Below are 57671 nucleotides of genomic sequence, written 5' to 3'. Positions count from 1 at the left end.
CTTCCAAGATTCTGTAGGGCTTCAGATGGATTATTGAACTGACTAACCGAATCTGCAAATATTGATGCAACATGATTATATTCACTATCAAATCCACGACCTTTCGATCCGTCTATAACCGTTGTCAACGCATATTTAGCCAATGAATCAAAATCTCTTTTTTCATAATCACAATAAAGAGTTCGATATCCACCTATCTGATTACGTATTATCGCTGAAAAGGGTCTGTTTTCTCCAATACCAAGATCATTTTTCCCAATTCCTGCAAAGATACATTTATTTTGTTTGCAGAAATCAATGAGACTATGTAGTATACCTTCCTCTCTTTCCATGAGGTCATGGAGCTCTTTGCTTAAGCGCCAATTATCAACTATTAACCTGCATTGCTCATTATCACCTTGACGCAATGCTTTAATTACTAACTTGATTTGCGGTAAGAGCTTGTTTCTAGCAAATTGCTCACTAAAGCCTTTTTCCTCTAGGTAGCTTATAATATTATTATCATTAGTGGTGCTAACATTCTTTTTAACATCTTCTATCAATCCAATCAAACCTTCTCTTCTTTTTTTATCTAAGGTAATATTATCACACTTCATTAAATATGAGAGAGTAAGATCGATCATTGAATGCATTACTCTATATTTTAGATATTCAGCAGTACTACTGAAATCCACCTTTTCTTTTAATTCAGATATCTGCTTTTCTGTCAAACTAGGATGTTGCTTTTTAACGCAGTTTATAAAGTTTAATTGACGTAATTGGAGCCTGTAGTCTTGATATGACATTCCTTCAGGCTGAAATTTATTATACACTTCATAACGCGTACCACCTTCATATACTAGATTATCCTTACCCTGCAACGCAAAGTTAAGATTAACCATACTATTCACATCATCAGCTAAAAGCAGAGCACTTTCTCCAATTGGACTTTGCACATTCCATCTTATAGAAGTTAATAAATCATCGGTATCAACAAGCTTATTGTAATTAAAAACTTCTTCGCTTTCTTCAACATACTCATGAGCTGGGCTCGATTTTTCTCTAGTAAATAAGCTACTCACGTTAGCAAGAAATCTAGAAAGCAATTCTCTTGACTCTACCCCAGTTACTTTAGTTAGCGTCCACCAAACTGGCCACATTACCATACCAAATATAAACATAGAAATTGTATAATATAGGTTTCCAATCAAAGCAGAATAGAGCCAATAATCTGAAGTTAGACCAATTACAGCAGCAACATTACTATTTATAATAGGAAACAATATAGCTAAAGATATGATGGAGGTAGCAATGTTCACTACAAGTGCTTGATTGAAATTTGTTATCCTATTGGTTTTTGCAATAACACTTGCTGTTTCGATGGCGTTTGCAATACAACGTCTACTCAATCTTGTCGGGCTGATAACTTTTCCGCATCTATTTAAAATCCTTCTCTTTGGTGTTGCAGTGAGGTAAGTTGTAGGATATTCCTCATCAAGCTTGCACATGTTCTCAAAATCCTGCTGCTTGTCAATACTGTCTGCTTCATCAACACTAATCCACAACTTGGTATTTTGGTCTTTAAATTTACGATCATTTTCTTGCTGCAATAACAGGTCATGTGTCACTATAATTGTTGTAGGTTTAGTTGCCTTCAGTGCATTTTTAATTTCCTCAGCAGTTTTAGGTGTCCTAATGTTTACAGTAAATGCACTACTCATCATTTTTTAGCTTGATTCACTAGGTCACTACTTGGTACTGCAACCAGATGATGAAACCCTGCTTGGGCTAGTACATGACTCCACAATCCAATATCATAAGTCTTGCCAAATCCAGTTTCTGCATCGATCATAACATTACAGTTAGTAGTGCAAGAGTTGCGTAGATGTTCTAATACCTCTTCAACAACAGGTTTACGACGTGCTACTATTATAGATTCCTTTGTATCATCAAGTTTTATAGATTCACCTTGCAAATTACAGTTGATTTCTTCTAAGCCACTTATAATACTTTGCTTTTCTTGATTGCTGATAGAACTCACACATTACCCACTATAATTATCACAATATTAATTGTATGTTAATTCAGTAAATTGTCAATTCTATAGACAAAAAGCTGATTTCAACTATCATATTAATATGAATATATGCCTCGGAATAATTACTTCTCCCCATGGAATCAAAGGAGCTGTTAAGATAAAAACCTTTACTGAAAAGCCCGAAAATATTTTCCTATATGATGAACTAATAAGCGGAAGTGAAAATTATAAAATAAGCTTGGTGTCTGTTGTCAGTAATAATTTAGTAATAGCAACAATTAGCGGTGTGAACTCCCGTAATAAAGCAGAACTTTTAAGAAATAAAAAGTTATATATAGAGAGAAATAAGCTACCACAGTTAAATGATGAGGATGAATTTTACCAAGATGATCTTGTGAATATGGAAGTAAGACTAGAGAGTAATGAATTATATGGTTATGTGAAGTCTGTGCATAATTTCGGCTCGGGGGATATATTAGAAATTTTGGTTATCAGCACAAAAAAAAACATTATGTTATCTTTTACTAAAGAAGTATTTCCATACATCAACATGAAGGAAAGGTATATAGTAATCAACATGCCAGAATTCATTGGCCAATAAAAATTTTGATATTTGTATAAAGTTATTTATAATCATCAGACTAAATTAAAAGTGTAATTATGGCAGAAAGGGCTAATGATATCAGGCCAGGTCAGGTACTAGAACATAACGGTGGATTGTTTTTGGTTGTAAGTATTATGCATACTCAACCTGGTAAAGGTGGTGCATATATACAAGCTGAAATGAAAAATATCCAAACAGGAGCAAAGTACTATGAGAGGTTTCGCTCTGATGCAACAATCAGAAGGGCAATTTTAGATGAAGAGGAATATGTTTATCTCTTTACTGAAGGGAATATCGTAAATCTTATGCATCCAAGTAGTTACGAGCAGATTGTTATAAATTTAGACTTATTAGGGGAAAAGAAGGCTTATTTGCAAGATAATATGAAAATTAAAGTAGTAACTTATCAAGATAAAATAATTTCTGCACATGTGCCTGATCACGTTACACTAACTGTAAAAGAAACAGAGTCTGTTATCAAAGGGCAGACTGTTACTGCTTCTTATAAGCCTGCAATTTTGGAAAACGGAATACGTGTTAACGTGCCTCAATTTATAAAAGAAGGGGATAAAATTGTAGTACATACTCCTGATAACAGCTATTACGAAAGAGTAAAAGAGTAAATGGCCATTTCATCACCACGAATCAATGTGATGCTTGATTCTGTACGCAGTGCCTCCAAGCAGCTTATACGTGATTTTAATGAATTGCAAATTTCAAGCGTTAAGTCAGCAGACTTTATCAATAAAACTTATTCAAAATCCAAGCAGCTTATATACGATTGCTTGAAAAACTACAACCAGAACTATGACTTTATTTTTGAAGACGATGTGGGCCAAGATCTAAAAGACGGCGGTTATACTTGGTTTATTATGCCTATAGAAGGCAAGGAAAACCTTTTTAGTTGTATGGTTTATTTTGCAGTATCAGTTTGTCTCATTCATAAAAACAGAGTTGTAGCAGTTGTGATTGATGCTCCAGCCCTTAGAGAAACTTTCTGGGCAGAGGAAAAGAAAGGAGCTTTTCTTGAAGATTTCAAATCTCGCCATGTAAAAATGCGGATGAAAGCTCGTGAAGGGGGAATAATAGACATAAGTGGTAATTTGTTAAATAAATTACCACTTGACAATAATAATCTGCGCTCCCTTGGCTCAACGGTACTAGGTTTTGCATATCTTGCTGCCGGAAGATACAATGGAATAATTTACTCTGGAATTAATAAATATAAAACTTCACTCGGTAGGCTTTTTCTGCAAGAAAGCGGTGGGAGATTAAAGGAAGATAACGCGCTTGTCATTGCTGGAGATATAAACTAAAGTTCATTCAAAAGAGCAAAAGTCACGTAGTGAAAATAATAAATGGTCTTACCTACCCCTCATTGCAGCAGGGTGGCAAAATAAGATAGACGAGAAAAGACAACTATAGGAACAAATAGTCAGTGTGTGACAATGGCATCTAGTTCTTTTGCACAAAAAACGTTGTAAAGTGTTTACCAATTTAGTTGGATACCCAGTGTCAGCTACTTTCATGACAAGGAATAAAGCACTGATTTTGTACATTAACCATGCTTTTAAATAGATACCTTATTCTTGGCAACTTTAAACTCAACAACAGACACAAACAGATAATTTCTCAAAAACTTTTACAAGAGACTCTGTTAAATTCTCTATCATTTCATTTGTATGGTAAGGCGTAGGAGTAATACGGAAGCGCTCAGTCCCCTTTGAAACTGTTGGGTAATTTATATGTTGTACATATATTCCATACTCATCAAATAACAATTTTGATGCTTTTTTGGACAACTCAGGATCGCCAATTATGATTGGAATTATATGAGTTTCTGTTTGCATAAAATTCACTCCTGCATTTCTCAGTGAGTCTTTTACCTTTTCAACAGACTGCTTTTGCTTCTCTCTTTCAATATTGCTCGATTTTAAATGCTCAACGCTTGCTTTTGCTGCTGCTGCTAAAACGGGTGACATAGCAGTAGTAAAAATAAATCCTGGGGCTGAACTTCTTATTACATCCACCAAGCTCTTTGAAGACGCTATATATCCACCCATCACTCCAAAAGCCTTTGATAATGTACCCTGAATAACAGTTATTCTATCCATCAAACCTTCTCTTTCTGCAATTCCGCCACCGCGCGGTCCATACATGCCAACTGCGTGTACCTCATCTAAATAGGTAATTGCATTATACTGATCTGCTAGATCACATATTGCTTCAAGCGGTGCTACATCACCATCCATTGAGTATACAGATTCAAGTGCTATTATTTTCGGCGTTTTTATATCTATAGACTTTAGCAACTGCTCTAAGTGATCAACATCATTATGCCTAAATATGTGCTTCGGTCTTTTTCCTGATTTTATACCTTCTATCATTGAAGAATGATTTTTCTCATCTGAAAAAATTACCACACCCGGAATAACAGACGACAAAGTGCTAAGCGTAGTTTGGTTGGCAAGGTAGCCACAAGCAAAAGTTAAAGCAGCTTCTTTTTGATGCAAGTCAGCCAAAGACTTCTCGAGCTCAACAACTTCCTTTGTTGTACCTGATATATTTCTTGTTCCTCCAGCACCAACAGATGAATTTTGAATAGCAGCAATAACACTTTCATTCTGCGACATTCCTAGATAATTATTACTGCACCAGACAATAACTTCCCTATTTCTTTCATAGTCCATAATGTGGGGGAGCCTACCTGGCAATGACGCAAAGTGCGTAAATTCACGGTAGCGCCCCTCATCTTTTATATCTTTGATTTTATTTAAGAATATTTCTTCGTAGTCTACCAAGTTTTTATCTATTAACAATCAATATAATTATAATAAATTATTAAATGATAGACTACTATATTTATTCATTATCAGCCACAACTAAGGTGTAACTTTTTTTGTATCATCAACCTTTTCAACCTCATTATCCTCAACTGAGCTTTTAGGCCTATAGCAGTACGTAATTGTAGCTGCAATAAGACAACAAACTGCAACTGCTATTCCTATTGCTAACATTTCCAAGTAAACTGCAACAGCTGCTCCTAAGGCAATACCAGTTATTGCAAGCGCAGAAGCAGCTACAACATACTTTCTTGTACTTTGTGGATCATTCTTTGAATTGCTTGGTACGGTTGCTGAATAGCCTAAAGATGACATAAATTCCAAAAATCCCTTATTTCCTAGTTTTTTTGCCATATCTAAAGAACTTACTTTCCAAAAAGTATCTTGTGGTGTATTAATAACTGGATCATTTTCTAAATGGTGCGACCTGAAAGTCTTCGGTCATATTGTTTAAAAGGAGAGGAATTCCTCCAGAAAGAAACTGAAAGGATTCTAAAACTTATTAAACCAGATGTTTTGCCATCTGAGTCTACGCATCAGTGCGAATCGGGCAACCGGTTGGTGCCAAGCGATGCGGACAATGAACCTCCTCTTGAAAAAGAAGATGCTCAATCGTGAGAGGAGCATAAACTACAAGCATCATGTGGTTGGAGAGCTAGGCTAGTGGTATGGTGAACGTAAGTGAAACTTCAAAGTATCGTAATTATGAAGGAGCTAAAGATGCTGATAAGCTCTAACCAAAAAGGTAATGTGGATAAGTTACATTTCTCATTTCTAGATGTACGCAAATAATAACTCCACCGGTATAGAGAAGTCACCTAACCCACTGTTGTATGACAGAAGGAACAGGGTAAGCCTGTATTTTCGCCTACATGGCAAGCAAACCGCAAGGAATGCTGATGGAAGTGCAGGTAAAGGAGAATGGAGAAAGCGAATGCCATTTTGTAACGAAATGGATAGAATTTGTAACATTAATTCGCGTGAACGAGCAGACTTCCGTTTGTTCCCTCGTGACAAGAAACTTTGTTAACCACTTAAGGTAGGAAAGCAGATGATTACAAGTAAACCTGTAAGTGCATCTACCGAAAGCTTTGAAGCATGGAAGCAGTTGCCATGGAAGAAATGCCAGAAAGTTATTGTGAGGCTACAAAGACGTATTGTTAAGGCTGTCCAAAAAGGAAGATGGGGTAAGGTAAAAGCTTTACAACATCTTCTCACACGCTCTTTTAGCGGAAAAGCTTTGGCTGTTAAGAGAGTAACTGAAAACCAAGGAAAAAACACAGCGGGTGTAGATCGTCAATTATGGTCAACTTGCAATGCTAAATTTCAAGGAATAAAGCAGTTAAAGCAAAGAGGATATAAACCTTCTCCGCTAAAACGGATTTATATCAGTAAATCTAATGGCAAAAGAAGACCTCTTGGAATACCATCGATAAAAGATAGAGCCATGCAAGCATTATATCTGTTTGCTCTGGAACCGATAGCTGAAACAATCAGTGATCGTCACTCCTATGGCTTTAGGCCTAAAAGATCCTGTGCAGATGCTACAGTAGCTTGTCATTTGTTACTGGCAAGTCGTAATCAACTACAATGGATACTTGAAGGTGATATCAAAGGATGCTTTGACAACATTAATCATGAATGGCTTATGAAGCATATTCCTATGGAGAAGAAAATTCTGCATAGTTGGTTAAAAGCTGGCTTCCTAGAATCGAAAACTCTGTATCCCACAACTGCAGGTACCCCGCAAGGTGGTATAATTTCTCCAATACTAGCCAATTTAGCCTTAAACGGACTTGAAAAGTTATTGGAAAGTCGATTTGGTAAACTCGGCAGTAGAAGAAGAAACAAAATCAGAAGTGGAGTGAACGTAATCAGATACGCAGACGACTTTATTATTTCAGGTTTCACACATGAAGTACTGGAAAATGAAGTTAAGCCTTTAGTATCATCTTTTCTTCATGAGCAAGGTTTAATTCTTTCAGAAGAGAAGACAAAGATTACATCTATCACAACAGGGTTTGACTTTCTTGGTTGTAATGTACGTAGATATAATAAGAAGTTAATTATTAAACCTTCGAAAGAAAGTATTAAAAGACTTCTTAATAAAGCACGTACATTGATAAAAGCAAATATAGCGAACACTCAGGCTATAGTAATTAAGTCACTCAACTCTCTACTGAGAGGATGGGGAAATTACTATCACCATGTGTGTGCTAAAAAAGCGTTTAGAAAGATCGACAATGAAATTTGGCATAGTTTATGGAAATGGGCAAAAAAAAGACATCCTCGTAAAGGATTACGTTGGATAAAGAATCGTTACTTCAAAGTAATGGGTCAACGCCAATGGGTCTTTGCTGCACCCATATGCAAGAACAAACCAAAAGAGATACGGTATTTAAGACTGCTTAAGCTGATTGATATACCTATCAGACGACATGTTAAAATCAGAGCGGATGCAAATCCCCTTGACTTAAAATGGAAAAAGTATTTTGATGAGAGAGTGAAACGAACAAGAATGTTAGCAAGCTCTTTCTCAAGAGAAGGTTCTCTACTGTTGGTGTCACCATTAAGAATGATGTTTCCTGAGGAATCATGAAGGACAAGCCGGTTCTAGAAAAGAAGAACTTAGATAAGGGGCTCAAGCGTAGTGTGGGGAAACCTGCATGCTGCGTTTCTAAGGGAGGGGGTAGTAGTAATACTGCTTCCTTACCTGACCAGGTCGCTAAAACCAAAGGCTTTGAAAAACGTGCCCAATACTACGCAGCTAAAGCTTACTCAAGACAAGCTGACAAGGGCGATCAATACCATGACCTTAAGGAAATTATCTTTATTGCTATAGCAGATTGTATACTATTTCCGGATAAGTCTGAGTATAAATCAAAACACACCATTCGAGATGAAGATACTAATGAACATGATCTAAAAGATTTTTACTTTGTATTTATTGAACTGCCTAAATTTTCCAAAACTAAAGAAGATCAGCTTTCAAATATAGTTGAGAAGTGGGTGTATTTTTTTAAGTACGCTGATGAAACAAGTGAAGAAGAATTGGAAAGGATAACAGGAAGTGACGTAATAATCAAAAAAGCGTATGAAGAGCTAAACAGGTTTAACTGGTCAGAAAAAGAGTTTATAGCCTATGAACAGGAGACTAAGCGTATTCGTGATGAACAGGCTGTCCTTGCTCAAAAACTTGATGATGCCAAAAAAGAAGGAAAGATTGAAGTTGCAAAAGCGATGTTGACTAATGATGTTGATATTAACACTATTGTCAAGTGTACAGGTCTTTCTGTCGATGAGGTTCAAGAATTAATTCAAGTTGAAGGGAAATAACCCCTATTATCATCTTTATATTGAGAAATTTAGTATGAAGAATCGTTAATCAAACACAAAAACTATAGTAACAAAAATTAGTTATGTAAAAGCCGATATAGACTTTTATTTAATTAACTTTTTCAGGAGAAGTATGCAAGCTATAACACTTAATAACCCAATAACAGTTGATGGAATTTCTGTCTCAGAATTATCGATACGTGAACCTAAAGTAAGAGATTTACTTGCTATAGAACGCATAGAAGGCGAAGCTTTAAAAGAAGTAGCTTTAATTGCTAATCTAGCATCCGTACCAAAAGAAGTAGTTGAAGATTTATGTATTAAAGATTATGTAGAAATACAGAAGGTGCTAAAAGGTTTTTTGTCGCCGCTGGAACAGAGGAGTTAAGATTCAATATTTTAAAACTTAGCTCAACAACAGGAAGTGGAATTGAGCAAATTATGTACTAGACACAACTTAATCTGACAGCAACGAATTAACTGACAGAAGAATTGAGGTAGTTAAAACTAATATCAGTCTCTTGTTTAACGTTACTAATATTTTTCTAAAAAGCAATGTGTTTGCTATCAAGAAAAGTCTGCATAGGCGTTTTACCATAGCAATATTTACCTGAGTGAGGCCTGGTCTCATTGTAAGAGCGTAACCAATGATCAACATCTATCTGCAAATCTTCTAAAGAACTGTAGATTTTCTTTCTAAAGATAATATTGTAACACTCATCTTGCATAGTTTTATGAAACCTTTCGCATATGCCATTAGTTTGTGGTGAATTGGCTTTAGTTCTTGAATGATCAATATTTTCAATTCCCAAATAAAGCTGATAAGCGTGATTTTCTGGTTTACCACAATATTCTGTACCTCTATCAGTCAAAATGCGCAATAATGGCACGTTTTGTACATCGAAAAATGGTATTACTCTATCATTCAGCAAGTCGGCAGCGGTAATAGCAGTTTTATCTGTATAAAGCTTAGCAAAAGCCACTCTCGAATATGTATCAATAAAAGTCTGCTGGTAAATGCGCCCAACGCCCTTGATATTGCCTACGTAATAAGTATCTTGAGACCCTAAATAACCTGAGTGTTCTGTTTCAATTTCACCGTGAGCTTCTCTTTGCTCTTTAACTTTTTCCAATGCTGCAAGTTGCTCTTCAGTTAAAATTATGCCGTCTTGTGCAACCTTTGCTTCAAGGGCTTTAAGTCTTTTTTTGAACGTTTCAATGTCATTTCTTAGCCATACAGATCTTACGCCACCTTCGGAAATTATTACACCCCTTTTTCTCAGCTCATTTGCAGCTCTTTGTTGTCCATATGCTGGAAATTCTGTAGCTATGCCAATTATTGCCCTTTCTATATCTTCGGAAACTCTGTTTGCTAATAGGGGTTTTTTCTTACTTATTTCATGTAATGCTCCTTCTCCCCCACTTTCATATAACTCCTTAAATCGATAAAATGTATCACGCGAATAACCCATCACCTTACACGCTTGTGATACGTTACCTAATTGCTTTGCTAGTTCTAATAACCCTAACTTTGGTTTTAGTATTTTTGTTTGTATCGTACTCATATCTAACACTCCTTTCTTTTATTATTTTATAACTTACTTTTTTAAAGTGTCAGATCAAGTCTTGTTTAATACAAATTAACTACTTTTACTTATATCTTAAACACAATTCAATTTTCACACTCACCCAACTCACCAACAGTTAGGCCACTTGCTCGCAAAATAATATCAATAGAAACATCTGCCTTTGATAGATTCTTTGCAACCCTGATTTTTTCTGCTTTTTTAACTTTTTCCTTGCCACTTTTCATATCTTCAGATAGAGATTTGACTAATGCATCTAACGATTCTTGATTCTCATCTTCTCTGTACTCATCCATTAAACTCAATAGCTTTTTGCTATTCTCATCTTCACATTCTGTTATTTTAGGCAACAGAGCTTTTATTAAACTCAATAGTTTATTCTCTTCTTTACTTTCTCTCGTTTCAGATAGCAAAACTTTAATATTCACTGATAATTCTCTTGCTATTTCATATAATTTATCAAATGATATGGCAGTATATCCTTTTTCATATTCGTGTATTTCCTTGAGCGTTAAATCAACTTTATCCGCCAAATCTTTTTGAGTATATCTCCTTATCAATCTCCATTCTCTTATTCTTTGCCCTACTCTGTAATATATAGAATCAGTGCAGACTTCTTTTCTTGTATCATTATACTCGTAAATAGATAAGCCGGTTGCTTGGGAAATTATGTCAACTGACACTCCTTCTTTAACTAGATTTTTTGCTACCTCTAATCTTGCCTCCTCTTGATTGATTTTCTCGCTAATATGAACAAACCTGACTAATGAAGGTACTATTTTGCCTAACTTTTGATTCTCGTATATTTTTGTTAGATAGGGTATTTCCTCGTCTTCATAGCTGTCTTCCCTTACTATTACTGGTTCAGGTAATAAATCTACAACATCAACTGATAATACTCTTGCTATTACATATAGTACTTCAATTGGAATAGAACTATACCCATTTTCATAGCTGTTTACCTCTTGGTATGTTAAACCTATTTTACTTGCTAATTCTATTTGAGTATGCCCTCGCATTAACCTGCTATTTTCCATTTTTGCCCTATTTTGTAACTTATAGGACTAACATCTCTTACAGAAACAAACATATATACCTTATTTAGAAATAAATTTTCATCCAATTTGATCAGCAGATAAATCAACCACTTGCAAAATAATATCAAGAGGAATTCCCCCTTTTACTAAATCCCTTCCAACTTTAATCCTTTCTACCTCTCTCACTTTCTCCTCACAAAGCCGTATTCCTTCAAACAGAAATTTTATTAATGCATTACGTAGTTCTTGGCTCTCAATTTCTTTGTATTCTTTAATCAAATCAGGTAGCTCATTTTTCACTTTACTCCCTTCCTCTATTAGTAGATCCGTAATATTAATCGATAATGCTTCTGCCATTTCATATAATTTATCAAGTGGAACAGCAGTCCTTCCTTGTTCATAGTTGCTTATTTCGTGACGTGTTGTATTCATTTTCTCTGCTAAATCTTTTTGAGTATATTCCCTCACTAGCCTCCATTCTTTTATCTTTTTTCCTATTTGGCAGTATATAGAACCTGTTTTTTCTTCAACACATTCATCAGCAGACAGACCAATTGTTTTTGCAACAATATCAACAGAAACTCCTGCTTCAACCAAACCCTTTGCAATTTTTACTTTCTCTGCTTTCCTACTACTTTTTTCACTAACTTGGACAAATTGGGTTAATAAACAAAACATTCTACGTAACTCCTGATCATTAATCTTTTTATATTCTCTTGCTAGATTTAATATTTCCTCCTATGATTATTGTCCAATAGAAATTTCAAATTTTGTAAAATCTTTAAAAACCCAGTTATTTTTAAGAGTGTAGAAAATAGTTATAAGAAATTTTCTAGCAGTAGCAGTTATAGCCTTAGCAGAACCACGCTTCTTTTTTATATGTTCATAAAAGCTTTTCAAGTAAGGACTGTAACGTACAGCAATCCAAGTACATTGAACTAAAGAAGTACGCGCTATTTTTGACCCTCGTTTGGTAATTCTTCCAATTGTACATTGCTGATTAGATTGAGAAACTCTTGGTACAACTCCAAAATATGCAGTAAGTTTCTCAGGTCTACGGAAATCATTAATGTCTCCAATTGTTACAATAAAAACAGCTGCAGAAATTGGACCTATTCCCTTTATGCTGATAAGATTGCTGAACCCAGGAAGTTGTTTAGCGAAAGCTATAATTTCCTTTTCAAGCTTTTTAAGGCTTTCTCGGATAGCTTCTAAATGATAGCTAATCACTTCAATTTCAACTTTTTCTAAAGGATCCCAATTATGCTTTTGAGTAGCACGTTCAAATCCTACTTTAGTTGTAAGTACTTCTTTTTTAATTTTTATTCCATGGTAATTAAAAAGACCATGAACTTTATTGATTAAAGATACCCGTGACTTTACTAACTGATCTCTCGTTTGAAGAAGAGAAGCTAACTGCTGGCATTGTTTGTTTTTGCACCTTGCCTCAGGCAACATATCTTTGCTGAGAAAGAAAGCAATAGCTCGTGCATCATGCTTATCTGTTTTGTTCACAGAGCGACGAACAACTTCAAACTGCCCAGGAGCAATTATTACTATGCATTTAACGTAAGGTGAAACTGCATCATAAAAGAAACAGCTATTACCTGTTGCTTCTATGGCTACTTCATCTGTTTCTTGAAGATCTTTGGTGAAATTATCCAAGTCTTTTAAGCGAAACGTTTGAATATGCTCAGGTTTCCCTTCCTGTAAGTAACAAGCAGTAAAACTATTGGTATGTAAATCAACTCCAATGTGACGCATATTTTTTCCTCCAATTGCATATTTCAATATATCAGAGTAGAATATTGCCAGTTGTTCCAAACTCCTATACGAGGTCATCACATCACATTTTGTGAGCCTCACGATGATTTTCGGTGGCAGGGGCAGTTAATCTCTCCTACGAAGTCTTCTTTCTATTCTTCATATAAGAGCAGAAAGTGCTTCAGAAAAATATCCAACCTGCCACCTAGTCCACTCTGAGAAGTTATTATCTTCTCTTGCTTACAACCAAGCAATACTTATTCATACCATCTCTCTTGATGGTTTATTCTTAACTATAAGTGAAAAATTGCTTTTATCAAATCAAAGTTTATAATAAAATAAACCTATAAATATACGATCTTAATATAAGGAAATAATATGGCAATTGAGAGAACACTTTCGATATTAAAACCTGATGCAGTAAAAAATAATATTACAGGCAGTATAAATTCTTACATTGAAAAATCTGGACTAAAAATTATAGCACAGAGAAAGATGCTGCTGACAAAAAAACAAGCAGAGCTGTTTTATGAAATTCATAAGGATAGGCCTTTTTTTGAAGAGTTGGTGGAATTTATGACTTCTGGGTCTGTGATAGTTCAAGTTTTAATTGGTGAAAATGCAGTCAGTAAATACAGACAAATCATGGGTGCTACAGATCCAAAACAGGCAGATAAAGGTACAATTAGGGGTGATTTTGCTAATGATATTAGTGAAAATAGAGTGCATGGTTCTGATAGTCTAGAGAATGCTCATAGAGAAATAGCTTTCTTTTTTGCTGAATGTGAATTGGTGTAGTTTTACTTTTTTACATATTAAATTTCTGAATTTTATGTTGAACTGTATAATATTAGCCCAATTTTTAGTTGAAGCAATATTAAGGGAAAGCTTTTTCATGCACAGTATAGATAATATTTAAAATGGATCATGTTGTTAATGCTTATAATAGATCTGAAGCTTCTATAGTTAGAGGAGAAGGAGTATATCTCTTCGACAAGGATGGTAAAAAATATTTAGACTTTGCTGCAGGAATTTCTACAACCTCTCTAGGGCATTGTCATCCATACATTACAGATAAACTGAAGGAGCAACTGGATTCATTATGGCACTGCTCTAATATTTTTACTATTCCCCAGCAGGAAAGGCTTGCTCAGCGGTTAACAGAACTTACCTTTGCCGATAAAGTTTTTTTCTGCTCAAGTGGACTTGAAGCAACAGAAGCTGCAATTAAATTTATTCGCCGCTATTTCTACTTAAATGGACAAGAAAAGCGCAGTCACATCATTACAATTGAAGGAGGTTTTCATGGCCGCAGTATTGCTGCAATTTCAGCTGGGGGAAATGAAAAATCACGCGAAGGTTTTGCTCCACTCCTTTCTGGTTTTGATAAAGTTCCAAGAAATAACATTGAAGCATTAGAAAAGAAAATCAATAGCGAAACAGCTGCCATATTTTTAGAGCCCATACAAAGTGAAGGCGGAGTACATCCATTGGATGTAGAGTATCTTAAAAAAGTAAGAGAGATAACAAAAGCTCAAGGAATAATTTTATGCTTTGATGAAGTGCAATGCGGATATGGACGGATTGGCTCTCTATTTTACTATCAAAATATAGGAGTTGAACCTGATATGCTCACTTGTGCGAAGGCTATGGGTAATGGATTTCCTCTGGCTGCATGTTTAGTAAAAGATTATATAGCAGAAGCAATCACTCCAGGAACTCATGGGTCAACTTATGGAGGTAATCCACTTGCTATGACTGTTGGTAATGCAGTACTCGATGTAATGCTAAAGGAAGGCTTTTTTGACCATGTTAAGAAGGTCAGTAAATATCTAAAAGAAAAGTTGTTGCCTTTGACTGAAGAATTTCCGAAGATCGTTTCAGAAGTTCGTGGGGAGGGTTTATTGATAGGGATAGAGCTTAGAGTACCTTTGGCTGATAAAATTGTTAAACAATCTCTTGACAAAGGCTTAATAATGACTAAAATTTTAAATAATAGGGTAATAAGAATAACTCCTCCACTTGTTGTTGAGAATATGCATGTGAATGCAGTGTGTGATATATTTCATGATTTATTTTTTTATATTAAAGATATATAGACTTGCAAATGCTTCTTACAACATATAAAATCAACTTTGTTTCTATATCGCAATAACATCATACTTTAATGAATTGGTTATTGATTTCAGTATTGTCAGCAATTTTTTTCTTATTGATTTTATCGTTTTTGTTCTCAGGAGCAGAAATAGGGTTAACCTCAATTAGCCGATCCCGAGTGAATAAACTAAAGCTAGAAGGTAACAAAAGAGCCAAGATAATAGAGCTTTTGTTAGGTAAAAAAGAATTAACAATAGGAACAATATTAGTATGCAACACAATTATTAACATTACTTGCTCTGCTTTATTTACAGCAATATTTATAAATTCTTTTGGGAGCGAGGGCATACTTCTTGCAACATTTATGATGACGTTTTGTATTTTGCTATTTTGTGAAGTTTTACCAAAAACTTACGCCATGCAAAATCCTGAAAAATTTACATTACTTTCTGCTTATTTTATGCTGTTTTTTGTCAAGGTTCTTTCTCCATTGACATTAGGCATTCAGTTTATTGTCAATATCATTCTGAAGTTATGTGGGCTTCATAAGAATAGGGAGGTAATATCTGCAGCAGATGCAATGCGTAATATGATTACTCTTCACCGCAGTGAGGGCACTATGTTACAACAGGATTTAGATATGCTAAATAGTATACTTGATTTGGCTGAGACAGAAATATCACAAATTATGACCCACAGGAGAAACTTATTTTCTCTTGATATAGATCGAAACAAAGAAGAGTTAATAAGAGAGATTTTAACCAGTAGCCATAGCAGAGTACCTTTATGGCAAAAAGAACCAGATAATATTGTTGGAGTGGTTCACGTGAAAAATCTAATAAATGCCTTGCGTGAAAAGGATAATAAAATAGAGATTGCCAAAGTTATGTCAAAGCCTTGGTTTATACCAGAAAGTACGCCACTCAGTGTACAACTTCACAACTTCCGTAAAAACAGAAAACACCTTGCATTTGTTATTGATGAGTATGGAGCACTACAGGGAATCGTAACTCTTGAGGATATACTGGAAGAAATAGTTGGAGAAATTTCAGATGAACATGATTTGATCACAGAGAATTTTATAAAAAAGATATCCGATAATATGTATCACATAGAAGGAAAATCTACTATTAGGGATATTAATAGACAGTTACATTGGGATCTTCCTGATGAAGAAGCTACAACTCTAGCAGGTATGATTGTAAACGAGATAGAGCGCATTCCTGAAGAAAATGAAGAGTTTTCCATGTACGGTTTTTACTTTAAGATTTTAAAAAAAGATAAAAATATTATTACTATGATTGAAGTACAAGTAAAAACTGATAATACTGTAGTAGCAATTGATTAGTTGGGTTCTATGGAAGATACAGTAAAAATAACGGCTGAAGATTTGAAGAGCTATATAGAGAGAATCGAAAAACTTGAACAAGAAAAGAGGGATGTGCAAGATCACATTCGTGATGTATATGCAAAAGCTGCAGATGAAGGTTGGGATATAAAAGTGATGAAACAGATTATTAGGCTAAGAAAGATGGATGATGATGACAGGGAGGAACAGGAAATATTACTTGATACCTACAAACGTGCATTGGGAATGAATTACGAAGGTGAATAGTAGGATTGTAATTGGAATAAGTGGAGCATCTGGTTCTATTTACGGTGTACGGATTCTAGAGGCACTAAAAAATACCAATCATGAAACTCATTTAGTGATCAGCAGTGCTGGAAAAATAACTATAGCTCATGAGATTAAAGAAAAACTTGAAGATATTATATCGCTTGCAGATTTTTACTATTCTGAAGAAAAAATAGGAGAAAAAATAGCAAGCGGCTCATTTAAAACCTCAGGTATGGTTATTGCTCCATGTTCTATGAAAACAATGTCTGAAATAGCATCGGGGGTGACTTCCAATCTATTAACAAGGGCTGCAGATGTAACTCTAAAAGAAAGAAGAAAATTAGTTCTTATGGTGCGAGAATCTCCACTACATCTTGGACATCTCCGAAATATGTTAAAACTAACGGAGATGGGAGCAATTATTGCTCCGCCGATGCCTGCTTTTTATATTAAACCAAAATCTTTGGATGATATTGTAAATCATGCTGTTGGTAAAGTATTGAATTTATTTGATATCGCATTACCTGACTTCAAGGAGTGGCAAGGAAATGTCAATTATTATTAACGGTAAAAAAATAGCAAATGATCTCTGTGAGGAGCTATCAAAAAAAATTTATATTTTAAAGAAAGAGTATAATGTTTTTCCTTGTCTTAAAGTAATTCTTGTGGGTAGCAATCCAGCAAGTCAGGTCTACGTTCGTAATAAACAAAGAAAAGCAGAATCAATAGGTATAAGTTCTGAAACTATTGTTTTGCCTGATAGTATCTCAGAAGATGAATTGATTGAAAAAGTTAATACATTAAATGAAGATCCATCTGTGCATGGAATTTTAGTTCAGTTACCTTTACCAAAGCACATCAGTGCAAGCAGAATAATTAATACAGTAAGTGTTGAAAAAGATGTAGATGGCTTTCATGATGAGAATGTTGGCAGGTTAGTTAAAGGTGAAAAAAATTGTCTGATACCTTGTACTCCCAAAGGTTCTTTGCATTTAATTAAGTCAGTTGAAAATAATCTGTCCGGTAAAAATGCGGTAATCATTGGCAGATCAAATATTGTGGGTAAGCCAATGTTTCACCTATTGTTGCAAGAAAATTGCACTGTTACCATCTTGCATTCACAAAGTAGGGATTTAGCTGATTATTGCTCTAAGGCGGATATAGTAGTTGCAGCAGTTGGAAAGCCAAATTTTGTTCAACCAGATTGGATAAAAAAAGGTGCAATAGTGATTGATGTTGGCATAAATAGTGTGAATGTAGGAGAGCAAACAAAGCTTGTAGGCGATGTTGACTTTGAGGGAATAAAAGGGAAAGCCAAAGCTATTACTCCAGTGCCTGGTGGAGTTGGCCCAATGACAATTGCATTTCTAATGATGAACACTGTAGTTGCTGCTTGCTTACAGCGGGAAGTTAATCCTTCTGATTTGATTGCTTAAGGTTTAGCTTAATGTTAGCATAAACAGAATACCTTTGCAAATAGCACATATATAGCACCGAGCATACAACTGTGTATAAGGATTCAAAGTGTTCATAGCTTAAAAATTATAACGTATACCTACTTCTATGATTGCATCTGGTTTTTTCATCGGTGGTTTAAAGCCACTTAATTGACCACTTGCAGCAATAGCAGCTGTACCAACTATCTGTGGAGCAACTTCATAATCAACACCAACCTTCAGTTTGTAGGAAATAGCACCCAGTATTTTATCTAGTGTTTCACCTTCGCCAAGAGAAAAAGGCATTACTTGTAGATGTCCTCCTAAACCTCCACTGACATATAGTTTCACAGGATCAATGTCAACGTCAGGATAATAACGGTAATTTGCTAATAAACTAGCTCCCATTTTCTTGTTTTCCTTAACAAACATATCACTTACGTCGGTGAGAATCTCAAGTTCAAACTTAGAGCTTTTATCATAATTATAACCAAAAACTAAGCCAGGCTTTATTTTTAAGCTAGTACCCCATCCACCACCAAAATTTAAACCTGCGTAATACTGCTCTTTTGCACTATTACTAGCTGCACCTGCTAGAGATGAAGTGAGCAACACAGCTAAAACACACAATCCTTTTATTTTCATATAACTACCCATACAAAAAAATATATAATGCGTAAGTATATATCCTTTATATTAAAAAAGATATAACTACATATCAAAAAAAGTATAGCCCTAAAATTAGAGACATGCTACTCAAAATTTTTATATAACTATGTTTACTACCTTATTTGGTACAGCATATATAGTGCGAATTTTGCTTTGATCGATTCTATCAGATACAGAATCTGTTGCTATTTTCTTCAATTTTTCTTGAGGTAAATCAGTTGCCACTTCAATGGTCGCACGTAACTTTCCATTGATCTGCACTGCTACAGTCACCATATTATCAATTAGTAGTGATTCATCAGCTTTTGGCCAAGGTTGCATATATAGCATGCCTTCGCCTCCTATTTTTTGCCATAAATTTTCAGCCAGGTGTGGCATGAATGGCTCAATTACTCTGATTAGTATGCATATACCTTCATCAATAAGAGATTTTCCAGTTTTTACGTCTATTTCAGCTATTAAATTTGTCATTTCACGGAATTTCGCTACCACACAGTTTAATCTGCAGTTTTCCAAGTCATCTGTAAGTCCGTGTAAGAGTTTATGGATTTTTTTTCTATATTCTAGAAGTTTGCCTGTAACTCCTTCATTATCATAGTGTATGTTTACGGGCCTTAGCTGAATTACCATACGCCACAATTTATTTATATAGCGAGAACAGCCTTCTACGCCATCATCTGACCATTCCATATCTTTTTCTGGAGGAGTGTCAGACAATACAAACAAGCGAGCAGTATCAGCACCGTACTTCTCTATGATAAAGTTTGGGTCAACTGTATTCTTCTTTGACTTACTCATCTTTTCGACTTTTCCAACTTGGATCTTAGCACCCTTCGCAACCAACTCTTTTGCTTCTTCGGGAAAGAGCCATTTGCCATTCTCATCTTTATAAGTTACATGACAGACCATTCCTTGAGTGATTAAAGTAGAGAAAGGCTCTTTAACGTAAAAATAGCCACATTTAGTTAAAGCACGGCAGAAAAATCTTGAGTAAAGCAAATGTAGAATTGCATGTTCTATTCCACCTATATAATAATCAACAGGCATAAAACGATTACAAGCATCTTTATTAATCGATTTATTTTCACTGCAAAATGCAGCAAAATACCAAGAAGATTCAAAAAAAGTGTCAAATGTATCAGTTTCACGTTCTGCTTGCTTTCCGCACTTTGGACAATCAACAAATTTCCAGGTTGGGTGCTTATCCAGGGGATTACCACCACTTGTAAATTCTACATCCGTTGGTAGAACAACAGGGAGGTCTTTTTCTGGAACTGGAACAATTCCACAATCTTTACAATGTATAATAGGTATAGGACATCCCCAATAACGTTGCCTTGAAATTCCCCAATCGTGTAGACGATAGTTTATTGTTTTCTTACCTATTCCTTTTTCTTCAAGCTTTTTAATGATTACTTCCTTTGCCTCATTAATCATTAGTCCGTTTAAGAATTCAGAATTGAACATCACTCCATCACCGAAGTACGGTTCTTTTAAGATCTCTGTGCTCTCTTCACAAACTACAGGAATAATCGGTAAACCATACTTCTGTGCAAATTCAAAATCACGCTGATCATGTTCAGGGCAACCAAAAATCGCACCTTCTCCATACTCCATCAACACAAAATTCGCTACGTACAGTGGCAACTCTTTATCAAGAAATGGATGTTTGACATTTAATCTTGTGTAAATCCCGATTTTTTCATCATTCTCTCCCTTTGCCTTCACACTGTCGATAAAGCCTTGTATATCTTCGTCCTTAAGATCTCGCACAATAGGATGCTCTGCTGCTATTGCAAGAAAAGAAGCTCCAAATAAAGCATGAGGACAAACTGTAAAAACCTTTAATTTCTTATTCAAGCCAACTATTTCAAAATCTATAGTTGCCCCTTCAGATTTTCCTATCCAACGCTCTTGCATTGTTTTCACTTTTTCTGGCCAATTTTTTAAACTTTGCAGACAATGAAGCAAATCTTCAGCAAAATCAGTAATCTTTAAAAACCACTGAGATAACTTACGTTTTTCAACAACTGCACCTGATCGCCATCCTTTTCCATCAATCACTTGCTCATTTGCAAGCACTGTTTGATCTACTGGATCCCAATTAACCCACGACTCTTTTCGATAAGCAAGCTCATGCTTTAAAAAATCCAGAAAAAATTTCTGTTCGTGTTTGTAATAATCAGGCTCACATGTGGAAAGCTCGCAATTCCAATTGTAGGAAAGACCTATAGATTTTAGCTGTGCACGCATATTGTCTATATTCTCTTTTGTCCACGCCGCAGGGTTAATCTTGTTGTCTCTTGCTGCATTTTCAGCTGGTAGTCCAAACGCATCCCAGCCAATTGGGTGCAAAACCTCAAATCCACGAGCTCTCTTGTAACGTGCTATTACATCCCCTATTGCATAATTGCGCAGATGCCCCATGTGAATCTTACCAGATGGATATGGAAACATCTCCAACACGTAACATTTCTTCTGTTTACTATCTTTGCTTACAGAAAAATTCCACTTATTTTGGTAGAATGTTTCAACGTTTTTAAAATCATATTTCATAAATTCAATCACAGTTTATATGTACTAAAGGATCGACCGCTTGACCATTATGCCGTATTGTGAAACACATCTGCGGATCTTTATCTTGCGTGCTTGATTTACCTGCAGATCCAATAACCTGGCCTTGTTTCACTTTATCACCAATTTCAACTTGTATGTTTTTTAAATAGGAGTACATAGTCATGTAATTATCTTTATGTTCCACTATAATTAAATTTCCGTACCACCTCAGGCCTTTGCCTACGTATATCACTTTGCCAGGCGCAGAAGCAATAACCTTTGTTCCACTTTGAGCAGTAATTTTTATGCCATCTTGACATATCTTATCAGAAGAAGTAACTACACCTTTAACCGGTATTACAAATTTACACATGCTTTGTGCATTATTGTTATATACCTTATCTACGAAGGCTTTTCTACTTTCTTTTTGCAGCGAAGAATCAACATTTTCTTTAATCAAATGATACTCCCTTGTGTACTCCAGGTCTCTTTTTCCATAAAATTCTTCGCCTTTAAGTAGTACAGGTGCAGGTTTTTGCAGGCCACAGCTTATCAGTATTGCTGATAATATAAAGAACAAGGCTATACGACACATACACTTATCTCTAGATATATCAACTTTCACAAAACTTTATAGTGTTTTTCGTCTATTTATTACTTTCTTCATTTATTTTATCAGTCAAATAGTCTCTTAAATCGGTAAGTTCTTGCAACAAATTTCTTGAATAATGATCAATTCTTACACCGTTACCAAATTCCTTTTGTACTCCTTTTATTGTATATCCTTTGTCATATAGCATATATTTTATTTTCTTTATTGCCTCTATACACTTATGATCATATAGTCTTCTTCCCTTCCGTTTTATGGGTTTAATTTGATGGAATTGACTTTCCCAGAATCTTAAAACATGCTGCTCCAAATGTAGTTCTTCAGCTACTTCTCCAATTGTGTAAAATAATTTTTCCTTATTCATCGATTATTTATTAATCTCTTTGTCATTTTTGAAGGTCTAAAAGAAATGGATTTTCTTGCTTGAATTACTACCCTTTCCGATGTCTTTGGTATATTTCCTGGTCTTTCTTTCTTGTTTTTAACCAAAAATGTTCCAAATGAAGATATTTTTACTATTCCATCCTTTGCTAAGCTCGTTTTTATCTCATCCAATATATCATCTATTATTGCAATAGAGTCTTCTTTCGATAATCCAATTTCCTGGTTTATACATTCAGCTATTGTTGCCTTAGTTACTGTTGTGTCTTTTGTTGTCATAATTTATTACAGTATGTTAATATAATATAACAATCGACTCAAGATTCAGCTACTTTATTTTTATAGTATGTTTCTTTTGTAGCATAATTAAAAATACTAGCAAATGTTAACATTGCAAATATTGTGAAAAGCACCATTTGATGATCTGAAAAAAGCGCTAAAATTGACACTAAAATTCCACTCATAACAAACATAAACCCATTGATAACGGATGATGATGTGCTAATATACTTCTGCTCCACAATCTCACTGCCAACAGTAAAATTAAGCATGTGTCCTCCTGCAAAAAAACCAAACATTAACATACAAAAGTATACGATATGAACTGTTAAATGGCCGTATAGTAAAATAATAACTGAAATACCTTGCAATAGAGCAAAAGCAGAGATTATGTGCCTTCTATTTTTAAATAGATTTGAGATTAGATCTGCAATTGGAGCACCAACTGCAAGACCAAGCCATAATATCGCAGTTGCCACACCTGACTCCGTTGTATTGAGCTCTAAGTTGATTAGTAACCTTGGTGCCCACAACATATTAAGCGCTAAAAATGTTCCAAAAGTAATAGCACCCACTATTGAGGTTATCCAGATATCTCTTAATTTTAGCACCGTTAGTACAGAGCATACTACTGTTTTTAGAGAGCTTTTTATTGTGTATCCCCCCAAACTTTTTTTTGAAAATCCTTTCGGATAAAAAAACATAAGCACAAATATTGACACGCCAAATAATATTACGCATACAATCAGATTCTTCCAATCTGCACCTTCAGAAAGAAAGCTAGAGAACAACATTTGAATCATCAAAGCGGAAAGACTTGAAATTGTCTGCACTAATGAGAACATCAGTCCAAATTGGGTGAGGGGAAAGTATGTGCTACTTATATGAGCGGCGCCAATAAAACCAAACGATGCTCCAATTGCAATCAAGAATTGAGATAAAATTAGATGGACAAAACTGTCACTACTAATAAGGATAAAAAATCCAAAGATCATAATCGACAACGAGAAAAAATAAATTTTTTTGCTGGAAAAAACATTAAACATTGCCCCACTAAAAAATTGTGAGATAGCAAAAGTCCAAGTATATGCTGAATTAGCTAGTGCAACTTGCGCAATCGTGAGCCCAAGTTCTTTTTCAAGATTCACACTTATAAAAGTGTAGATTATCTGCATATTGCTGAATATAACAATTAAGTTGCTGATCAGCCAAATGAACCAAGCTCTACTTTCCATAAGATTTTATAAGTAATCCATTAATAACAAGCCTCTTTTAGGCTCTGATTAATGTTAAAACAGTTGCAATTATAGATTATATAAAAGCTATGAAACAACAAATTTGTTGTGAGATTTTAATTGTTAGAATCTGTATATGATCTCAAAAAAAGAATAGATTTTTGCTTTTTATCCCCTGTTATAAAGGAGTATACAGCGTACGGTGAAAGGCCTGGGTAAAGATGATATAATTCCAACAAGAGAGATACCCTTCAGATCATCTTCCATTGAATGTAATGGTTGATGTCACAGTTGAACAGCACAAGCAAAGACAATTAGAGTTATAAAATCTTGTTTAATACACATTAAAGTGGACCTATGTTTTGCCACTCAGAACGTGTCTTGAAAGGAAAAAAAAAGAATAAAGCAAGAAATAGGAGGGTAACAAGTGATATAAGTGACAAGGCCAAATGTTGCACAAGGAGCAATAGGGAGAGCAAAAACATAACAATTATTAATGCGATAAAATATATAATGAGGAGTAGTTGCTGGTGCTAACCTTTAATATAGTTATGCAAGAGGCCTAATTTAAAATATTAACGTAAAAAATTGCTTCCATATATTTTAAATCTAATTATAATCACAGTTAGAGATATTTTAAGAGCTCAAAATCTATCTTTGTCTGCAGACTGTTCAGTCAAATTTTTAATCAAAAGGCGTAGCGTATCTTCTTTAGTGCATGTTTAATCTCTGTCGTATGTGCGCTGCACTTTTTTCTAATCTTTTTTACACAGGGGGATTTTATGTCCAGAATTCCAGATACTTGACCTTTACTTTAGCTAAAAAACAATAGGCGCCTATGGTTTAACGCTAATTAAAATAAAAATTTTTCTAATATATAGAAGAATTACAAAATCACTGTTTACTGAAAACGGGCCAAGAAAGCTGCTAATGTCAAAGAATTTTAGGTAAACGTTGTTTGCTTGACGTATGAGTGTGCTCTCCTTACTTCAAGAACTCTTTAATATTTAACCACTTAAGTCCTTTCAAGATATGTTCTTAGATAATAGTTTTTCAAATCTTTGGTAAATCAAAGTCAGCTTAACTATTAATTATTTATCTTTTTTCTAGTTATGCAACGGGCCTATTATTAAATCTTTCAATAATACCTTTTATTTTTGCCGCCTCTTCAAACTCTAAATTTTCAGCATGCTTCAACATTTGCTTTTTCAAACTATTTAGATCATCCTGACTAAAATTCTCAATTACCACTTTTTCCTGTAAAGTATTTGATATAGGCTTTATTATAGTTTTTGGTACAATATTATGCAGTGTATTATGCTCTGTCTGTTTCTTTCTTCTCCTTTCAGTTTCTTTCAGTGCACGATCCATAGAATTAGTAATTTTGTCTGCATATAAAATTACTCTGCCTTCAACGTTGCGTGCAGCACGACCTATCGTTTGAATGAGCGAAGTCTCTGATCGTAAAAAACCTTCTTTGTCAGCATCCAAAATTGCAACCAACCCACACTCGGGAATATCAAGACCTTCCCGCAACAAGTTAACGCCAACAAGAATATCTATTTCTTTAGATCTTAATTTGCATATAATTTCAATTCTTTCCAGTGCACCAATATCTGAATGTAGGTAAGTTACTTTCATACTGAGCTCACTCATATGCTCAGCTAGCTTTTCAGCCATTTTTTTTGTCAATGTGGTAATTAGAATACAAAACCCTTTTTTTATCGTCACTTGTGCCTCATGAATCACATCATCAACCTGACTCTCTGTTGGTTTTATGGTGCAGATGGGATCTGTCAGTCCTGTTGGGCGGATAACTTGCTCTATAAATGCGTGATTTGTCTTTTCTAATTCATATTTTCCTGGAGTAGCCGAAACGTAAATAGTCTGTGGCCGTATTGCCTCCCACTCTTCCGATTTTAATGGACGGTTATCAAAAGCAGAAGGTAGCCTAAAACCATAATCTATCAATTTCTTTTTACGTGCTTCATTACCGCTATACATTGCACCTATCTGGGGAACGGTTACATGGCTTTCATCAACAAATAAAATTACATCTTTAGGTAAATACTCAAACAATGTAGGCGATGGATCTCCGGCTTTCATTCCGTAAAGATAACGCGAATAATTTTCAATACCTTTACACACTCCCGTTGCCATCATCATTTCAATATCAAAATTAGTACGCTGCTCAAGGCGTTTTGCTTCAACAATTTTGTTCTGTGAATAGTAATAATCCAAGCGTTCATGTAGTTCTTTTTTAATCAACTGAACTGCTTGCAAAAGAGTCTCACGTGATGTAGTGTAATAGCTGTTTGGAAAAATGGTGACTTTATCTATACGTCTGATAATATTGCCGTTCATGGCATCAATCTCAGAAATTTCCTCTATTTCATCACCAAACAATGATAAACGCCAAGCTTTATTTTCATAATAGGCAGGAAATATATCAATAATGTCGCCGCGCACTCTGAAATATCCTCGCTCAAATCTGACATCAGAACGTTTATATTGGAGATTAACTAAATTATTCAGAAAGTCATTAACATGAATCTTATCTCCAGCACTTAAAGTCAAGGTCATGCTGAGATAGCTCTCAGGCGAACCAAGACCATATATACAAGAAACACTCGCAACTACAATCGTGTCCCTACGCTCCAAAAGAGAGCATATAGCAGAATAGCGTAGCATATCAATTCTTTCATTTATTAAAGAGTCTTTTTCAATATAAGTGTCTGTTTGTGGCGAATAAGCCTCAGGCTGATAATAATCATAATAAGAAATGAAATATCCAACAGCATTGTGGGGGAAAAATCCTCTCATTTCCTCGTAAAGCTGCGCCGCTAAAGTTTTATTATGTGCCATAATTAACGCAGGCCTGTTTGTTCTTACAATAACATTTGCCATAGTAAAAGTTTTTCCAGAGCCAGTAACTCCAAGCAAAACCTGATCTCTTTTGTTGTTATTTAGCCCTTCAACTAAACTATCTATTGCCTGTGGTTGATCTCCAGCTGGCTGGAAATTTGTAACTATTTGAAATGCCATAATCCCTATACTTTCATAATATGTTTATCATTACATAATACACATGATATTATGAGTAAGGTATAAAAACGAGCGTAAATGAAGTTCTATTTTCCTTTTTTATAGAGTTGGCTCCAAATTCTATTGTTAGTGAGAACGAAAAATACCGTCAAAATTATAAAATATGTCACTATTTTTAGCCCAAGTTTATGTCGGCGCTCCAGTTCTGGCTCCGCTGCCCATTGTAAAAAATTTACCACGTCATATGCCATATTTTCAACTGTGGCTTGTCTTGCACCATCATATTCTACCATTCCTTCAGAGAGTGGTGGTGCCATAGCTAACCTGCCTGTTGAAAAATATGGATTAAAATATAAACCTTTCTCATCCTGCTCGCCGTTTTGATAGCCTATCAAAAGTGAATAGACGTAGTTTGCACCATCGTGCCTTGCTTTGACAATGAGTGATAAGTCTGGTGGAATTGCACCATTGTTGCTTGCTGCAGCTGCTTCTTTCGTATCAAAAGGTGCAATAAAATAATCTGATGGTATTCCAGGTCTATCAAACATTTCACCCAAATCATTCGGACCATCTTTAACTTGATAAGAGGCTGCAATTTGTTTTACGTCCTCTTCAGAAAAACCAACATCTTGCAAATTACGGAACGCTATTCTATTCATTGAATGGCAAGCAGCACAGACTTCCTTGTATACTTTATAGCCACGCTGAATTGACTCTCTATCGAAAGATCCAGTAATTCCATCAAAACTCCAGTCCATCTTCTTATTTGGTGATGGCGTGAATTCTTCCGCACATACATAATTAGCAAGAAATAATGCACAAAATACAGCAAATATATTTTTAACCAGCATTACTTCATCTCCGGCGCAGAATCACTTATGGTTTTTGGTAATTTTTTTGGTTTCTCATACTTACTCAGTAAAGGTAAAATTATCACAAAATATGAGAAATAATAAAGAGTTGAAAGCCTACTTAAAGTAATGTAAGGCTCTTTAACTTCCTGACCTCCAAGCCAAGCAAGAAATGCAAAATTTACTGCAAAAACCCAAAAAAATTTCTTAAACAATGGACGGTAAGCGCCACTTTTAACCTTTGATTTATCAAGCCAAGGCAAAAGAAACCACACTAAAATAGATCCAAACATGGTAAGTACACCAATAAGTTTATTTGGAATTGAACGCAACATCGCATAAAAAGGTAAAAAATACCATTCTGGCACTATATGTACTGGAGTTACCATAAAATCAGCTTCTATATAATTATCAGGGTGCCCAAGATAATTAGGAGCATAGAAAACAAATGCAAACAAAGCTATAAAAAACAGGCCAAAAGTTATGCAGTCCTTTGCTATATAATAAGGATATAGTGGAATAGTATCCTTACTTGATTTCACCTCCACTCCACTTGGATTACCAGAGCCAAATCTGTGTAGAGCAATAACATGCAACATAGCTAAAGCAATAATAATGAAAGGCAGAAGATAATGCAGTGCAAAAAAACGATTGAGTGTTGGGTTATCAACGGAAAAACTACCCCACAACCATATAACTACTTTATCGCCAATTAAAGGTATGGCTGAAAATAATTGAGTTATAACTGTTGCACCCCAAAAGCTCATTTGTCCCCATGGAAGAACATACCCCATAAAGGCAGTTGCCATCATCGCAAAAAATATAAATATGCCAACAAACCACACCATTTCTCGCGGTCTCTTATAAGATCCGTAATATAATCCACGCATGATATGAACATAGACCACCATAAAGAAGAGTGATGCCCCAACAGCATGAGTATAACGTATCAGCCATCCATAACTTACGTCACGCATTATACGCTCCACACTATTAAATGCATGATCAACATGCGGAGTATAGTGCATAGCAAGAAATATACCTGTTATTATTTGTAAAATCAGCGCTATACCAGCTAAAGAACCAAAATTCCAAGCATAATTTAAATTTTTTGGTACCTGATAAGAAGCAGTATGTTTTAGAAAAGAAAATATGGGCAGCCTATACTCTATCCAACCAAATATACCTTTTTCTTCTATTATTTCTTTTTTGCTATCATCTTCCATAACTTAAAGCTTTTTCATCTTAACTTATTTTATTGTAACAACTTACCTACAACGCACAATAAAAAGTTTGAATTTAAAGAATAGATTTCAAAAATAAGCACTCAAGTTTGAGTGCTTATTTTAACTGATTTAGAGGGGCTTTTGATGACGCACGCCTTTAGATATTGTTAAGTTGCTCAGTAAGCTTTCAGGACATTGATAAAGTTTTTCACAATTACTAAGTGCCATCTTGACATTTCTTTCTATAGCACTAACTTTTCTTTCTTTAATTTGCTCCAATGTCAAAAGCGAATTATCCAGTGGCATTGAATATCTTTCCCCTGTGAATTTACTGATTGCTATAGCAGTTAGCAGAATTGCTCCATTACAATCAACTTGTGAAGAACCAATTGAGCTTCCAGTTGAATGTTCAATAGATTGCTGTGCAGGAGGTAAAGCAGGGGCACTCTGAAATAAGCTACTGAGTGCAGCAGTTGTTGAAGTTCCCATCCAACTAAATACACTATTAATAAAAGAAGAAGGTCTTACTGCACTACTTGGTGCAAGAGTAGTATCACCTGGGTTTACATTGGCACTCTCTGCTTCTGCAACAATCTCTTTTATCGTTTTACCGGGATAAAATAACTTAACATAATCTGATGGTGTCTCGTTCCTTATATCCTTAACATTATCAATATCAGCACCACTATCGTATAACAGCTTCATTATTTTTGGACGTTTTAAACTAATAGCCAAATATATAGGTGTGTGCCCCCGTCTGTTTTGAACATTGACGTCAGCATGATATTCAATAAGAAGCTCTATTATTTTTTGGTAATCTTTCTGAGTGGCAATATGTAGACACGAATCTTGTGAAGAATCATTAAAATCAAATTTGCCATCTGGACTAGCACCATGCTTAAGTAGGACCTCTACTTTTTCCGAACTATTTTTATCTATAGCCCAGCCTATAAGAGTACGTCTTTCACCAGCATATGAAAAATAACCACTAATGCTAGCCTTTTTATCGATTAGAAGCTCTATCATTTCTTTGGTGCCCTTTGTAACAGCATAGTATATAGGAGGCACACGAAAAAAGTCCTCAATATTAACATCTGCACCATTCTCAATTAAAAACCTCATCATTTCTAAATCTTGTTTACTAACAGCAATCGATAAAGGTGAGTTACCATTTCTATCTTTAGAGTTAATAACATTAGTAGTATGTGTCTTTCCTTCTCTAATATACTCCTCAGCTTCCTCAGCTTTTTGAAAATCACGTTCCTTTACTGCAGAACGTAACCCATCTCTCCATTTTTTAACTTCTGTTTTTGTAACCATAACCCTCCTAAAGGATAAAATTTTTGCCCTTATACCACATAATTTGGGCATATGCTAGTGGAATTTATATGTAAAATTAAAAAAAATTTTACAACGCAAGAGATTGTTATTTCATCACATGCTACATTTAGTTTTTGTACAAAACACCATAAACCTCCTTAATTTACTTAAATTGCGTAGCAGCTTATTCCCAACATATAAGAGCTTAAACTTAAAGAGGATTATATAAAAACAAGCACTCAAATTTGAATGCTTATTTTAACCGATTTAAAGAGATTTTTGATGGCACACGCCTTTAGATATCGTTAAATTGCTTAATGAACTTTCAGGACATTGATAAAGTTTTTCACACTTACTAAGTGCCGTCTCGACTTTTTTGTCTATAATATCAATTCTTGTCAGAGGTGGATTGTCCAGTGGCCTTAAATATTGTTTTCCTTTAATATAACTTACTGCCATAGCAATTAGAGTAGCTATTCCATTACAATCGACTTGTGAAGAACCAATTGGGCTACAATCTAAGTGATCAACAGATTGCTGTGCAGGAGGTAAAGCAGGAGCACTGCTGAGTGTGGTAGTGGTTACCCAACTAAATATACTATTAATAAAAGAAGAAGGTTTTACTGCGCCGCTTGTGATGCTGCTAGCTTCTTTAAAATCTGCTCTGGTAGGAGTGGAGGAAGAGTTCACTGTGCTACTTGCCAAGTTTTTGGTATTACTAACTTCCAATTCTATCTTAATTGCTTTGGTAGGGAATAATTGAAGACTCGCTGCACTACTTACCAAATCTGTGCTGTCGTTAGCGTCTTTAATACATGCTTTTATAGAAGTTAATTCTGCTTCACAGTCAGCTTCAGTAGCATTGCTCAATACAGATTCTATTTTTTGAATTTCACTACTACTACATTCATCTTTTCTAGCATCTCCAACAACATCTAATGCTGTTTTGCCGTAACGACTTTGAATACTAGCATCAGCACCTCTACAGAGTAGGAGTTTTACCATATCTAAATGACAATCGTTAGATGCTAAGTACAAAGGTGTACAGCCTTGATAATTTTTAGCATTGATGTTAGCACAACTATCAAGTAAAAACTTTGCTATTTCTAGTCTGTTATGTCTAGCAGCGATGTGCAAGGGAGTACTCAAATATCGATCACTAATAGTAGTATTAACATCAGCACCGTTTTTACATAAAAACCGTAATATCTTTAAATTACCGAAGAGAGTAGCATGATGTATAGGTTTCATATAGTATTTTTCATAATTCAAAACCTCATTTTTTATTTGTTTATGCTCTATCTCTTCAATATATTCTTTAACTTTTTGAAAATCACCTTTGCCTATAGCAGAAGCTAATTTTTTTCCAAATGTCTCAATTATTTTTTGTCTTTCCATCAAATACCTACTAAAGTACAACATCCTTGGCTTTATATCACACAATTTAGTATGTGCAATTGAAATTTACAGAGAAAAAATTTCAATAGTGAAGAATTAGGTCTTCCAACAACCTATCATTTTAACTTTCGTACAAGACATGCTGAGCTTCCTTATTCAAATTTTTTTGCTCTTAATAAGAAGCAATCTGCTTTAGAAGAGGAAATAAGGGATAGAAAAATAAGCACTCAAATTTGAGTGCTTATTTTAACTGATTTAGAGGGACTGTGATGATGAAAACCTAGATATTGTTGAATCGCTAAATGAACTTCGAGGACATTGATAACGTTTTTCACAACTACTAATTGCCGTCTCGAGTTTTTTTTCTATAATATCAAGTCTTGTCAGAGGTGGATTGTCCAGTAGCCTTGAATACTTTTTCCCTGTGAACTTTTTGACCACTACATCAACTAGTAGAGCTGTTGCATTAAAATCAACTTGTGAAGAACCAATTGGGCTACCAGCCAAGTGATCAACAAATTGCTGTGCAGGAAGTAAAATAGGAGCACTGCTGAATAAGCCATTGAGTGTGGCAGTGGTTACCCAACTAAATATACTATTAATAAAAGAAAAAGGTTTTACTGCACTGCTTGGTGCAGGATTTGGAGTATCACCAGCTTCCAATCCTATCTTAGTATTTGCCCTAGTGGAGGCTGAGAAAGGGTTCCCTATACTACTTGCTGCATCTGGAGTATCACCAGCTTCTAACTCTAATTTAGTATTAATTCTAGCAGAAAGTAATAGTTCTGTACAATTATTTTTATGAAATCTTAACACAGCTAAGAATATTTTTCCTATGTCACAGCCATCACTGCAAAGACTTTCATAACCTGGGATAACCTCAAATGCCGTTTTGCCATTTGCATTTTTAATATTAATAGTATTATTATTGAGCAGAAGATTCGCGATATCTAATAGACAATAAAAAAAGGCTAAGTGTAAAGCTGTAAAACCTTGCATTACTTGGGAAGTGGTACTACTAGTACAATGATATATCATTTCTTTTATTTCTGCTTTGCTATTCATGGCAGTAACGTACGAGTAAGGAACAAGACATCCATCACTAACAGCATTAATATTAGCATTATTTTTAAGCAAAAACCGCACTATCTCTAAGCTACCTCTATAAACAGCAAGATGTATAGGTGCCATACCATCTTTTTTACCATTAATAATCTCTTTTTCTTTATTTATATATCTTGCCTTTTTAACATATCTTTTAACTTTATTAATATTAAGCTCATCTATAGCCGCAAATAAATTCTTTCTAAATCTCTCAAGTTTTTTCATCAAATACCTCCTAAAGAATAATGTTTCCGGTTTTATATCATGCAACTTAATATGTACAAGCAAAATTTACAGAGAAAACAATGGTTAAAATTAGGTCTTCATCAACTTATCACGTGCTGCGTTTAACTTTTGTGCAAAATATTCCGATCCTCCCTTGTCTGGGTGGACCAGTTTCATTAAATTTTGGTATGCCTGATTGATTTCATTTTGGCTTGCCTCGGAATTCAGCCCTAGTATTTTTAATGCTTCATCTTTGGACATATTATCACCAGTGTAATTTTTGGTGTAACTTTTACTGCTGTTAAATTCGTTCAAAAACTTACTTAATATAGAGTTCATCATAAAACTTATGTTATTTCTCTTTGCCAAAAAGAGAAAGAATACAACAACGCTAGGTAAAACAAACGTGATTATTGTGAATATCAAAAAAAGGAAGAAGATGAATGACATGTATATTTTTTTATCATTTTATGATTAAATAGTAACAATTATAATTGTCATGGTAAATAACATGTTTATCCAGATTGAAGAAACACCAAACCCAAACACGCTAAAATTTCTTCCTGGTTTTGAAATTCTGAGCGAAGGAGAAACAGCTGATTTTTCAAATGCAGATGAAATAAAGAACTCTAAATTAGCAGTAAATCTTTTTCAAATAGAACATGTTGTAAGAGTATTTTTTGGTCATGATTTTATTTCGGTAACAAAATCAGATAGAATGAATTGGGATATAGTAAAGGTGGAAATTTTAACTACAATTATGGATCACTTTACTTCTGGTGGAAAAGCATTTGATAAAGAAGGAGTAAGTGATAATAAAATGCTAGAGGAAGAATTCTTTAATGAAAATGATATAGAAATTGTAAATAGAATAAAAGAATTGATGGAAAGTTATATTAAACCTGCAGTTGCTCAAGATGGTGGTGATATCAAGTTCCGTGGCTATAAAGACGGAATAGTTTACGTTGAACTGCAAGGAGCTTGCTCTGGGTGCCCAAGTGCTGCAATTACCTTAAAACAAGGAGTGCAGAATATGCTAAGCTATCACATACCAGAAGTTTCAGGTATAGAGACTATGCTATGACTAATCAAACAGTTAAAGGAACGAAAGATCTTCTGTTTGATGAATGGTATAAATTTAAATACATAGAGCAAACAGCAAATAGAATCTCAAGTTTATACGGCTTTTTACCTGTTCAAACTCCGATATTTGAATACACAGAAGTCTTTACAAAGACTTTAGGTGGTAGTTCAGATATCATAAATAAAGAGATGTATACTTTTATTGATAAAGGAGGAAAGAGCATAACTCTACGTCCTGAATTCACAGCAGCGATTGTCAGGCTACTTATTGAAAAAAAACTGCAAACACCGATAAAATTATTCTCAACAGGACCTGCATTTCGCTATGAAAGACCACAAAAAGGACGACAAAGACAATTTCATCAGATAAATTTTGAGGTTTTTGGTATAGAAAATCCAAAAGCTGATATTGAATTGATATCACTCGCTCAGCATTTGTTAACTGAATTTGGCATCAATGAGAATGTAAGACTGGAAATCAACTCTTTGGGTGATAGTGAAACAACAAGTAAGTATAGAGAAGCTTTGATATCGTATTTAAAAAAGTTTCAAAATGACCTATCAGAAGATAGTCAAAATAGATTGATTAAAAACCCACTCAGAATACTAGACTCTAAGGATAAGACAGATAAAGAAATAATCTCTGACGCACCAAAAATCAGTGATTATTATACAAAAGAATCTTCATATTTCTTTGACCAGGTGTTAAATGGACTGCAAGCTCTTGGCATACCTTACACTGTAAATAGCAAATTAGTTCGAGGTCTAGACTATTATTGTCACACAGTATTTGAATTTGTCACAGAAGATTTAGGTGCACAAGGAGCAGTTTTTGCCGGTGGAAGATACGATAATCTAGTATCTTCAGTAGGTGGAAAACACACTCCAGCGATAGGATTTGCAGGAGGTATTGAACGCATAATGGAGTTAATCAATTATTCTCCGAAAGAAGAGCGACCTATTTACCTAATTCCAATTGGTAGAGAGGCTGAAGAACATGCTTTAACACTTGCAAATGAATTACGCAGGAATGGTTTATACGTAGTTTATGAACATAGTGGAACTCTAAAAACCCGCATGAAAAAAGCAAATCAAGCAAATGCAAAAATTGCATTAATTTTTGGTAATGAAGAGCTAAGCAGTAAAACTTTAAAAATTAAAAACATGGACACGGGTGAAGAAAAAATGATTGCTCGCGATAAAATCGTAGAAAATATCTAATCAGAAGCAATAGGAGTATTAGCTATAGAAGAAAATTCCTCTGCACAAGAATTTTTCATAGCATTTAATATATCATAATCTGTAAAATCTAATTTTATCGGTGTAATAGTAATAAAACCTCCTTTTATTTTATCTACACTACCACTGCCTGAGTGTTCCCGAGACCAATTTAAGCTCAAAGAACCATTCAAGTTTTCAGTAAAAGTTAAATCACCATCAATGTTATATTCACCTTGTTCAGCAAATTCGACCCCTTTCACTTTTTCTGTAGCAGGAAAATTTATATTCATCACTATATCTTTAGGCCAACCAACTTTCATTAGCTTGCTGATAACCTTTGGTGCAAAAACTTTTGTATTGTTCCAGTCTATTTTATCATGATAAACTTGGCTCAGCGCAATAGAAGGTATAGATCTTGCAGCACCTTCCATTGCAGCACCGATTGTGCCTGAATAACAAATATCATCGCCGACATTTGATCCAATATTTACTCCAGATAATATTAAGTCTGGTTTTTTATTCATAATTTTATTTAACGCGATAATGACACAATCTGCGGGAGTACCAGATACACTAAACTCTCTTTCACTATGCCGATTTATTTTAATAGATTGCTTCACTGGATAATCAAGAGATCTTGCAGCTCCACTCCTATCAGTATCTGGTGCCACTATCCATATTTCTGATGCAAAACTATGTGCAATCTCTTTGAGTAATCTTATTCCTTCACTTTCAAAGCCGTCATCATTTGTTATCAGTATTATCATATTCAATACTCATCCATCAAAGTATACTGATGAGATTTTAAGTTTCTTTTCATAACCATGGACTTTAACAAAGAATCTGCTACAAATCAATAAGGAAAAATTAGAAGTGCTGCCAGGTTACTGCTGCTTGGCTTGCTGTGAGTTAACCATAAACACCAATCCTTTTAGCTTCACGCCTAACTCACAATCAAAGCTTAGGCAAGTCTCAGAGCTCTAAGTAGTAGAGAATCTTGTATGCCCTGCAAAAAATGCTTTCATCTTTTCAAGATAAGTAGATGGTTTTTCAGGTATTGCTACCTCATCTATCTTACCAAATATTGCTGCATCTATGACTTCATCTGTTATTAATTCTCTCAGCCTTTGTTTTATTTGCCCTCTTCGAATATGTTCTCCATAGTCATTATAAAACTTCACATATAACTCTTTAAATACAAATTCTTTTATAGCACTTCTCATATGAGAAATCCCATCCTTTACTTCATCATTTGCATTGCTCAAATCCACTCCAGAACCTGGTGAATATAAGTCATCAAAATTTTCTTTTAAAATCTTGATTTTAAAGTAGTGCTTATCTACAGATTGCTCAAGAAATCTTTTAGTAGAATTACCTGCCAACTCTCCTATTATCTGAGGTTCTAGTTGAGCTGCAAAATTATTTTCTGCTTCAAGGCCACTTAATGCATAAATGATACGATTAAGCATTCCAGGACCACACTGGCGATTACTTTCCTCAAAACGAACCAGCAATACAGATTTCAATAGCTCTACATCTGCATTTTGTTTTCTTGCTGCAATTAAAACTAAATTTATGGCTTGTGTTAATGTCAGTCCGGTTTTGGAATCTACCCACCTTACCCACTCTCCTTCTCTATAATTATCTAGCTTCAAATAAGGTGCTATCAATTCTTTCTGCTGATTTGTCAACCCGCTTATATAACTTTTAAACTCTTCATCCAGCTCATTTGACGGAGTACCATGTTCTTCCTTTAATTTTTTGGCACACTCAATAACGCTTTGCTGAAAACTTCTATTATGGACACTCTGACTGCCAGTGCCTACATCACTTACATTAAACAAGAAGCTAAGTTGCTTTACATTCAAACCCAAAGGTGAAAAAAGCTTTACCAATGGGTACTTTATTAATTCGAGAAGTGCTACTGGAATTAGCAGTGTATAATTTAACAATAATAAACCAAAATTGAATATAAGAAATCCACGTAGAGCTGATATTTTTGATGCAACGTACAAAAATGGAAGCTGTAGATAATATATTAAGTGTATATTGAAAAATAAGATTTTGTCCTTTAGTTTTATTGTCGGATCATTATAAATCTCAAATAACGTGTTATTACTATCAATGTTGTCATTTTTAAATGAGTTATAGTTGTTTATGATTTTCTCTTGCAAAGGCAGGAGCATTTTATTCAGGCAAATAAATGCAGCGATAACAATAAAACCTGTAGCAAAGAACGCTAATGCAGGACTAGAGGTACTTGTAGATAAGTAGGTATAAAGATTACGAATTAAGTCATTACAAGGACGAACTAGAATTGGATCAAGGATATAGTTAACGAAAAGACTTAAATAATGATAAATAAAAGGTAAGAATAAAATAAAACTACAAATAATCAAAAAAGCTTTTAACCTTGGATTCATGCTACCTCTTAATAATCTATTAATATACTTTTAATTATATGCTTAAACTAAAAAAATGCAAATTTTTTAAAGACCAATTGAAATTTCTGAGCTTCAACTATATTGTTAATTATTCAGATAAAAATTAAACATTGTCGTGTCAAATAAAATAGGCTTTTTTGCTATTTTTGCCTTGGTGATTAGTAGCCAAATTGGCTCTGGAATTTTTATGCTTCCAATTAGCCTTGCACCTTATGGCGCTTATAGCCTCATAAGCTGGGTGATATCAGGATTTGGCGCTATATCTCTTGCTTTAGTTTTTGCTGCATTGTGTGCAAAATTTCCAGAAACGGGTGGTCCTCATATTTATGTGAAACATGCCTTTGGCTCTACAGCAGCTTTTTTTGTTGGCTGGACATATTGGCTAAGCTCATGGGTTAGTTCAACAGCTGTGACAATTGCAAGTATTGGTTATCTAGCTCCCCTTTTTCATAATGATATACAAAATATACGTTTGCTTTTAGAAATAATATTAATTTTAGCTATTATGCTAATAAACTTAAGAGGAGTAACTACCGCTGGCCGTGTTGAACTTCTGCTGACCAGCGTTAAAATTATCGCACTTCTTGCAATACCCATAGCAGGGCTATTTTTCTTTGATAGAAATAATTTTATTGTAAGTGAGGAAGTATCAAATCTCACGATGTCGCAAACTCTTGCCCGTTCTACGCTCTTGACTTTATGGTGTTTCATTGGACTTGAATCAGCAACAACACCTGCAGGATCGGTTAATAATCCTTCTAAAACAATACCAAGGGCTATTGTGCTTGGAACAGTCTGTGTTGCTGTGATATATTTCATCAATAGTCTTTCAATTATGGGATTAATAAATGGTAATGACCTAGCAAATTCAAAAGCACCATACGTTGACGCAGTCAAAATTATGTTTCCAGGTAATTGGCATTTAATTATTTCTGTTGTTGCCTTTATCGTTTCTGTAAGTAATTTAAATGCTTGGTTTTTAGCTGATGGACAGGTCACCTTAGGCCTTGCAAAAGACAAGTTAATGCCGCAATTTTTTGGCAAAAAAAATAAGCATGATGCTCCATTATGGGGAATAATACTAAGTACTTTGGGGGTGTTAGTTTTACTTATCCTAACGTCAAACAAAAGTTTTGCTGAGCAAGTAACTTCAATAATTGATATCTCTGTGGTGTCATTTTTGTTTATCTACTTAACATGTAGCTTTGCTTTTCTCAAAGTTAATATACAAGACAAAAGCTACTGCAAATTTTTAATTGGAGGTGTGGCTGTATCTTTTTGCTGTTGGATAATATACGAGACTTCTATAAAAACATTGTTAATATCAAGTCTATTCCCTTTAAGCGGAACACTGATTTATCTACTTTGGTATCATAAACTAAAAACTTAACTTAAATTTTTTATTTGCTAAAATTCTTAAGCTATACTACTGGCTTACATTAATAGAATTAAGAGGTATTGTGTCAAATAAAATAGGTTTTTGGGCTGTTTTTGCTTTAGTCATTAGTAGTCAGATCGGCTCTGGGGTTTTTATGCTTCCAATTAGCCTTGCTCCATATGGCGCTTATAGCCTTATAAGCTGGATGATATCAGGAGCTGGTGCTGTGTCTCTTGCGCTAGTTTTTGCTACGCTATGTTCAAAGTTTCCAGAAACAGGAGGTCCTCACGTTTATGTGAAACATACTTTTGGTTCTACCGCAGCTTTCTTTGTTGGTTGGACATATTGGGTAATCTCATGGGTTAGTACAACAGCTTTAATAGTTGTGGGTGTTGGCTATCTTACACCATTTTTCCATGAAGATATCAAGAGCATACGTTTATTTTTAGAGCTGTTGTTATTTACAATCATTACATTAATAAATTTAAGGGGAATAGCTACTGCAGGGCGAATTGAGTTTTTACTCACGGTTGTGAAGGTTGCTGTATTGCTTGCAATACCTGTAGCAGCACTGTTTTTTTTCGATAGAAACAACTTTATTATAAGTGAAGAAATACTAAGTCTTACAACATCGCAAATTCTTGCCCACTCTACACTCCTTACTTTATGGTGTTTTATTGGACTTGAATTGGCAACAGCACCTGCAGGTTCAGTTGATAATCCAGCTAAAACTATACCAAAAGCTGTAGTGCTTGGCACAATTTGTGTTGCTGTTATATATTTTATCAATAATTTCGCGATTATGGGATTGATCAATGGCAATAATTTAGCAAATTCAAGAGCACCATATGTTGATGCGATAAAAATTATGTTTTCTGGTAATTGGCATTTGATTATTTCTGTAATTGCATTCATCTTTTGTGTTGGCAGTCTAAATGCCTGGGTTTTATCTAGTGGACAAGTTGCTTTTGGTCTTGCAGAAGATAGACTAATGCCAAAATTCTTTTCTAAAAGGAACAAGCATGGCTCTCCTTTTTTGGGAATAACAGTTAGTTCAATTGGAACTGCAATTTTACTAATTCTCACTTCAAACAACAATTTTGCCCAGCAGATTACGTCGATTATTGACTTTTCTGTAATTTCATTTTTGTTCGTTTATCTTGCGTGCTGTTTTGCCTTTCTAAAGGTTATTATACAGGAGAGGAGTTGTTATAAGCTTTTAATTGGTGGTATAGCAACAACCTTTTGTTGTTGGGTGATATTAGAAACCCCTGTAAGCACCCTGCTGATTTCGAGCCTGTTCACTGTAAGTGGCATGCCTATTTATTTATTTTGGTATCGTAAAACTTCTGTGCAACAAATTCAGTAATGAGAGATACCCTTTAAATGGTTGATATTTATGGGCCAAGATTTTTTTTCTCTTTATCTACTTGTTCAATATTACCATTCTCAAGTTTACTACCTACTTCTTCTGTGCGTTTATTATCTATGTAGATCTCATTTTTTGCTTTATTAGAAAGACCTATTTGCGATTGCAGTTTTTTATACTCTTCTTTTTCAGGCGTGAAAATTTTCACTAAAAATCTTCCTATTATTGGTATTGAACTTAAAAAATCTCTTAATCCAAAAGATTCTTGCTTCTTGTTTGAAAGATGCTGGTCTATCTTAGAAATTTTCACACCATACTTTTTATCATCAAAATTTATCGCTGGCTTGCTTTTTTTCGAAAGAACATTTTGAATCTCTAATCTATTGACTTTTTCAGGCTTTTGAAATTCAGATACTGCAGGTTTGACCTTAGTGTCATCATGTTTTTTACTCATTTCATTCTACCATGCAATATTACTAGTATCTTATAATTATAACTAAATTATGGTTAATTGCAAGGTAAAAATATTAAAGTAATTGTAAATTTTATCAGTAAAAATATAATATAGCTTTAAAGTCAGAGGTTTATCTATATGGGATATAAAATTGCTGTTATTGGAGCAACAGGAAGAGTAGGGCGTGAGGTATTAAGCACGCTTGCCGAGTTTCAAGACGAAGGAAAAATTTCAATAGATTCTGTTGTTGCTTTTGCATCGAAAAAATCAAAGGGAAAAAAGGTGAGTTTTGGTGACAAAGAGTTAACAGTTTTATGTCTTGAGGATTATGACTTCGTTGGAACTAATATAGCCATTTTCTGTGCAGAATCTCATGTTTCTCAGAGATACGTACCAATTGCAACTGAGGCTGGGTGCGTTGTGATAGATAACACTTCCTATTTTAGGATGAAAGAAGGCGTGCCACTAGTTATTCCAGAGATCAACAAAGATAAAATTACGGAATATAAAAACCATAACATAATATCTAATCCAAACTGTACTACAATACAAATGTTGCTGGCATTACATTTATTACACCAAAAAGCAAAAATAAAGAGAATCGTTGCTTCAACTTATCAATCAACTTCTGGTGTAGGTAAAGCAGCAATGGATGAGCTTTACAATCAGACAAAAAAAATCTTTATGAATGAAGCTAAAAAACCTGAAATATTTCCTAAGCAAATAGCATTTAATTGCATTCCTCATATAGGAGAGTTCATGGAAGATGGTTCTACAAAAGAGGAGTGGAAAATGCAAGAGGAGGCAAAAAAAATTTTAGAAGAGGATATAAAAGTAACTGCAACTTGTGTCCGAGTACCTGTTCTTGTTGGTCATGCTATAGCAGTAAATGTAGAATTTGATCAGCATATAACTGAAGAAGAAGCTCGTGAAATGCTCAGTGAAGACGATGGAGTTTTAGTGCAAGATAAGCGCGAAGATGGTGGATATATGACTCAGATTGATGTTGTGCAAGAGGATGCCGTATACATATCGCGTATTAGACAAGACGATACCGTTAAACACGGATTAAATATGTGGATAGTAGCTGATAATCTACGCAAAGGTGCAGCACTAAATATAGTGCAGATCTTGGAGATCTTGATCAAAGAGCATTTATAGCTCAATAACTTAAATCTATATTGACATGTCCCATTTTACGCTTGTCCCTAACCTCTTTTTTCCCATATATGGTTAAACTAGCTTTTTCATTGCTCAAATATTTGTGAGAATTATATATATCATTACCTATTATATTTTTTGTCATGCAAGGAAAGCGTAATACTACTTCCTGCATAGATAGCCCGCATATTATCCTAACTAGCTGCTCGAATTGACTAACGTTGCATGCATCCAAGCTCCAATGGCAAGAATTGTGGGGTCTTGGGGCCAGTTCATTAACTAGTAATTCATGATTTTGAGTGATGAAAAATTCAATAGCTAGAATTCCTACTACATCAAGCGCAGTTGCTATTTTCTCTGCAGTTTTTTGTACCTCTTGGGCTAATTTATTATCTATTTTAGCTGGTGCTATTGAAGTATTAAGTATTCCGTCAACGTGGTGATTCTCTGCTATAGGAAAAAAAGCTACTTTACCGTTTTTATCTCTTGCAACGACTATTGAAACCTCTTTCAGTAAATCAACACTTGCTTCAAGAATGTACTCTTTATTCCAATCGAAGGAAGCAAATTGCTTCAGTTCAGAATCATTTTCAATCACATATTGTCCTTTTCCATCATAACCCATTTCTGTTGTTTTTAGCCTCACTGGATAGCTAAAAGTTTCACTACTTTCTAGTAGCTGATTATAATTTTGTATACTTTTGTAATCAGCAGTTTTTATGCTTAAATCTCTAATAAAATCTTTCTCTCTCAGCCTATTTTGCGAAATGTGTAACGCCTTTTTGCCTGGATAAAAATCTGTATGCTGCGACACAATATCAATTGCACTACATGGAATATTTTCAGATTCAATAGTGACTAAATCCACACTCTGTGCAAAAGATTCAAGTGCCCTCTTATCACAGAAGTCTGCTATTGTTAAATCATCAGCAATAGAACAAGCTGGATCGTTTTTAGCACTGGCAAAAATATGCGTTTTGTGCCCAAGTTTTATTGCAGCGATAGCAGTCATTTTACCTAATTGCCCACTTCCTATTATTCCTATCACTTTTTTATCCAGTGGATCTGTTTTGTTCATCATGTAGATTAATATTTCCTAGTTAGAGTACGATAATATGCTTGGAAAATCTATGAAAAAAGTGTATAATTGAAGTGTGTTAAATTTTTATCATGAACACTTTACGATGACCATGAAATACACACTTATTACTAATTCTGTTGAAGTTACAGTTTTGCCAATTTATATTGAAGAGCAATCCATTCCTTATGAAAATTGTTACGTATGGATGTATAATGTTAAGATAAAAAACAAAAGCTCATCAACTATTCAATTATTAAGTCGCTATTGGCGAATAATAGATCATAAGGGTAAAATAAATGAAATTGCCGGAGTTGGTGTTATTGGAGAACAACCTGTAATAAAATCTGGAGAGGTATTCAAATATACAAGTGGAACATACTTAAATACACCATCAGGAATAATGCAGGGTAAATATGAATTTCTGAACGAAGAGAGCATAAAAACCTTTGATGTTATGGTACCATCCTTTTCTTTAGACAGTCCATACGTTAACACTAGGCCTCATTGATCGTCAAGATAGTGTATTTGTTCAAGTGCATCTGAAACCAATGCTTCTTGTTTTATCATTTGAGCTTCCATAATGTCATCCGAGTAGCTGATACTGAGATCCAACTAAGTTGATAAACACGAAAGCACTGACCATTTGCTTCTATAGTTGTCTTTTTTCGTCTATCTTATTTTGTTACTCTGCTGAACAGATGCAAAATAGTTTATTTTTGATTCTTATCATCAAGTGTGAATAAGATTATTGTAGAGGTTAAACCTATAATAACTATCATTAACGAAAATGGGGCAGCTTCTCTGTAACGCTCATCGCTGACAAGTTCATATACTCTAGTTGATATAGTTTCAAAATTAAATGGTCTGATAATTAGTGTTGCCGTGAGTTCTTTTACCGTATCCATAAACACGAGCAGAAATCCCGATAGTATGCTTTTCTTGATAAGGGGAATATGAATATTCAGGCACGTGGAAATAGGCCCATGACCCATAGTATATGCAGTCCATTCAATTTCATTTGGTGTTTTTTTGAGTCCCGACTCTATCGCCTTGAAAGATATAGCAAAAAAACGAAATAAATATGAGTAAACTAATGCGCCAATAGTTCCTACCAAGCTAATTTCTACAATATATTGAGTAATGAAAGAAGATATTCTGCTTAAAAACATTATTATGCTAATTGCAATAATTGCATTTGGAATTGCATATCCAAGAGAAATGAGACGTGCTATATTGCTTATTACCTTATTTTTACGTGCTGTATATCCAATAATTATTGCAATGCTGATCGAGATTAGCGCGGTAATAAATGATAAACTAATACTGTTTGTTATTATATTATAAAATCTTGCTTCGTATATGAAAAAGCCTTTCTCTATGCTCCAATATATAAGTGGAATCATTGGTAAAATAAAGCCTATTAATATCGGCAATACACACATAAGATAAGAAAAGATCAACGATATAGAACCGTTTATACTACGTTTATTGTGATAATCTGCATTAGTATTGATTGAAGAGTAAGATATTTCTCTTTTTTGTAGTTTTTTCTCGATAACTATTAGTGTTGCAACGAAAATCAGTTCTGCAACTGCCAAAACAGTAGTTGAATATTTGTCATGCAGTAAAAACCAAGTACGGTATATTCCTGTCGTGAAAGTATCGATAGCAAGAAACTGTGGTGTGCCGAAATCTGTAATTACTTCCATTAGTACCAAGGATAACCCAGCTATAATTGATGGACGTATGGAGGGTATGATGACAGAAAACAGGCTCTGTAATGAGGAGAACCCAAGTGTTGATGCAATAGTGACTGAGTTACTAACGCTCTTTAGACTTGAGCGGACCAACATATAAACGTATGGATATAGACTAAATCCCATTACTAATATTCCACCACCTAGGGATTTGATCTCGGGAAACCAATAGTTACCTTTGCTCAATTGAAAAGTATCTCTTAACAAGCTCTGAATTGGACCTGAAAACTCTAACGTGTTTACATAAACAAACGATACTATATATCCAGGAATTGATATCGGAAAGAATAAGGCAATCTCAAAAATTCTACTTCCGGGAAACGAAAAAAATGTAGTAAGCCAAGCTGGAATTACTCCAAATATAAAGGATATTAACCCTACTCCTACCATCAAAATCAACGTATTGAGTATATATTCAGGAAAAAGTCTACTAATTACCCATCCAGAGTTTGCTGATTCTGTAAATAGAATCGATATTAACGATAGTATAGGGCAGACAAATAATACACTTACTAAAAACAAGAATATATTTTTAAATACTCTCAGAAACATTAACTTGAATCTATATTTGATATTAAAATGTTATATGCAAAAACTAAAGATATCCAGTAATTAACAGCCGTCCTATTGAATATCTTCATAATTTTATATATTATGTTTTAAATCGATAAACTAATTAATTATGAGTTTTGTCATTGCAACTTTCTATCATTTTGTAAAACTCTCTAATTATTATGACATGAAAGACGAAATAAAAGTTGCATGCGACAATGTTGAATTAAAAGGCACTATACTTCTTGCAGAAGAGGGTATCAATGCAACCGTATCTGGAGAAAGGAGCGCAATTGATAAAATATTTGATTTTCTACGTTCTGATGACAGGCTGAAAGGTCTTACGTGGAAAGAGAGCTCGGCAGAATATCAACCATTTAGTAAGATGAAAGTAAGATGAAAGTAAGATTAAAAAGAGAAATTGTAAATCTTGGTGTAAGTAATCTCGATACTTTCGTTAGAGGTCAGTACGTTGATCCAGAATATTGGGATGATTTTATCTCTCAACCTAACGTTTTAGTAATAGACACACGAAATGAATACGAAGTAAAATTAGGCAAGTTTAAAAATGCAATCAATCCACACACTCAACGTTTTCGCGATTTTCCTCAGTGGGCAGAGTCATTTTCTGAGAGTAAAGACCTGAAAGTAGCTATGTACTGTACTGGTGGAATCAGATGTGAGAAATTTACAGCATATATGAAAAGCGTTGGATTTAAAGATGTTTACCATCTTAAAGGCGGTATTCTTTCCTATCTTGAAAAAACTGGTAATAAAAGTGGTAATTGGGAAGGCGAGTGTTTTGTTTTTGATGATAGAATTGCTGTTGATCACTCACTCGCCCCAAGTGATAAAATAAAATACATATTCTGCTCAAGTAAAGTTTCAACTGATGAGCTGAAATCAGTTCCACGTGGCCAAGTGGTTTGCTCTGATTGTAAATCTTTAAGTATTGAAAGAAATTCAGAATATAACACGAACCTTTAACAACTTATTGCTTCTTGCATATTTGTAACCTTAATTTTGTCAAGGCATTTACCTATGACATAGCCCGCTCCAGCTCCAAGTAATGCACCAACTATAGCAAATGCAATCAACACTACACCAGAAACGCCAATAAGAGTTAAAGTTTCTTGCCCTAAACAACATCCTGCAACTAGACCAGCAACTAAACCAATTCCTACACCTATGCATCTAGGTTTCATATTATTACCTCTTCTAGATTTTATGTTATGACTAGTATCATGATCTCCAAAACCAAATTCTTTGATATCTTTTCTTTCTTTTATAAAATCGATAAGCTTACATATTTCTTTGTTACTTGTGTCGTTACGCAAATCATATAAATTTATAATACCATCGTTTACATATTTTTCAAAACCCATTTTATTTTTCCATACTATTAGAATATGTTTTTATTACACTGAGCATCTTAAAAATTGGTAAATTTCCATACAAGAATAAGTAGATAATCTTACCACTATAGGTGAGACTAAAGCGCTATAAGATTAAATTCCTGAAAATGTTAGTAAGAAGAGCTTTTCCAAAAACAATAAAGTTAAGAGTTGAAGAGATAGTAAAAGAGCGACTTGCAGTTAATCCAATTGATTTTGGTGAATCGTTTTGTTACAAACTCAAAGGATACAGAAGACTGAGAACTGGCGATTATCGTATCATGTAAATGCTGCAAAGTATGAAGTAACCATTGTTTCAATAAAACACAGAAAAGACATTTACGAATCTGAGGCTCCATACTAATATCCTTCCAGTATTAATTTACTGTAACCTTTCCGGTTGATCCACTCCTATTCTTTGTAACGGTGATCTCTAATTCGTTATTAGAGCCTATTTTATAGTAGCTGTCTCTGTAGAGTAGTAAAATTATAGGGGATAGCCAAAAAAATGAGTTATTTTTGAGCTGAGCAAAGCCACCTAAGGTGAAGAGGAAGGAGGGCTGTATAGTGTATATTATTTGTTTTAACTTTCGTAAAAACTGTATTAAAAAGCAATCATACTATTAGTAGTACTCATATGTTAAAATTATGTTAATTTTAATTAAGGAGAATGTTATGTCAAAAAATACACAAAACTACCATACTTATCCTTTTACGAGTGAAAGTAAGATGCAAGAATCTACACAAAAATTATTTTCTTGGATAGACGAGCAACGAGTACTCCATAATCTCTGCCACAGAAAATGTGAAGAGACATTCTTGGTATGATCCTGCCGGGCGATCTATATGCAAGGCAAGATGTAATAATATATATAATCTAAGTTCTGAACCATTTGATCCACAAAAGACAATAAAGGAATCATCTTTGGATGAATACGATTACATGTCTATTTAACAAAAAAGTGTGAGGCTTCTTTATTTTTTCGTAAAATTTTCAATAAAGAATTATATTGATAGATTATGATAGGTTAAATATATACCAATATTAGCTTTTAGGGAGAAATGACACAGACGTATTGCAAGACATTATTAGGAATAGGGAAGGTATGCTGGCTACTGGATTGTATTTCTATGATAACAACTACTCTTCGTCATCAAAAGTCAAGAAGGCTCTGCAACTTGATGAACATCAACTCTATTCTTTTATTGACGTAGATGACTCTGAAAAATTGCGGAGCTGAAGTGCTAATGCTATATGGTTATTACGTTCAAGAACAAAACGGAAAATCCTATGTTATACTAGAAATAATGTGCGGAAAAGGGGGGATTCGAACCCCCGACATATTTTCATATGTGCACGCTTTCCAAGCGTGTGCTTTAGACCGCTCAGCCACCTTTCCATACTTATTCATAATATTAAAAATTATGCTGCTAAACAACTGGTATATATGGTTCGCCACGGAAATTTACAGTATTGTTAAACTTGTTTTTGCACGTTAAAAACGCTTTATCACAACCTGCAAGTATCAAATATTTATCTCCGGTAGAAATTTGATATGGAGGAGAAGCAAATAATGTAACTACTTTATTTTTGTATTCTTTAACTACAACTTCAAATGTTGCTGAACTAAAGAATTTTACCACTCCGTGCTTATAATATCCATCACTTTCGATTAAATTAGTGTCTTCAAATCTTCTTTCATCTATCACTTTAGTAATTGTGCTCATTCTACTAAACTTTTTAGCATCAGCTTTACATCTATCATCGCAAAATTGTGCCCTGCATACAGGAGAATATAGCTCTGTTATGCTTCTCTCAAGCTTTGTCGCAAGACCTCTAATTTCAGCGATAAACCTCCCACTATTTAATGTTACTTTACCAAAAGTTCCTGCATGCAAATTCATAATTCCCTGACTCAAATCTTTATAATTCACAAGAAATATTTCAATATTTGCAAAGTCATACCTTCCTGATAAAGCATCTTTTTCTTTAATATCAGCACTATTTAATATTCCTTCAATTTCTAGATTATCAGTTCTCAAATCGCTATTTAATATTATACTGCTGGCTATAAAACCGCTTGAAGATTTATAGAGTATATTATTGAGATTTAAATCTTCATCATAGTCAGTAAATCCCATTACTTCTCCACCTACAAGTGTTAATTTCCAGCAAGTAGCGATGATAAGTAATTCTCCAGCTAAATGACTTTTTAATTTGGTTTGCATAGGGGCCTCCTATAAATAATGGTAGAAAAGAAACGGTTGCTATGTTGACTAAACTCGCTTCTTCAGATCTCTATAAAAATTCTCATGTGGAGCAAGGGCAAGAAGTGTTAATTCATTATTTTGTTCATTATAAAAATAAGCTAACAAAGTAAGTTGATTAAAAATAGAGAATTTGTATACACGAACACCTGCAAGGTCACCTGACTTTAGTTCTCCGATACATGGATTATCTTTAATTTGCTTGATAGCTTCTTCAAGTTTAGGTAGTTGACTGTTATGCAGCTTTTTCATTGACTGCTTAAAAGTGTTGGTAAGAAGAACCTTCAAAATTTTGTAGATTTATACTCCTCAACATCACCTGATTTTGCATCTTCGATGCCTGAAAGGATTTCTTTAATGATGTTATAGCTTAGCTCAGGGTTATCTTCAACAACTTGACCAATTTTAGCCCAATGCTCAATTTGTTGTGGTACGGAACGATTTTGTAACATGGAATGAGATTGTACTATTTCCTCAAATTCTCCATCAAGATTTACTGTTATATCCATGATATTGTTACTTCTACTTTAAGCTATTATACCATATATTGGAAATTTTTTCAATATAAATAATTTTCATCTGGAAGTACACACCACATTAAATTGTGGTGTGTATTACTAAGACCAATTAGAAAGAAAACTTCACACCAGTAAGTAAAAGAACTCCTTGGTTAGAAGGTACATTAGCTTCATTTTTATCTTTTACTGCGCCTTTTTCATCAGTTCTAAAGTAATGAAGAGCTGCATAAGGAACAAACTTGCTCTTATTGCAAGAAGATAGATCATATTGAACACCAAGTGCAACATCATGAAGCATATCTCCATCATTGATTCTACTGCCAAAGTATGTCAAGCTTGTGTAGACATTTTCATATTGATAACCAGCCCCTGCAGTCCAATACATGGTATTGTTATCGAATTGAGCTAAGCCTGCAATTCTTTTATACTCTTCATTATCTTCGCTGTGAACATCCTTTTCAGGAATTTGTTTATAGCCATTACCACCATCTTTGATTTTAATATCCTTTGGTTGACCAGACTTGCCCAAATATGCAAAAGAGGCAGCAAATTTTACGGCTTGATCTTCATCAATCTTATAATCAGCGCTTGCACCTAAGTTAACACCCATCAGGTCATTGTACTCCACAAATTCCTTATAAAGATGCTTATCTTTATTTGGTTCTTTTGCCTTACCATACTCACCAACTACAGAAGTTTTAACTTTTATATTATGCTGACTAAAATCATATTCATACGATGTACCAGAACTTACTATATGCTCATAATCTGGTCCAACATGTCTTACATCATTCTCTTCTTTCACAATGAATAAATTATTATCATAGCGAGGTGAGTAGCTAAGACCAAATCTTGCGCCCATATAACTTGGTGAGTAGTAAGCAACTCTAAACGGCAATGTGGTCATAACCTCTTTGTTATACTTTCCTGCCATACGGAAGGAGAGTTTTTCGCTCTCGCTCGAGAAGCTTTCAGTATAAAGACGTGGTGTTACGTAAAATGGAAAGTTTGCAGCACTTCCTTCTAAATTCACTTTTCTAAACCAATCACTATCTGCAGCTCCGTCAACGGTTGCAACTCTTGTTGCATCAAGTCTCATCAGAGACTCAGGACCAAACTGATAGCCAAGTTTCAGATCACCATATTTTGAGTTCAAAAACAAATGTGCACTTCTACCTCTTGCAGCATTCACACCTTGTGATGCTCCTTTACCTTCAGTAACTGGAACATGAAATTGCACATTGGCGCCATAAACAAGTCCTAAGTCTTCATTTTTGTTTTCAGCTCTTAAGTGCAATATTGCATCTGAAATCATGCCCATGTTTTCGCTGTAATCACCAATATTTCCTATCCCTTTAGGAAATATTAGATTTGCTCCTTTTATACTATCTTCAGTATTATTAAAATAATCTGTATATTTTCCCGGCATAATATTATAATGCTCATAGCCACTTAGCCCATAGTTACCATAACCTTGAGAATCAATAACACCACCGAAAGTTATCCTTAAGCCATCCTTTCCTTGGTTAGTATCAATAATATCGACACCACCAACTGAAACAACAGGACTTGCCTTACCTTTTTCCTCTGTATTGCTATTAATAACTTTTACATCCTTTTTTATATCTTTAGCTTCAATTTTAGCATTCTTAGTTTTAGAACCCTTAATTTTTGACTTTTCTACATTAGAATTTTTAACTTTCAGGGCTTTCGCTTTTGAAGCTTCTATAAGTTTTGCTTTTTTCTCATTTGCTAGCCTAATTTCTTCTTTTTTCTTTTGTTCAGCTGCTAATTTTAGCTCTTCTTTTTTCTTCTTTTGTTCAGCTGCTAATTTTAACTCTTCTTTTTTCTTCTGTTCAGCTGCTAATCTTAGTTCTTCTTTTTTCTTAAGCTCTTCAGCTTTTTTCCTTGGATCAGCATTACATATCCTGTCCATTTTTTCTTTTAGTTTTTTATTTGACGTCTTCATCACTTCCATCTTTCCAGAAGCTTTGATTGACTCGTTACTCTCTTGCTTTTTTACTTCCTTTATACTCTCGTCAGAAAAGTCACCAGCAAAGCCACTGAAAGAACATAAAGTTAATAGAGAAACTAGAGCAGTTCTAGTATAAATAGATTTTTTCATGAAGTGCCCCCAAAAAATTTCAAAATCATAACATAAATAGTATAAAAATGTTGAAAATTCAACTTAAAGCAACCTTATAGCGAAAATAAAAGTAAAATGCAATACTTTAAAAGCAACTTTCTTAATATGCTCAACTTGTATATTAACCAAAATTTAGCACAGAGGTTTGCTTGTTAGTGTATTATAACTCTATACTTATTCTATTTCTACGGAAGTAAAATTTACTCAAGTGAAAGTACACAAAGGTTAAAATATTAATATAACTATTGACAATAATATTTAGTTTATATTATAATTAGTGAGTTATTGTTTTATTTTTAATAATCAAGGTATTTATGGATTTTAGTTTTTTACGAAATTGGTTTAGCACTACAGGTGCTGCTACAGACTCAGAGCCAGATAATACTGAACAGCCAGACTCTATTTCAGTAGATGATGGCAAATACGAGATGAAAGAATATGACGATGAATTTGAGATCATTGAAGATTATGAATTTATAAATCGTGCTGATCCAAATGAGCCATGTTCTTTACCTTCTGACTATAAAACAGATGAAAGTATTATAAAAATTGCAGGATTTGATAGAGAGAAATTATTAGAAATGGGTAATTTCTGCAAGATAAGCTATGGCGATGATGATGGTAAATTAAGTAAAAAAAGATGTAACAACCTAGCTCAAAGAGTATACAAAACTGAATTTGAAATTGTAGAAGATTTTGAAATTGTTCCATCTACTGAAAAAATGTATAAAACTAGAGCTGAACTTATCAGCGAAGGTTATGAAATTACTCCATTTGGTAATAGCTTTGAAAAAGATGCTGGTCATGTTTTTATAAAAGGTAAAGAAATAACAATAGCTTACCATGGTACTCGTTTGAGCCATGGTGTAAACGATGGAATCACTGATATAAATGTAGTTTTTACTACTTCAGAACTTTTACCTAACGGTGGAAGAATGCATAGAGGATTTTATAATTCATTTGTGGATTCATGGCCTAATCTTTATGGCATTTTGAAATCTCATGCTGAAAAACAGGGATCAGAAGTCAAAGATCTTAAAATTAATCTCACAGGTCACAGTATGGGAGGAGCTATTGCTAAGATAGCTGCTTTATCCCTCAATAAAACAGAAGGAGCTGAAGATGTTCATGTTGCAACTTTTGGTGATCCACGAGTTTTTGATCTTACTGCTAGTGAATTTTATAATGATGTTCTTCAAGAAAAAACCATTAGAGTAACTCAACATAGACAAGACCCAGTACCAGCGATATCACCTGGTATTTGTGGTTATGCTCATGTAGGTGCACAATTGAGAATATCAGCACCTGAAAGATGTTTTGTTCATCAAGTAGATGGTTATCATGAAGCCATTAAAATAATGGATGAAAATGACTTCCAGTCAAACAATAATGTTTCTCTCTTTTACTACCCTTCGAGAATATTAAGTCGAATTAACTGTGCAGTTTTAGGTAATGCTCAATATTATGCTGCTAATTTAGGTGATTATATTCTTGGTAGGCAAAATTTTTTCGAGAAAGTAAAAAAGGAATACCAAGATAAAAATTTAGAAAATTTTTCTAAGTTTGAACAAGCAGAAGTTAAGCAGATGGCATATCAAAATGTCTTTTCTACTACAAGGAGTTTATAACTACTATATGGAGCAATCATTAGATTGCTCCATAGCATCTGTTCATTTACATTCAATATAAAAATTTTCACCAGAAGTTATTTTCCATTCTTCTTTAAATTTCTTTAGGTGTTCTTTTTTTTCGCATTCCAAAAGCAGTTCTTCTATGCTCTTATTATAGCTTTCTGTAGTAATTCTTCCTTGATGATGCATGAATCTCAAGTAAATTAAATAAGTGTTAATCACATCTGTTTCACAATAATCGCGAATCTCTTGTATTTTGCCACTATCATATAAGCCCATAACTTGTGAACCATCAACTCCAATCTTGCCGGGAAGATTAAATGCTGCGCAAACTTCGTTCATCTTCATTCTTGCAGAAGCTCCAAAATCAGAGAGAGATTCAAGCAAATCACAATGCCAATCACTACTGTACCTCTGATTGTAACTATTCCACTTATCGCCAGCTTTGTGAAAATATTCTGCTTGAATGTCATGAACCATAGCACGGTACTTCAGTACCGGTATATCAAAAGTGCGTCCATTGAACGAAACTAGTCTTGGCTTTTTCTCTGATATGTAGTTAAAAAATCCCTTTACTAGCTCTTTTTCATTGGAGTTTACTGTGCCTCCAGATCTTATTTCTTGTAGTGTGAACATTTCATAACCGCTCTGGCGTGTTATATTACAAAGTAAAAAACTAATGACTACAACAAGGTGGAAGGGCTGACGCAGAAAAGAGTTTTGCCCGTTTGTTATTTCAAGATGATATTTTGTTAATGCGTCCCTCTTTTCTTCTACACTGCTATCATCACTAATATTTAGTAAATTCTTACAGGAATTTACATCTGGTATAGTTTCAATATCAAATACCAACAAAGAATTAAGCATTACTTATATATTCCTCAGGGCGATCAGTCCAAGGTCGCACTTTTACGAACAAAAAGAGATGAACTTTGCACTCAAATAACTTTTCCAATTCTGTACGCGCCTCGATATTAATTTTTTTTATGCTACTGCCGTCTTTTCCTAGCACTATTTTCTTATGATTATCTTTCAATACAAATATGATCTGTTTTATGACTAAACTCTTATCTTTTTTTTCCTTAAATTGTTCAGTTATAACAGCTGTAGAGTATGGCAATTCTTCACGTAGGTTCAAGAATAACTTCTCTCTTGTAATTTCTGCTGATAAAAAATCAGCTGAGGAATCGGTTACTTGATCTTCTTCATAGAACCAAGGGCTTATCGGTGCAATTTCAGATAAGTAATTCATCAAATTAGAAAGTCCATCATTCTTCAGTGCCGATATCGTAAAAATTTTTTCAAACTTATAAAGCAAATTTAGGTGCTCATGTGCCATCTTGAGCTCTGATTTCTTTACTAAATCAGTTTTATTGATAACCAAAATGCATCTGCCTTTTGTGCGCTCCAGTCGTGCAAATATCGTTTTTATTCTTTCTATATTTTTTAGGTAATTGTTTACATCAACAAGCAACAAAGTAATGTCACTATCCTTAACTGCTCCCCATGCAGATTTGACTAAAGCTTTTTCAAGATTTGTTTCTGCTGAAAACACTCCTGGAGAGTCAGTAAAAACAATTTGCGCATTGTTGCATATAGCAACACCCCTTACCTGCGTCCTTGTTGTCTGCACTTTAGGGGTGACAATTGCAATTTTCTTGCCTACGATACTGTTAATTAGCGTTGACTTTCCAGCATTTGGCAAACCAGCTATCGTTACAAATAAGCACTTTTCTTCTTTCACAAAGAAAATTATAAAGAAAACCGAATGCTAACGTCAATTGATTATTATATAACTTGCTCTTTCTCTTCCCCTTTTGAAGAAAAACATTCAACTACAGGTGATATAATATACTCATTCACTTTTTTAGCTATTGGTTCAATAATATAAGCTATTGCACTTAACCCTGCGATTACTGATATGGGTGCTATCAACCCACCTGCTAAAGCTGCCGATCCCATTCCAAGCATTGCACCAGGGAAAATAGCCATTGCAGCTGCAGCAAGACCAACTCCAATTGCAGTACCTACAGCACAAAAACAAGCAGTCTGAAAAAAGACTTCTTTGGAGAGTCCTCTATTAGAGATTATCCGACATGCAAGTAAGGCTGCCGGAATCGCAGCAACAATTCCACCCATTACTAAAGGTGATAGAGCTGTAAAACTGAGTCCTAAACCTGTAAGTGCTCCTATTGTTGTAGCTATACCTAATCTAAATAACATTCTTTTAGTATCATTGTCCATATAACCCTCTTAAATAATAATTTTCTAAAAAGCTTTTAGCTACTTTAAGCATGGCTGAACTAGTTGAATAAGTGAAGCAATTTTTTTATGTTAAAAGAAGAGCGGGAGAAGGGGTTCGAACCCTCGACCTCAACCTTGGCAAGGTTGCGCTCTACCAACTGAGCCACTCCCGCAATGAAAATTTACTTATTCTTATTATAGGTGCATATCATAATTTGTAAACCCTACATACATGAAAATCATGAGAGCACGTTTTCTATGATCTTTTCGTATACTTAAAACTCATTTTTGATTATTGTATGTGTTATAAAACATATTAAATTTATGAGAATATTTATATATAAAGACGATCTGCCAGCCAGTGCAATACCGAATGATATAAAATCTATAGCTGTTGATACAGAGGCAATGGGTCTACTTCATAGCAGAGATAGATTATGCCTTGTTCAGCTCTCTTTCAATGATGGCAACGCTCACTTAGTTCAATTCAAAAACGATTATACAGCTCCAAATTTGAGAAAAATATTAGAGGATAAAAATATAACCAAAATATTTCACTTTGCGCGGTTTGATGTAAGCATAATACATTATTATTTAAAAACTTGGGCACTGCCTTGCTATTGCACGAAAATAGCCTCACGTTTAGTTCGCACTTATACAGATAGTCATAGCTTAAAAGAGTTGTGCTTAGAACTACTTGATATAAAATTAAATAAGCAACAACAATCTTCTGATTGGGGAAATGAAAATTTAACAGACAAGCAAAAAAGTTATGCTGCATCTGATGTTTTATATCTTCATAGAATAAAGGAAAAGCTAGATTTAATGCTAGAACGTGAAAATAGAAAAGAATTAGCCGAAAAGTGCTTTGAGTTTCTTCTTACTCGTATTGAGCTAGATTCAATGGGTTGGGGGAATGTAGATATCTTTAATCATCAGATATAATCACTTCACTTGAATCCAAAAAAATTTAGTTGATCAGCTGTTAATTGATACGCTATATTTATAAAAATTTAGGTATTTTATGAGTGATGATATTAAAGCGGTAAATGATCAAAATTTCGAATCTGAAGTTGCTAACCACAAAGGATTTGTGCTGGTAGATTTTTGGGCAGAATGGTGTGGACCATGCAAAAGTCTGATGCCACGTATCGAGCAATTGGCTGAGGATAGAAAAGGCAAGATCAAGATCTGCAAGTTCGACATAGATGGAGAAACTGAGGTGCCAAGTAAGTATGGAGTTCAATCTATACCTACTTTAATCATATTTCAAGATGGTAAGGAAATTGCACGCAAAATTGGCGCAATAAATGATTTACACAGTTGGGTTGATAGTGAAATAAGCGAGTAGACAAATTTCCTTTTGCGTGTATTATAGGTGTTGATAAAAGGGATTGTAGCTCAGTCGGTTAGAGCAGTTCGCTCATAACGAATTGGTCGTAGGTTCGAGTCCTACCAATCCCACCACTATTGATACAATTGCAAGGCCTACCCTCTTACGTAAAATTTTTGCCTTGTTATAGTACGTGGTTGTTAGTGTTTGAAAACTCCATGATATTAGATTCCTTGCATAACTGGAATTCAAAAGTTCCAGCGCGGTTTTCTTATTGGATCCCAGCTGGGATGACGCCTGGTTATGAAAGAAATCTATTGTCAAAAAATTACTTCCGCGTATTTTCAATCTAATTATAATTAAAGTTAGAGATATTTTAAGAGCTCAAAAATTTATCTTT

At 34.4% G+C, this 57671-nt stretch carries 53 protein-coding genes, 3 tRNA genes and 4 pseudogenes (1 of these 60 only partly in view); 24 read left to right on the top strand and 36 right to left on the bottom strand.

Annotated elements, in window-relative coordinates:
* A protein-coding gene (locus EJB00_RS05800; protein ID WP_225416270.1) for a hypothetical protein crosses the window boundary here: on the bottom strand, window positions 1–1703 show its 5' portion. The gene continues 1630 nt to the left of window position 1, outside the view; only the first 1703 of its 3333 coding nucleotides appear in the window; it begins with the start codon at window positions 1701–1703; its stop codon lies beyond the left edge, outside the window.
* Window positions 1700–2020 (bottom strand): DEAD/DEAH box helicase family protein, encoded by a 321-nt coding sequence (locus EJB00_RS06495; protein WP_225416269.1) that lies wholly within the window; start codon window positions 2018–2020, stop codon window positions 1700–1702. The genes EJB00_RS05800 and EJB00_RS06495 overlap by 4 nt, the downstream gene beginning before the upstream one ends.
* Before the next feature lie 97 nt (window positions 2021–2117).
* On the opposite strand from EJB00_RS06495, the gene rimM reads away from it, so the two are divergent.
* Genes rimM through EJB00_RS05785 form a run of 3 tightly spaced genes read left to right on the top strand, consistent with a single transcriptional unit; the run spans window position 2118 to window position 3937 of the window.
* A complete protein-coding gene (gene rimM / locus EJB00_RS05795; protein WP_015588026.1) occupies window positions 2118–2618 on the top strand; it encodes a ribosome maturation factor RimM in 501 nt (166 codons plus the stop codon).
* A 59-nt stretch (window positions 2619–2677) separates the two neighbouring features.
* Window positions 2678–3244, top strand: a complete 567-nt coding sequence (efp, locus tag EJB00_RS05790; protein WP_015588025.1) for an elongation factor P — start codon at window positions 2678–2680, stop codon at window positions 3242–3244.
* On the top strand, window positions 3245–3937 hold the full coding sequence (locus tag EJB00_RS05785; RefSeq protein WP_015588024.1) for an inositol monophosphatase family protein: 693 nt from the start codon (window positions 3245–3247) through the stop codon (window positions 3935–3937). It abuts the gene before it with no gap.
* 288 nt (window positions 3938–4225) lie between these two features.
* Here the strand turns inward: EJB00_RS05785 and hemA are convergent, their stop codons facing one another.
* Together hemA and EJB00_RS06250 are read right to left on the bottom strand one after the other, a co-directional pair.
* Window positions 4226–5422, bottom strand: coding sequence for a 5-aminolevulinate synthase (gene hemA, locus EJB00_RS05780; RefSeq protein WP_179943659.1), 1197 nt, complete (start codon window positions 5420–5422; stop codon window positions 4226–4228).
* Window positions 5423–5503: 81 nt separating this feature from the next.
* The gene (locus tag EJB00_RS06250) at window positions 5504–5818 is read right to left on the bottom strand and encodes a TomO hydrophobic C-terminal domain-containing protein (RefSeq protein ID WP_041581321.1); all 315 of its coding nucleotides are present in this window, start codon (window positions 5816–5818) and stop codon (window positions 5504–5506) included.
* A 697-nt stretch (window positions 5819–6515) separates the two neighbouring features.
* Between EJB00_RS06250 and ltrA the strand changes: the two genes are divergently transcribed.
* From ltrA to EJB00_RS05750, 3 genes are all read left to right on the top strand, one after another.
* Window positions 6516–8063, top strand: coding sequence for a group II intron reverse transcriptase/maturase (gene ltrA, locus EJB00_RS05760; RefSeq protein WP_135352711.1), 1548 nt, complete (start codon window positions 6516–6518; stop codon window positions 8061–8063).
* The gene (locus tag EJB00_RS05755) at window positions 8060–8800 is read left to right on the top strand and encodes an Rpn family recombination-promoting nuclease/putative transposase (protein ID WP_135352710.1); all 741 of its coding nucleotides are present in this window, start codon (window positions 8060–8062) and stop codon (window positions 8798–8800) included. Before ltrA ends, EJB00_RS05755 begins: the two co-directional genes overlap by 4 nt.
* Before the next feature lie 133 nt (window positions 8801–8933).
* Window positions 8934–9188, top strand: a complete 255-nt coding sequence (locus tag EJB00_RS05750; RefSeq protein WP_019236471.1) for a phage tail assembly protein — start codon at window positions 8934–8936, stop codon at window positions 9186–9188.
* An 88-nt stretch (window positions 9189–9276) separates the two neighbouring features.
* Here the strand turns inward: EJB00_RS05750 and EJB00_RS05745 are convergent.
* The 4 genes and pseudogenes from EJB00_RS05745 to EJB00_RS05730 form a co-directional block, all read right to left on the bottom strand.
* Window positions 9277–10365: pseudogene (locus tag EJB00_RS05745) on the bottom strand (IS481 family transposase).
* 107 nt (window positions 10366–10472) lie between these two features.
* Window positions 10473–11476, bottom strand: a pseudogene (gene wmk, locus EJB00_RS05740) (WO male-killing family protein Wmk).
* 25 nt (window positions 11477–11501) lie between these two features.
* A pseudogene (gene wmk, locus EJB00_RS05735) lies at window positions 11502–12161 on the bottom strand (WO male-killing family protein Wmk); the annotation flags it as partial.
* A gap of 6 nt (window positions 12162–12167) precedes the next feature.
* Window positions 12168–13187 carry an IS110 family RNA-guided transposase gene (locus tag EJB00_RS05730; protein ID WP_135352712.1) on the bottom strand — a complete coding sequence of 340 codons (1020 nt, stop codon included), beginning with the start codon at window positions 13185–13187 and terminating at the stop codon, window positions 12168–12170.
* A gap of 378 nt (window positions 13188–13565) precedes the next feature.
* On the opposite strand from EJB00_RS05730, the gene ndk reads away from it, so the two are divergent.
* The 6 genes from ndk to folD all read left to right on the top strand — a co-directional run bounded on the left by ndk (window position 13566) and on the right by folD (window position 18338).
* The gene (ndk, locus tag EJB00_RS05725; RefSeq protein ID WP_015587995.1) at window positions 13566–13985 is read left to right on the top strand and encodes a nucleoside-diphosphate kinase; all 420 of its coding nucleotides are present in this window, start codon (window positions 13566–13568) and stop codon (window positions 13983–13985) included.
* Window positions 13986–14107: 122 nt separating this feature from the next.
* Complete coding sequence (locus EJB00_RS05720) at window positions 14108–15286, top strand: aspartate aminotransferase family protein (protein ID WP_015587994.1); 1179 nt, start codon at window positions 14108–14110, stop codon at window positions 15284–15286.
* A gap of 68 nt (window positions 15287–15354) precedes the next feature.
* Window positions 15355–16632, top strand: a complete 1278-nt coding sequence (locus tag EJB00_RS05715) for an HlyC/CorC family transporter (protein ID WP_135352966.1) — start codon at window positions 15355–15357, stop codon at window positions 16630–16632.
* 9 nt (window positions 16633–16641) lie between these two features.
* Complete coding sequence (locus EJB00_RS05710) at window positions 16642–16899, top strand: DUF2312 domain-containing protein (RefSeq protein WP_006014634.1); 258 nt, start codon at window positions 16642–16644, stop codon at window positions 16897–16899.
* Window positions 16892–17467 (top strand): UbiX family flavin prenyltransferase, encoded by a 576-nt coding sequence (locus EJB00_RS05705; RefSeq protein WP_010406412.1) that lies wholly within the window; start codon window positions 16892–16894, stop codon window positions 17465–17467. The genes EJB00_RS05710 and EJB00_RS05705 overlap by 8 nt, the downstream gene beginning before the upstream one ends.
* Entirely contained in the window at window positions 17451–18338 is an 888-nt protein-coding gene (folD, locus tag EJB00_RS05700) for a bifunctional methylenetetrahydrofolate dehydrogenase/methenyltetrahydrofolate cyclohydrolase FolD (protein ID WP_015587992.1), read from the top strand. Before EJB00_RS05705 ends, folD begins: the two co-directional genes overlap by 17 nt.
* A 99-nt stretch (window positions 18339–18437) precedes the next feature.
* Here the strand turns inward: folD and EJB00_RS05695 are convergent, their stop codons facing one another.
* The 13 genes from EJB00_RS05695 to EJB00_RS05630 all read right to left on the bottom strand — a co-directional run bounded on the left by EJB00_RS05695 (window position 18438) and on the right by EJB00_RS05630 (window position 33579).
* On the bottom strand, window positions 18438–18983 hold the full coding sequence (locus EJB00_RS05695; RefSeq protein WP_135352967.1) for a hypothetical protein: 546 nt from the start codon (window positions 18981–18983) through the stop codon (window positions 18438–18440).
* A 120-nt stretch (window positions 18984–19103) separates the two neighbouring features.
* Window positions 19104–21563 (bottom strand): leucine--tRNA ligase, encoded by a 2460-nt coding sequence (gene leuS / locus EJB00_RS05690; protein WP_135352968.1) that lies wholly within the window; start codon window positions 21561–21563, stop codon window positions 19104–19106.
* 4 nt (window positions 21564–21567) lie between these two features.
* Window positions 21568–22158 carry a murein hydrolase activator EnvC family protein gene (locus tag EJB00_RS05685; protein WP_015587989.1) on the bottom strand — a complete coding sequence of 197 codons (591 nt, stop codon included), beginning with the start codon at window positions 22156–22158 and terminating at the stop codon, window positions 21568–21570.
* Window positions 22159–22210: 52 nt separating this feature from the next.
* Complete coding sequence (locus EJB00_RS05680) at window positions 22211–22537, bottom strand: MerR family transcriptional regulator (protein ID WP_135352969.1); 327 nt, start codon at window positions 22535–22537, stop codon at window positions 22211–22213.
* Window positions 22534–22833: an integration host factor subunit alpha gene (locus tag EJB00_RS05675; RefSeq protein ID WP_015587987.1), complete on the bottom strand. Its 300-nt coding sequence runs from the start codon at window positions 22831–22833 to the stop codon at window positions 22534–22536. The genes EJB00_RS05680 and EJB00_RS05675 overlap by 4 nt, the downstream gene beginning before the upstream one ends.
* A 38-nt stretch (window positions 22834–22871) precedes the next feature.
* Complete coding sequence (locus EJB00_RS05670) at window positions 22872–24068, bottom strand: MFS transporter (RefSeq protein ID WP_135352970.1); 1197 nt, start codon at window positions 24066–24068, stop codon at window positions 22872–22874.
* A gap of 1110 nt (window positions 24069–25178) precedes the next feature.
* Complete coding sequence (gene uvrB / locus EJB00_RS05660) at window positions 25179–27113, bottom strand: excinuclease ABC subunit UvrB (protein ID WP_135352971.1); 1935 nt, start codon at window positions 27111–27113, stop codon at window positions 25179–25181.
* Window positions 27114–27199: 86 nt separating this feature from the next.
* Window positions 27200–27964, bottom strand: coding sequence for a cytochrome c1 (locus EJB00_RS05655; RefSeq protein WP_135352972.1), 765 nt, complete (start codon window positions 27962–27964; stop codon window positions 27200–27202).
* Entirely contained in the window at window positions 27964–29190 is a 1227-nt protein-coding gene (locus tag EJB00_RS05650) for a cytochrome b (RefSeq protein WP_015587983.1), read from the bottom strand. The genes EJB00_RS05655 and EJB00_RS05650 overlap by 1 nt, the downstream gene beginning before the upstream one ends.
* Before the next feature lie 129 nt (window positions 29191–29319).
* Entirely contained in the window at window positions 29320–30510 is a 1191-nt protein-coding gene (locus tag EJB00_RS05645; protein ID WP_015587982.1) for an ankyrin repeat domain-containing protein, read from the bottom strand.
* 267 nt (window positions 30511–30777) lie between these two features.
* Window positions 30778–31908, bottom strand: coding sequence for an ankyrin repeat domain-containing protein (locus tag EJB00_RS05640; protein WP_015587981.1), 1131 nt, complete (start codon window positions 31906–31908; stop codon window positions 30778–30780).
* Window positions 31909–32163: 255 nt separating this feature from the next.
* Window positions 32164–33237 carry an ankyrin repeat domain-containing protein gene (locus EJB00_RS05635; RefSeq protein ID WP_167470141.1) on the bottom strand — a complete coding sequence of 358 codons (1074 nt, stop codon included), beginning with the start codon at window positions 33235–33237 and terminating at the stop codon, window positions 32164–32166.
* A 90-nt stretch (window positions 33238–33327) separates the two neighbouring features.
* A complete protein-coding gene (locus tag EJB00_RS05630) occupies window positions 33328–33579 on the bottom strand; it encodes a J domain-containing protein (protein WP_225416266.1) in 252 nt (83 codons plus the stop codon).
* Window positions 33580–33748: 169 nt separating this feature from the next.
* Between EJB00_RS05630 and EJB00_RS05625 the strand changes: the two genes are divergently transcribed.
* Together EJB00_RS05625 and hisS are read left to right on the top strand one after the other, a co-directional pair.
* Window positions 33749–34321: a NifU family protein gene (locus EJB00_RS05625; protein WP_006015115.1), complete on the top strand. Its 573-nt coding sequence runs from the start codon at window positions 33749–33751 to the stop codon at window positions 34319–34321.
* Window positions 34318–35541 carry a histidine--tRNA ligase gene (gene hisS, locus EJB00_RS05620; RefSeq protein WP_135352974.1) on the top strand — a complete coding sequence of 408 codons (1224 nt, stop codon included), beginning with the start codon at window positions 34318–34320 and terminating at the stop codon, window positions 35539–35541. The genes EJB00_RS05625 and hisS overlap by 4 nt, the downstream gene beginning before the upstream one ends.
* On the opposite strand, the gene surE is transcribed toward hisS, so the two are convergent.
* Together surE and EJB00_RS05610 are read right to left on the bottom strand one after the other, a co-directional pair.
* Entirely contained in the window at window positions 35538–36308 is a 771-nt protein-coding gene (gene surE, locus EJB00_RS05615; protein ID WP_135352975.1) for a 5'/3'-nucleotidase SurE, read from the bottom strand. The genes hisS and surE overlap by 4 nt on opposite strands.
* A gap of 213 nt (window positions 36309–36521) precedes the next feature.
* Complete coding sequence (locus tag EJB00_RS05610; RefSeq protein WP_135352976.1) at window positions 36522–37964, bottom strand: hypothetical protein; 1443 nt, start codon at window positions 37962–37964, stop codon at window positions 36522–36524.
* Between the two features lie 136 nt (window positions 37965–38100).
* Here EJB00_RS05610 and EJB00_RS05605 point away from each other — a divergent pair, with 136 nt between their 5' ends.
* Together EJB00_RS05605 and EJB00_RS05600 are read left to right on the top strand one after the other, a co-directional pair.
* Window positions 38101–39375 (top strand): APC family permease, encoded by a 1275-nt coding sequence (locus EJB00_RS05605; protein WP_135352977.1) that lies wholly within the window; start codon window positions 38101–38103, stop codon window positions 39373–39375.
* 70 nt (window positions 39376–39445) lie between these two features.
* Complete coding sequence (locus tag EJB00_RS05600; RefSeq protein ID WP_015587975.1) at window positions 39446–40732, top strand: APC family permease; 1287 nt, start codon at window positions 39446–39448, stop codon at window positions 40730–40732.
* Window positions 40733–40760: 28 nt separating this feature from the next.
* Here the strand turns inward: EJB00_RS05600 and EJB00_RS05595 are convergent, their stop codons facing one another.
* Window positions 40761–41186 carry a hypothetical protein gene (locus EJB00_RS05595; protein WP_015587974.1) on the bottom strand — a complete coding sequence of 142 codons (426 nt, stop codon included), beginning with the start codon at window positions 41184–41186 and terminating at the stop codon, window positions 40761–40763.
* Window positions 41187–41324: 138 nt separating this feature from the next.
* Here EJB00_RS05595 and EJB00_RS05590 point away from each other — a divergent pair, with 138 nt between their 5' ends.
* The gene (locus EJB00_RS05590; protein WP_015587973.1) at window positions 41325–42347 is read left to right on the top strand and encodes an aspartate-semialdehyde dehydrogenase; all 1023 of its coding nucleotides are present in this window, start codon (window positions 41325–41327) and stop codon (window positions 42345–42347) included.
* A gap of 1 nt (window position 42348) precedes the next feature.
* On the opposite strand, the gene EJB00_RS05585 is transcribed toward EJB00_RS05590, so the two are convergent.
* On the bottom strand, window positions 42349–43425 hold the full coding sequence (locus tag EJB00_RS05585) for a 5-(carboxyamino)imidazole ribonucleotide synthase (protein WP_135353027.1): 1077 nt from the start codon (window positions 43423–43425) through the stop codon (window positions 42349–42351).
* 106 nt (window positions 43426–43531) lie between these two features.
* Here EJB00_RS05585 and apaG point away from each other — a divergent pair, with 106 nt between their 5' ends.
* Entirely contained in the window at window positions 43532–43936 is a 405-nt protein-coding gene (gene apaG, locus EJB00_RS05580; RefSeq protein WP_015587971.1) for a Co2+/Mg2+ efflux protein ApaG, read from the top strand.
* Window positions 43937–44138: 202 nt separating this feature from the next.
* Here the strand turns inward: apaG and EJB00_RS05575 are convergent, their stop codons facing one another.
* On the bottom strand, window positions 44139–45737 hold the full coding sequence (locus tag EJB00_RS05575) for an ABC transporter permease (RefSeq protein WP_015587970.1): 1599 nt from the start codon (window positions 45735–45737) through the stop codon (window positions 44139–44141).
* Between the two features lie 130 nt (window positions 45738–45867).
* Between EJB00_RS05575 and trhO the strand changes: the two are divergent.
* Window positions 45868–46724, top strand: a pseudogene (gene trhO, locus EJB00_RS05570) (oxygen-dependent tRNA uridine(34) hydroxylase TrhO).
* Here the strand turns inward: trhO and EJB00_RS05565 are convergent.
* Window positions 46721–47122: a hypothetical protein gene (locus EJB00_RS05565; protein ID WP_135352978.1), complete on the bottom strand. Its 402-nt coding sequence runs from the start codon at window positions 47120–47122 to the stop codon at window positions 46721–46723. The pseudogene trhO and the gene EJB00_RS05565 sit on opposite strands and share 4 nt — an antisense overlap.
* Window positions 47123–47259: 137 nt before the next feature.
* Here EJB00_RS05565 and EJB00_RS06235 point away from each other — a divergent pair, with 137 nt between their 5' ends.
* Window positions 47260–47418, top strand: coding sequence for a type II toxin-antitoxin system RelE family toxin (locus EJB00_RS06235; protein WP_015587968.1), 159 nt, complete (start codon window positions 47260–47262; stop codon window positions 47416–47418).
* A 1026-nt stretch (window positions 47419–48444) separates the two neighbouring features.
* Here the strand turns inward: EJB00_RS06235 and EJB00_RS05555 are convergent.
* The 5 genes from EJB00_RS05555 to EJB00_RS05535 form a co-directional block, all read right to left on the bottom strand.
* Window positions 48445–48531: transfer RNA gene (locus tag EJB00_RS05555), tRNA-Ser, on the bottom strand.
* Window positions 48532–48562: 31 nt separating this feature from the next.
* Entirely contained in the window at window positions 48563–49360 is a 798-nt protein-coding gene (locus EJB00_RS05550) for a DUF2163 domain-containing protein (RefSeq protein ID WP_135352979.1), read from the bottom strand.
* Between the two features lie 48 nt (window positions 49361–49408).
* Window positions 49409–49687 carry a type II toxin-antitoxin system RelE/ParE family toxin gene (locus EJB00_RS05545; RefSeq protein ID WP_135352980.1) on the bottom strand — a complete coding sequence of 93 codons (279 nt, stop codon included), beginning with the start codon at window positions 49685–49687 and terminating at the stop codon, window positions 49409–49411.
* Window positions 49684–49908: a TA system antitoxin ParD family protein gene (locus tag EJB00_RS05540; RefSeq protein WP_135352981.1), complete on the bottom strand. Its 225-nt coding sequence runs from the start codon at window positions 49906–49908 to the stop codon at window positions 49684–49686. Before EJB00_RS05540 ends, EJB00_RS05545 begins: the two co-directional genes overlap by 4 nt.
* A gap of 118 nt (window positions 49909–50026) precedes the next feature.
* Complete coding sequence (locus EJB00_RS05535) at window positions 50027–52042, bottom strand: WD0745 family porin (RefSeq protein WP_135352982.1); 2016 nt, start codon at window positions 52040–52042, stop codon at window positions 50027–50029.
* A gap of 335 nt (window positions 52043–52377) precedes the next feature.
* Here EJB00_RS05535 and EJB00_RS05530 point away from each other — a divergent pair, with 335 nt between their 5' ends.
* Window positions 52378–53691, top strand: a complete 1314-nt coding sequence (locus tag EJB00_RS05530) for a lipase family protein (protein ID WP_015587963.1) — start codon at window positions 52378–52380, stop codon at window positions 53689–53691.
* 42 nt (window positions 53692–53733) lie between these two features.
* On the opposite strand, the gene EJB00_RS05525 is transcribed toward EJB00_RS05530, so the two are convergent.
* The 4 genes from EJB00_RS05525 to EJB00_RS05510 form a co-directional block, all read right to left on the bottom strand.
* Entirely contained in the window at window positions 53734–54561 is an 828-nt protein-coding gene (locus EJB00_RS05525) for a 3'-5' exonuclease (RefSeq protein WP_015587962.1), read from the bottom strand.
* Window positions 54554–55438: a GTPase Era gene (gene era / locus EJB00_RS05520; protein WP_135352983.1), complete on the bottom strand. Its 885-nt coding sequence runs from the start codon at window positions 55436–55438 to the stop codon at window positions 54554–54556. Before era ends, EJB00_RS05525 begins: the two co-directional genes overlap by 8 nt.
* A gap of 44 nt (window positions 55439–55482) precedes the next feature.
* Window positions 55483–55938: a hypothetical protein gene (locus tag EJB00_RS05515; protein WP_135352984.1), complete on the bottom strand. Its 456-nt coding sequence runs from the start codon at window positions 55936–55938 to the stop codon at window positions 55483–55485.
* A 100-nt stretch (window positions 55939–56038) separates the two neighbouring features.
* Window positions 56039–56111 (bottom strand) — tRNA-Gly (locus EJB00_RS05510).
* Between the two features lie 151 nt (window positions 56112–56262).
* On the opposite strand from EJB00_RS05510, the gene EJB00_RS05505 reads away from it, so the two are divergent.
* From EJB00_RS05505 to EJB00_RS05495, 3 genes are all read left to right on the top strand, one after another.
* A complete protein-coding gene (locus EJB00_RS05505) occupies window positions 56263–56883 on the top strand; it encodes a ribonuclease D (protein ID WP_135352985.1) in 621 nt (206 codons plus the stop codon).
* Window positions 56884–56962: 79 nt separating this feature from the next.
* A complete protein-coding gene (trxA, locus tag EJB00_RS05500) occupies window positions 56963–57289 on the top strand; it encodes a thioredoxin (protein WP_007302120.1) in 327 nt (108 codons plus the stop codon).
* 39 nt (window positions 57290–57328) lie between these two features.
* Window positions 57329–57405: transfer RNA gene (locus tag EJB00_RS05495), tRNA-Ile, on the top strand.
* The last annotated feature ends 266 nt before the right edge of the window (window positions 57406–57671 follow it).

It is taken from the genome of Wolbachia endosymbiont of Drosophila mauritiana, from assembly GCF_004795975.1.
GTDB lineage: Bacteria > Pseudomonadota > Alphaproteobacteria > Rickettsiales > Anaplasmataceae > Wolbachia.
Note: the sequence above shows the minus strand (reverse complement) of the source record. Positions and strands in the feature narration are given on the sequence as shown.

Excerpts from the sequence above, each read along its gene's own strand:
- EJB00_RS05590 (WP_015587973.1), top strand. The coding sequence starts at position 41,325 with ATGGGATATAAAATTGCTGTTATTGGAGCAACAGGAAGAGTAGGGCGT.
- EJB00_RS05575 (WP_015587970.1), bottom strand. The coding sequence starts at position 45,737 with ATGTTTCTGAGAGTATTTAAAAATATATTCTTGTTTTTAGTAAGTGTA.
- EJB00_RS05670 (WP_135352970.1), bottom strand. The coding sequence starts at position 24,068 with ATGGAAAGTAGAGCTTGGTTCATTTGGCTGATCAGCAACTTAATTGTT.
- EJB00_RS05720 (WP_015587994.1), top strand. The coding sequence starts at position 14,108 with ATGGATCATGTTGTTAATGCTTATAATAGATCTGAAGCTTCTATAGTT.
- EJB00_RS05505 (WP_135352985.1), top strand. The coding sequence starts at position 56,263 with ATGAGAATATTTATATATAAAGACGATCTGCCAGCCAGTGCAATACCG.
- EJB00_RS05750 (WP_019236471.1), top strand. The coding sequence starts at position 8,934 with ATGCAAGCTATAACACTTAATAACCCAATAACAGTTGATGGAATTTCT.
- EJB00_RS05715 (WP_135352966.1), top strand. The coding sequence starts at position 15,355 with ATGAATTGGTTATTGATTTCAGTATTGTCAGCAATTTTTTTCTTATTG.
- EJB00_RS05525 (WP_015587962.1), bottom strand. The coding sequence starts at position 54,561 with ATGCTTAATTCTTTGTTGGTATTTGATATTGAAACTATACCAGATGTA.
- EJB00_RS05535 (WP_135352982.1), bottom strand. The coding sequence starts at position 52,042 with ATGAAAAAATCTATTTATACTAGAACTGCTCTAGTTTCTCTATTAACT.
- EJB00_RS05650 (WP_015587983.1), bottom strand. The coding sequence starts at position 29,190 with ATGGAAGATGATAGCAAAAAAGAAATAATAGAAGAAAAAGGTATATTT.
- rimM (WP_015588026.1), top strand. The coding sequence starts at position 2,118 with ATGAATATATGCCTCGGAATAATTACTTCTCCCCATGGAATCAAAGGA.
- uvrB (WP_135352971.1), bottom strand. The coding sequence starts at position 27,113 with ATGGCATTTCAAATAGTTACAAATTTCCAGCCAGCTGGAGATCAACCA.
- EJB00_RS05685 (WP_015587989.1), bottom strand. The coding sequence starts at position 22,158 with ATGTGTCGTATAGCCTTGTTCTTTATATTATCAGCAATACTGATAAGC.
- EJB00_RS06250 (WP_041581321.1), bottom strand. The coding sequence starts at position 5,818 with ATGGCAAAAAAACTAGGAAATAAGGGATTTTTGGAATTTATGTCATCT.
- EJB00_RS05595 (WP_015587974.1), bottom strand. The coding sequence starts at position 41,186 with ATGAGTAAAAAACATGATGACACTAAGGTCAAACCTGCAGTATCTGAA.
- apaG (WP_015587971.1), top strand. The coding sequence starts at position 43,532 with ATGACCATGAAATACACACTTATTACTAATTCTGTTGAAGTTACAGTT.
- EJB00_RS05550 (WP_135352979.1), bottom strand. The coding sequence starts at position 49,360 with ATGCAAACCAAATTAAAAAGTCATTTAGCTGGAGAATTACTTATCATC.
- trxA (WP_007302120.1), top strand. The coding sequence starts at position 56,963 with ATGAGTGATGATATTAAAGCGGTAAATGATCAAAATTTCGAATCTGAA.
- EJB00_RS05710 (WP_006014634.1), top strand. The coding sequence starts at position 16,642 with ATGGAAGATACAGTAAAAATAACGGCTGAAGATTTGAAGAGCTATATA.
- ndk (WP_015587995.1), top strand. The coding sequence starts at position 13,566 with ATGGCAATTGAGAGAACACTTTCGATATTAAAACCTGATGCAGTAAAA.
- EJB00_RS06235 (WP_015587968.1), top strand. The coding sequence starts at position 47,260 with ATGTTAGTAAGAAGAGCTTTTCCAAAAACAATAAAGTTAAGAGTTGAA.
- EJB00_RS05680 (WP_135352969.1), bottom strand. The coding sequence starts at position 22,537 with ATGAATAAGGAAAAATTATTTTACACAATTGGAGAAGTAGCTGAAGAA.
- EJB00_RS05785 (WP_015588024.1), top strand. The coding sequence starts at position 3,245 with ATGGCCATTTCATCACCACGAATCAATGTGATGCTTGATTCTGTACGC.
- EJB00_RS05530 (WP_015587963.1), top strand. The coding sequence starts at position 52,378 with ATGGATTTTAGTTTTTTACGAAATTGGTTTAGCACTACAGGTGCTGCT.
- ltrA (WP_135352711.1), top strand. The coding sequence starts at position 6,516 with ATGATTACAAGTAAACCTGTAAGTGCATCTACCGAAAGCTTTGAAGCA.
- EJB00_RS05565 (WP_135352978.1), bottom strand. The coding sequence starts at position 47,122 with ATGGGTTTTGAAAAATATGTAAACGATGGTATTATAAATTTATATGAT.
- leuS (WP_135352968.1), bottom strand. The coding sequence starts at position 21,563 with ATGAAATATGATTTTAAAAACGTTGAAACATTCTACCAAAATAAGTGG.
- hisS (WP_135352974.1), top strand. The coding sequence starts at position 34,318 with ATGACTAATCAAACAGTTAAAGGAACGAAAGATCTTCTGTTTGATGAA.
- EJB00_RS05625 (WP_006015115.1), top strand. The coding sequence starts at position 33,749 with ATGTTTATCCAGATTGAAGAAACACCAAACCCAAACACGCTAAAATTT.
- EJB00_RS05655 (WP_135352972.1), bottom strand. The coding sequence starts at position 27,964 with ATGCTGGTTAAAAATATATTTGCTGTATTTTGTGCATTATTTCTTGCT.
- EJB00_RS05695 (WP_135352967.1), bottom strand. The coding sequence starts at position 18,983 with ATGAAAATAAAAGGATTGTGTGTTTTAGCTGTGTTGCTCACTTCATCT.
- EJB00_RS05675 (WP_015587987.1), bottom strand. The coding sequence starts at position 22,833 with ATGACAACAAAAGACACAACAGTAACTAAGGCAACAATAGCTGAATGT.
- EJB00_RS05610 (WP_135352976.1), bottom strand. The coding sequence starts at position 37,964 with ATGAATCCAAGGTTAAAAGCTTTTTTGATTATTTGTAGTTTTATTTTA.
- folD (WP_015587992.1), top strand. The coding sequence starts at position 17,451 with ATGTCAATTATTATTAACGGTAAAAAAATAGCAAATGATCTCTGTGAG.
- surE (WP_135352975.1), bottom strand. The coding sequence starts at position 36,308 with ATGATAATACTGATAACAAATGATGACGGCTTTGAAAGTGAAGGAATA.
- EJB00_RS05515 (WP_135352984.1), bottom strand. The coding sequence starts at position 55,938 with ATGGACAATGATACTAAAAGAATGTTATTTAGATTAGGTATAGCTACA.
- EJB00_RS05630 (WP_225416266.1), bottom strand. The coding sequence starts at position 33,579 with ATGATGAACTCTATATTAAGTAAGTTTTTGAACGAATTTAACAGCAGT.
- EJB00_RS05585 (WP_135353027.1), bottom strand. The coding sequence starts at position 43,425 with ATGAACAAAACAGATCCACTGGATAAAAAAGTGATAGGAATAATAGGA.
- EJB00_RS05645 (WP_015587982.1), bottom strand. The coding sequence starts at position 30,510 with ATGGTTACAAAAACAGAAGTTAAAAAATGGAGAGATGGGTTACGTTCT.
- EJB00_RS05640 (WP_015587981.1), bottom strand. The coding sequence starts at position 31,908 with ATGGAAAGACAAAAAATAATTGAGACATTTGGAAAAAAATTAGCTTCT.
- efp (WP_015588025.1), top strand. The coding sequence starts at position 2,678 with ATGGCAGAAAGGGCTAATGATATCAGGCCAGGTCAGGTACTAGAACAT.
- EJB00_RS05540 (WP_135352981.1), bottom strand. The coding sequence starts at position 49,908 with ATGGATATAACAGTAAATCTTGATGGAGAATTTGAGGAAATAGTACAA.
- EJB00_RS05730 (WP_135352712.1), bottom strand. The coding sequence starts at position 13,187 with ATGCGTCACATTGGAGTTGATTTACATACCAATAGTTTTACTGCTTGT.
- EJB00_RS05755 (WP_135352710.1), top strand. The coding sequence starts at position 8,060 with ATGAAGGACAAGCCGGTTCTAGAAAAGAAGAACTTAGATAAGGGGCTC.
- EJB00_RS05635 (WP_167470141.1), bottom strand. The coding sequence starts at position 33,237 with ATGAAAAAACTTGAGAGATTTAGAAAGAATTTATTTGCGGCTATAGAT.